At 53.5% G+C, this 57,671-nt stretch carries 45 protein-coding genes and 3 pseudogenes (1 of these 48 cut by a window edge); 31 read left to right on the top strand and 17 right to left on the bottom strand.

The annotated features are described in order from the left end of the window. Together cirA and HV318_RS06380 are read left to right on the top strand one after the other, a co-directional pair. Positions 1–1,673: the 3' portion of a catecholate siderophore receptor CirA gene (gene cirA / locus HV318_RS06385; protein ID WP_182272063.1), read on the top strand. It extends 298 nt beyond the left edge of the window; only the last 1,673 of its 1,971 coding nucleotides appear in the window; its start codon lies beyond the left edge, outside the window; its stop codon occupies positions 1,671–1,673. Between the two features lie 134 nt (positions 1,674–1,807). Continuing rightward, positions 1,808–2,950: an IS481 family transposase gene (locus HV318_RS06380; protein WP_419195714.1), complete on the top strand. Its 1,143-nt coding sequence runs from the start codon at positions 1,808–1,810 to the stop codon at positions 2,948–2,950. Positions 2,951–3,039: 89 nt separating this feature from the next. On the opposite strand, the gene fghA is transcribed toward HV318_RS06380, so the two are convergent. After that, positions 3,040–3,876, bottom strand: a complete 837-nt coding sequence (fghA, locus tag HV318_RS06375) for an S-formylglutathione hydrolase (protein WP_182272061.1) — start codon at positions 3,874–3,876, stop codon at positions 3,040–3,042. Positions 3,877–4,014: 138 nt separating this feature from the next. On the opposite strand from fghA, the gene HV318_RS06370 reads away from it, so the two are divergent. From HV318_RS06370 to mglC, 7 genes are all read left to right on the top strand, one after another. Then, on the top strand, positions 4,015–5,163 hold the full coding sequence (locus HV318_RS06370; protein ID WP_182272060.1) for a YbfB/YjiJ family MFS transporter: 1,149 nt from the start codon (positions 4,015–4,017) through the stop codon (positions 5,161–5,163). Positions 5,164–5,265: 102 nt separating this feature from the next. Beyond that, the gene (folE, locus tag HV318_RS06365) at positions 5,266–5,934 is read left to right on the top strand and encodes a GTP cyclohydrolase I FolE (RefSeq protein WP_182272059.1); all 669 of its coding nucleotides are present in this window, start codon (positions 5,266–5,268) and stop codon (positions 5,932–5,934) included. Between the two features lie 18 nt (positions 5,935–5,952). After that, positions 5,953–7,110, top strand: coding sequence for a DUF418 domain-containing protein YeiB (yeiB, locus tag HV318_RS06360; protein WP_182272058.1), 1,158 nt, complete (start codon positions 5,953–5,955; stop codon positions 7,108–7,110). 155 nt (positions 7,111–7,265) lie between these two features. After that, positions 7,266–8,288 carry an HTH-type transcriptional regulator GalS gene (gene galS / locus HV318_RS06355; protein ID WP_182272057.1) on the top strand — a complete coding sequence of 341 codons (1,023 nt, stop codon included), beginning with the start codon at positions 7,266–7,268 and terminating at the stop codon, positions 8,286–8,288. Between the two features lie 294 nt (positions 8,289–8,582). Then, on the top strand, positions 8,583–9,581 hold the full coding sequence (gene mglB, locus HV318_RS06350; RefSeq protein ID WP_182272056.1) for a galactose/glucose ABC transporter substrate-binding protein MglB: 999 nt from the start codon (positions 8,583–8,585) through the stop codon (positions 9,579–9,581). A 79-nt stretch (positions 9,582–9,660) separates the two neighbouring features. Beyond that, the gene (gene mglA, locus HV318_RS06345) at positions 9,661–11,181 is read left to right on the top strand and encodes a galactose/methyl galactoside ABC transporter ATP-binding protein MglA (RefSeq protein ID WP_182272055.1); all 1,521 of its coding nucleotides are present in this window, start codon (positions 9,661–9,663) and stop codon (positions 11,179–11,181) included. A 15-nt stretch (positions 11,182–11,196) separates the two neighbouring features. Continuing rightward, positions 11,197–12,207 (top strand): galactose/methyl galactoside ABC transporter permease MglC, encoded by a 1,011-nt coding sequence (gene mglC / locus HV318_RS06340; protein WP_182272054.1) that lies wholly within the window; start codon positions 11,197–11,199, stop codon positions 12,205–12,207. A 49-nt stretch (positions 12,208–12,256) separates the two neighbouring features. Here mglC and HV318_RS06335 read toward each other — a convergent pair whose 3' ends face one another. The 5 genes from HV318_RS06335 to HV318_RS06315 form a co-directional block, all read right to left on the bottom strand. Continuing rightward, positions 12,257–13,645 carry a glutamine synthetase family protein gene (locus HV318_RS06335; protein ID WP_182274546.1) on the bottom strand — a complete coding sequence of 463 codons (1,389 nt, stop codon included), beginning with the start codon at positions 13,643–13,645 and terminating at the stop codon, positions 12,257–12,259. A 121-nt stretch (positions 13,646–13,766) separates the two neighbouring features. Beyond that, positions 13,767–14,486, bottom strand: coding sequence for an outer membrane permeability protein SanA (sanA, locus tag HV318_RS06330; RefSeq protein WP_182272053.1), 720 nt, complete (start codon positions 14,484–14,486; stop codon positions 13,767–13,769). A gap of 127 nt (positions 14,487–14,613) precedes the next feature. Further along, positions 14,614–15,498 (bottom strand): cytidine deaminase, encoded by an 885-nt coding sequence (cdd, locus tag HV318_RS06325; protein ID WP_182272052.1) that lies wholly within the window; start codon positions 15,496–15,498, stop codon positions 14,614–14,616. Between the two features lie 129 nt (positions 15,499–15,627). Then, on the bottom strand, positions 15,628–16,323 hold the full coding sequence (locus tag HV318_RS06320) for a CidB/LrgB family autolysis modulator (protein ID WP_182272051.1): 696 nt from the start codon (positions 16,321–16,323) through the stop codon (positions 15,628–15,630). After that, positions 16,320–16,718, bottom strand: coding sequence for a CidA/LrgA family protein (locus HV318_RS06315; protein WP_182272050.1), 399 nt, complete (start codon positions 16,716–16,718; stop codon positions 16,320–16,322). The genes HV318_RS06320 and HV318_RS06315 overlap by 4 nt, the downstream gene beginning before the upstream one ends. Positions 16,719–16,896: 178 nt before the next feature. Between HV318_RS06315 and dusC the strand changes: the two genes are divergently transcribed. The 6 genes and pseudogenes from dusC (at position 16,897) to mdtQ (ending at position 25,557) form a co-directional block, all read left to right on the top strand. Further along, positions 16,897–17,829 (top strand): tRNA dihydrouridine(16) synthase DusC, encoded by a 933-nt coding sequence (gene dusC / locus HV318_RS06310; protein WP_182272049.1) that lies wholly within the window; start codon positions 16,897–16,899, stop codon positions 17,827–17,829. 351 nt (positions 17,830–18,180) lie between these two features. Continuing rightward, positions 18,181–19,536, top strand: coding sequence for a carbohydrate porin (locus HV318_RS06305; protein WP_182272048.1), 1,356 nt, complete (start codon positions 18,181–18,183; stop codon positions 19,534–19,536). Between the two features lie 165 nt (positions 19,537–19,701). Further along, a complete protein-coding gene (bglG, locus tag HV318_RS06300; RefSeq protein ID WP_182272047.1) occupies positions 19,702–20,535 on the top strand; it encodes a transcriptional antiterminator BglG in 834 nt (277 codons plus the stop codon). Between the two features lie 25 nt (positions 20,536–20,560). Continuing rightward, positions 20,561–22,529: pseudogene (gene bglF / locus HV318_RS06295) on the top strand (PTS beta-glucoside transporter subunit IIABC). 15 nt (positions 22,530–22,544) lie between these two features. Continuing rightward, a complete protein-coding gene (locus HV318_RS06290; RefSeq protein WP_182272046.1) occupies positions 22,545–23,939 on the top strand; it encodes a glycoside hydrolase family 1 protein in 1,395 nt (464 codons plus the stop codon). 199 nt (positions 23,940–24,138) lie between these two features. After that, a complete protein-coding gene (mdtQ, locus tag HV318_RS06285; protein ID WP_182272045.1) occupies positions 24,139–25,557 on the top strand; it encodes a multidrug resistance outer membrane protein MdtQ in 1,419 nt (472 codons plus the stop codon). A gap of 68 nt (positions 25,558–25,625) precedes the next feature. Here mdtQ and HV318_RS06280 read toward each other — a convergent pair whose 3' ends face one another. Beyond that, positions 25,626–26,189 carry a DedA family protein gene (locus HV318_RS06280; RefSeq protein WP_182272044.1) on the bottom strand — a complete coding sequence of 188 codons (564 nt, stop codon included), beginning with the start codon at positions 26,187–26,189 and terminating at the stop codon, positions 25,626–25,628. Positions 26,190–26,354: 165 nt separating this feature from the next. Here HV318_RS06280 and HV318_RS06275 point away from each other — a divergent pair, with 165 nt between their 5' ends. Continuing rightward, positions 26,355–26,942: a Yip1 family protein gene (locus HV318_RS06275; RefSeq protein ID WP_182272043.1), complete on the top strand. Its 588-nt coding sequence runs from the start codon at positions 26,355–26,357 to the stop codon at positions 26,940–26,942. Between the two features lie 167 nt (positions 26,943–27,109). Further along, positions 27,110–28,033 carry a D-alanyl-D-alanine endopeptidase gene (gene pbpG / locus HV318_RS06270; protein ID WP_182272042.1) on the top strand — a complete coding sequence of 308 codons (924 nt, stop codon included), beginning with the start codon at positions 27,110–27,112 and terminating at the stop codon, positions 28,031–28,033. 96 nt (positions 28,034–28,129) lie between these two features. Here pbpG and HV318_RS06265 read toward each other — a convergent pair whose 3' ends face one another. Further along, a complete protein-coding gene (locus HV318_RS06265; protein WP_182272041.1) occupies positions 28,130–28,684 on the bottom strand; it encodes a GNAT family N-acetyltransferase in 555 nt (184 codons plus the stop codon). A gap of 124 nt (positions 28,685–28,808) precedes the next feature. Further along, positions 28,809–30,545 carry a D-lactate dehydrogenase gene (gene dld, locus HV318_RS06260; RefSeq protein WP_182272040.1) on the bottom strand — a complete coding sequence of 579 codons (1,737 nt, stop codon included), beginning with the start codon at positions 30,543–30,545 and terminating at the stop codon, positions 28,809–28,811. A gap of 189 nt (positions 30,546–30,734) precedes the next feature. On the opposite strand from dld, the gene bglX reads away from it, so the two are divergent. From bglX to HV318_RS06220, 8 genes and pseudogenes are all read left to right on the top strand, one after another. Next, positions 30,735–33,032 (top strand): beta-glucosidase BglX, encoded by a 2,298-nt coding sequence (bglX, locus tag HV318_RS06255; protein ID WP_182272039.1) that lies wholly within the window; start codon positions 30,735–30,737, stop codon positions 33,030–33,032. A gap of 349 nt (positions 33,033–33,381) precedes the next feature. Continuing rightward, on the top strand, positions 33,382–34,707 hold the full coding sequence (locus HV318_RS06250) for a glycoside hydrolase family 28 protein (protein WP_182272038.1): 1,326 nt from the start codon (positions 33,382–33,384) through the stop codon (positions 34,705–34,707). A gap of 23 nt (positions 34,708–34,730) precedes the next feature. Further along, positions 34,731–36,290 (top strand): MFS transporter, encoded by a 1,560-nt coding sequence (locus tag HV318_RS06245; RefSeq protein WP_182272037.1) that lies wholly within the window; start codon positions 34,731–34,733, stop codon positions 36,288–36,290. Position 36,291: 1 nt separating this feature from the next. Next, entirely contained in the window at positions 36,292–37,527 is a 1,236-nt protein-coding gene (locus tag HV318_RS06240) for an MFS transporter (RefSeq protein WP_182272036.1), read from the top strand. A gap of 69 nt (positions 37,528–37,596) precedes the next feature. Beyond that, positions 37,597–38,514 carry a glycine betaine ABC transporter substrate-binding protein OsmF gene (gene osmF / locus HV318_RS06235; RefSeq protein WP_182272035.1) on the top strand — a complete coding sequence of 306 codons (918 nt, stop codon included), beginning with the start codon at positions 37,597–37,599 and terminating at the stop codon, positions 38,512–38,514. A gap of 12 nt (positions 38,515–38,526) precedes the next feature. Further along, positions 38,527–39,652: pseudogene (locus tag HV318_RS06230) on the top strand (ABC transporter permease). Further along, a pseudogene (locus tag HV318_RS06225) lies at positions 39,645–40,594 on the top strand (ABC transporter ATP-binding protein). The pseudogenes HV318_RS06230 and HV318_RS06225 overlap by 8 nt, the downstream one beginning before the upstream one ends. Beyond that, on the top strand, positions 40,578–41,315 hold the full coding sequence (locus HV318_RS06220; RefSeq protein ID WP_182272034.1) for an ABC transporter permease: 738 nt from the start codon (positions 40,578–40,580) through the stop codon (positions 41,313–41,315). The pseudogene HV318_RS06225 and the gene HV318_RS06220 overlap by 17 nt, the downstream one beginning before the upstream one ends. Here the strand turns inward: HV318_RS06220 and HV318_RS06215 are convergent. Together HV318_RS06215 and mlrA are read right to left on the bottom strand one after the other, a co-directional pair. After that, positions 41,290–41,403, bottom strand: a complete 114-nt coding sequence (locus tag HV318_RS06215; RefSeq protein WP_182274544.1) for a protein YohO — start codon at positions 41,401–41,403, stop codon at positions 41,290–41,292. The genes HV318_RS06220 and HV318_RS06215 overlap by 26 nt on opposite strands. 69 nt (positions 41,404–41,472) lie before the next feature. Continuing rightward, positions 41,473–42,213, bottom strand: a complete 741-nt coding sequence (gene mlrA / locus HV318_RS06210; protein ID WP_182274543.1) for an HTH-type transcriptional regulator MlrA — start codon at positions 42,211–42,213, stop codon at positions 41,473–41,475. Between the two features lie 218 nt (positions 42,214–42,431). Here mlrA and HV318_RS06205 point away from each other — a divergent pair, with 218 nt between their 5' ends. The 3 genes from HV318_RS06205 to HV318_RS06195 are packed head-to-tail and all read left to right on the top strand — an operon-like array spanning position 42,432 to position 45,348. Further along, positions 42,432–44,117, top strand: coding sequence for a sensor histidine kinase (locus tag HV318_RS06205; protein WP_182272033.1), 1,686 nt, complete (start codon positions 42,432–42,434; stop codon positions 44,115–44,117). Beyond that, positions 44,111–44,830, top strand: a complete 720-nt coding sequence (btsR, locus tag HV318_RS06200; protein WP_182272032.1) for a two-component system response regulator BtsR — start codon at positions 44,111–44,113, stop codon at positions 44,828–44,830. The genes HV318_RS06205 and btsR overlap by 7 nt, the downstream gene beginning before the upstream one ends. A gap of 47 nt (positions 44,831–44,877) precedes the next feature. After that, complete coding sequence (locus HV318_RS06195) at positions 44,878–45,348, top strand: YehS family protein (protein WP_182272031.1); 471 nt, start codon at positions 44,878–44,880, stop codon at positions 45,346–45,348. A 31-nt stretch (positions 45,349–45,379) separates the two neighbouring features. Here the strand turns inward: HV318_RS06195 and metG are convergent, their stop codons facing one another. After that, on the bottom strand, positions 45,380–47,413 hold the full coding sequence (gene metG / locus HV318_RS06190; protein ID WP_182272030.1) for a methionine--tRNA ligase: 2,034 nt from the start codon (positions 47,411–47,413) through the stop codon (positions 45,380–45,382). 165 nt (positions 47,414–47,578) lie between these two features. Here metG and apbC point away from each other — a divergent pair, with 165 nt between their 5' ends. Continuing rightward, positions 47,579–48,688 (top strand): iron-sulfur cluster carrier protein ApbC, encoded by a 1,110-nt coding sequence (gene apbC, locus HV318_RS06185; RefSeq protein ID WP_182272029.1) that lies wholly within the window; start codon positions 47,579–47,581, stop codon positions 48,686–48,688. Positions 48,689–48,734: 46 nt separating this feature from the next. Here the strand turns inward: apbC and HV318_RS06180 are convergent, their stop codons facing one another. Continuing rightward, positions 48,735–49,190, bottom strand: a complete 456-nt coding sequence (locus tag HV318_RS06180) for a GNAT family N-acetyltransferase (RefSeq protein WP_230857809.1) — start codon at positions 49,188–49,190, stop codon at positions 48,735–48,737. Then, positions 49,165–49,479, bottom strand: a complete 315-nt coding sequence (locus HV318_RS06175) for an RcnB family protein (protein WP_182272027.1) — start codon at positions 49,477–49,479, stop codon at positions 49,165–49,167. The genes HV318_RS06180 and HV318_RS06175 overlap by 26 nt, the downstream gene beginning before the upstream one ends. A 256-nt stretch (positions 49,480–49,735) precedes the next feature. Between HV318_RS06175 and HV318_RS06170 the strand changes: the two genes are divergently transcribed. Further along, the gene (locus HV318_RS06170) at positions 49,736–50,251 is read left to right on the top strand and encodes a protein disulfide oxidoreductase (protein WP_182272026.1); all 516 of its coding nucleotides are present in this window, start codon (positions 49,736–49,738) and stop codon (positions 50,249–50,251) included. Between the two features lie 33 nt (positions 50,252–50,284). On the opposite strand, the gene HV318_RS06165 is transcribed toward HV318_RS06170, so the two are convergent. Further along, entirely contained in the window at positions 50,285–51,751 is a 1,467-nt protein-coding gene (locus HV318_RS06165; RefSeq protein ID WP_182272025.1) for a pyridoxal phosphate-dependent decarboxylase family protein, read from the bottom strand. Positions 51,752–51,769: 18 nt separating this feature from the next. Continuing rightward, complete coding sequence (locus tag HV318_RS06160; RefSeq protein ID WP_182272024.1) at positions 51,770–53,146, bottom strand: diaminobutyrate--2-oxoglutarate transaminase; 1,377 nt, start codon at positions 53,144–53,146, stop codon at positions 51,770–51,772. 575 nt (positions 53,147–53,721) lie between these two features. Here HV318_RS06160 and HV318_RS06155 point away from each other — a divergent pair. After that, positions 53,722–55,080 carry a site-specific integrase gene (locus HV318_RS06155; RefSeq protein ID WP_182272023.1) on the top strand — a complete coding sequence of 453 codons (1,359 nt, stop codon included), beginning with the start codon at positions 53,722–53,724 and terminating at the stop codon, positions 55,078–55,080. A 197-nt stretch (positions 55,081–55,277) separates the two neighbouring features. Here HV318_RS06155 and HV318_RS06150 read toward each other — a convergent pair whose 3' ends face one another. After that, a complete protein-coding gene (locus HV318_RS06150; protein WP_148242232.1) occupies positions 55,278–56,192 on the bottom strand; it encodes a hypothetical protein in 915 nt (304 codons plus the stop codon). Positions 56,193–57,671: the final 1,479 nt, after the last annotated feature.

Raw genomic sequence — 57,671 nt, 5'->3', positions numbered from 1 at the left:
TCCTGGTTGACGGTAAACGCGTCAACTCCCGCAATGCGGTGTTCCGCCACAATGATTTTGACCTGAACTGGGTACCGGTCGATGCCATTGAGCGCATCGAAGTGGTACGTGGGCCGATGTCTTCACTCTACGGTTCTGATGCGCTGGGTGGCGTGGTGAACATTATCACCAAAAAAATTGGACAGAAGTGGACGGGAACCCTGAGCGCTGATTCCACCATTCAGGAACACCGCGATCGTGGTGACACATACAACGGCCAGTTCTATACCAGCGGCCCGCTGGTGGACGGCGTACTGGGGCTGAAAGCCTACGGTAGCCTCTCGAAGCGAGAAAAAGACGATCAGCAAAAATCTTCTACCACTGCCACAGGTGAAACGCCACGTATCGAGGGCTTCACCAGCCGTGATGCTAACGTCGAGTTCGCCTGGACACCAACGGAAGAGCATGATTTTACCGCGGGCTATGGTTTTGATCGTCAGGATCGTGACTCTGATTCCCTCGATAAAAACCGTCTTGAGCGCCAGAATTACTCTCTGAGCCACAATGGACGCTGGGGCGTGGGTAATAGCGAACTGAAAGTTTACGGCGAGAAGGTTGATAACAAAAACCCGGGTAACAGTAACCCGATTACCTCCGAGAGCAACTCGGTTGACGGGAAATATGTGCTGCCACTGGGTGAAATCAACCAGCTCCTGACCTTCGGCGGTGAGTGGCGTCATGACAAGCTGAAAGATCCGGTTAACCTGACGGGTGGCTCCAGCAGCAATACCTCTGCAAGCCAGTACGCGCTCTTCCTCGAAGACGAATGGCGTATCTTTGAGCCGCTGGCGCTGACGACCGGTATCCGTATGGATGACCACGAAACTTACGGCGATCACTGGAGTCCGCGCGCCTATCTGGTCTACAACGCGACCGATACCGTGACGGTAAAAGGGGGCTGGGCAACCGCGTTTAAAGCCCCGTCGCTGCTGCAGCTTAGCCCGGACTGGGTCACCGGTTCGTGCCGTGGAGCCTGTGAAATTGTCGGTAATCCGGATCTAAAACCGGAAACCAGTGAAAGCTTCGAACTTGGCCTGTATTACAGCGGGGAAGAGGGCTGGTTAGAGGGCGTGCAGGCCAGTATTACCACTTTCCAGAACGATGTAGATGACCGTATCAGCATCAGCCGTACGGCTAACGTGAACCAGGCACAGAGCTACCCGAACTATGTGGGCCTGAACGCTGACGGTGAACCTATTTTCCGTTATTACAACGTCAACAAGGCGCGTATTCGTGGCGTGGAGACAGAGCTGAAGTTCCCGGTGGCTGAAGACTGGAAAGTGACGCTGAACTACACCTACAACGATGGACGTGATATCAGCAACGGTGGCAATAAACCGCTGTCCGAACTGCCGTTCCATACCGCCAACGGTACCGTTGACTGGAAGGCGACCCAGGACTGGTCGTTCTACGTTCAGGGTAACTATACCGGTGAGAAACGTGCGCTTACTGCTGGCGCGGCAACGCCGGGTGGCTATGTGGTCTGGAATACCGGTGCCGCGTGGCAGGCAACGAAGAGCGTGAAGCTGCGCGCGGGCGTGCAAAACCTGCTGGATAAAGATCTGAGCCGCGACGACTACAGCTACACGGAAGATGGCCGCCGTTACTTTGTAGGTGTGGATTATAAGTTCTGATTTACTGACGTACCGTTTTTAATGTTTGTTCCCTCTCCCAGTGGGTGTACAGTCCGGGGACATAGTGAACACTTGTTCGGGGACATGGTAGACACTTACAACTAAGGCATAAGAACCCGTTTATGGAGTCACTTATGCCCTGGGATGCGAGAGATACCATGTCATTACGTACCGAGTTTGTTTTGTTTGCCTCGCAGGACGGGGCGAACATCCGTTCCCTGTGCCGTCACTACGGCATTTCGCCTGCCACTGGCTATAAGTGGCTTCAGCGCTGGGCTCAGGAAGGCGCATCCGGCCTTCTGGACCGGCCCCGTATACCTCATCATTCCCCGAACCGCTCATCTGATGACATCACAGCTCTGCTGCGCATGGCACATGACCGTCATGAACGCTGGGGCGCACGCAAGATTAAGCGCTGGCTGGAAGACCTGGGGCACTGCATGCCCGCTTTCAGCACCGTCCATAACCTGATGGCCCGCCACGGTCTGCTGCCGGGCGTTTCACCGGGCATTCCGGCCTCAGGGCGGTTCGAACATGATGCGCCCAATCGCCTCTGGCAGATGGATTTTAAGGGACACTTTCCCTTTGGTGGTGGCCGCTGTCATCCGCTCACCCTGCTGGATGACCACTCCCGCTTTTCCCTGTGCCTGGCACACTGCACCGATGAACGGCGTGAGACCGTACAGCAGCAGCTGGTCAGCGTGTTTGAACGCTACGGTCTGCCGGACAGGATGACGATGGATAACGGAGCGCCGTGGGGCGACACCACCGGCATCTGGACGGCACTGGAGCTGTGGCTGATGCGCCTGGGTATCCGGGTGGGGCACTCCCGGCCATATCATCCGCAGACACAGGGCAAGCTGGAGCGTTTTCACCGCAGCCTGAAGGCGGAAGTGTTGCAGGGGAAGTGGTTCGCGGACAGCGGTGAACTGCAGCGTGCATTTGAACACTGGCGCACCGTCTATAACCTTGAACGACCGCACGAGGCGCTGGGTATGAACGTTCCGGCCTCCCGGTATCAGCCGTCCGCACGACAGTACAACGGCAACACAATCCCACCGGAATACGATGAGGGGGTGATGGTCAGGAAAGTCGATATCAGCGGGAAGCTGAGCGTGAAAGGAGTCAGTCTGAGCGCAGGCAAGGCGTTCAGGGGGGAACGGGTAGGGCTGAGGGAAACACAGGAAGACGGCTGTTATGACGTGTGGTGGTACAGCACGAAAGTGGGGGTGATCGACCTGAAGAAAAAGTCGATCACCATAGGTAAAGGATGTTAAAAAGTGTTCACCATGTCCCCGAACACCTGTCTACCATGTCCCCGGACCGTACAGTGGGAGAGGGCCAGGGTAAGGGCATCAGACCGCACTTACCCGAACAAATGCTCCGCATGGAAGCGGAGATGATCCTCAATAAACGACGCAATAAAGTAATAGCTGTGGTCATGCCCCGGCTGAATACGCAGCGTTAGCGGCCAGTCTTTCTGGCGCGCGGCTTCAGCCAGTACCGCGGGTTGTAACTGCCCGGCGAGGAACTGATCTGCATCACCCTGATCGATAAGCGTCGGGATCGCATCTTCCGCCTGGCTTGCCAGCATCAGCACACTGCTATCCCATTCCTGCCATTTTTGGGCATCATTACCCAGATAATGGGTAAATGCTTTCTGCCCCCACGGTACCAGGGTTGGGGTCACAATCGGCGCAAAGGCCGACACGCTGGTGTATTTCCCCGGGTTTTTCAGCGCCATTATTAACGCTCCGTGTCCACCCATTGAATGCCCGCTAATGGCACTTCGGTCACTGACCTCAAATTCAGCCTGAATCAGTGCGGGTAGCTCATCACGAATGTAATCATACATGCGGTAATGACTCGCCCACGGTTGTTCCGTGGCGTTCAGATAAAACCCTGCACCTTTGCCCAAATCGTATCCGGCATCGTCCGCGACATCATCCCCACGCGGGCTGGTGTCCGGCATCACCAGCGCGATACCCAGTTCGGCGGCAATACGCTGCGCACCCGCTTTGGTGGTGAAGTTTTCATCATTGCAGGTTAAACCTGACAGCCAGAACAGCACAGGAGGCTTCACGTCGCCATTTGTCGGTGGCAGGAAAATGCTGAACGTCATGGCACAGTTCAGTACGGCGGAGTCGTGCCGCCAGCGCTGCTGTCGACCTTCAAAACAACGATGCTCTTCGAGCAGTTCCATGCAGGGCTCCTTAATGCGAATTGCTATTCATAAAATCCATAATACAGAGTTTTCATCGACCTGTGAGTAACTTTCACTTCCGCCTGGCGGTCAGATACTGCATCATGATTTTACTTATTTTTAACAATTGGGGCGGTCATGGCGCTGCGTATTGCATTCAGCGGATTTGTGGTTCTGGTGGTGGCAATGGGAATAGGGCGCTTTGCCTTTACGCCCCAGGTACCGCTGATGATGACCGCCGGACAACTCACGCTCACCAGTGCGGGTCTGGTGGCGGCGATGAACTATCTGGGGTATCTGGTAGGCGCATGGGATGCGATGCGCGCTCACCGCTTCGTTGAAACACGCCTCTGGCTGGGGATTTTTGGTGCCGTTGCGCTCACGCTGCTTTCTGCCGCAGCAGATAATGCGATCGTTCACGGTCTGCTGCGCTTTGCTATTGGCTGCATGAGCGGTTGGTCAATGGTGTTGATTGCCGCGTGGACCAACGAACGTCTGGGGCAACTGGGGAAACCGGGTCTCAGCGCCGCGGTGTTTGCCGGACCGGGGGCGGGTATCGCCCTGAGCGGGTTGCTTGCCGTCTGTATTCAGGCGAAGTCGCTGTCTGCCGGGGCAGCATGGCAGATTTATGGCGTGCTGGCGCTGGTGCTCGTCGCACTGGTGGCGCGGTATCTGCCTCGAGCGGGTCAGCTTCATCGGCCTGGAACCGCGCCGGAACCTCTCGTTCTGACGACTAATTTAAAACGTCTGGTCTGGAGCTATAGCCTGGCCGGGTTTGGTTATATCCTGCCGGCGACCTTTTTATCACAAATGGCAGCCGTGCGGTTCCCCGGCAGCCTGTTTGCCCAGTTTGTCTGGCCGATATTCGGTGTTGCATCCGTTGTGGGTATCGCACTCAGTATCGTTTTGCGCCACACTTCAACGTCCAACCGCAGGCTGGCTATCGTGCTGTGGCTGCAGGGAACCGGTGTGCTGGCAGCCTGGCTGTTGCCTGGAATTGGTGGCCTGCTGATTGGTGGGCTGCTGGTGGGGGGCGGTTTTTTGTGCGCCGTACAGCTCTCTTTACTGTATGGTCGGGAACTTGCACCGAATCATACCCGTTATATGGCAGGCCTTCTGACCACTGGCTATGCGATTGGGCAACTGATTGGCCCGATGACCTCGGCGCTGTCGACCTGGCTCACGCATCAGCTGGAGCCAGCGTTAGGGTTGGCTGGTCTGGCATTGTTCGTCGGCGGTGCGTTAGTGTGGAACCGTCAGGCTGAAAGGCAACAACAATTGCAATAATTATCGTCGTGAATACTGGATTATGTGCGTCGCCTCACGCACAATGAACGCACACTTTTGCCACTACGAGGGCGAAAGACGCCACACCTGCAGGAGAAAAGAATGTCATCACTCAGTAAAGAAGCTGCCCTGGTCCATGAAGCGTTGGTTGCGCGCGGCCTTGAAACGCCACTGCGTCCGCCAGTTCATGCAATGGATAATGAAACACGTAAGCGTCTGATTTCCGGGCACATGACCGAGATCATGCAACTGCTGAACCTCGATCTGAGCGACGACAGTCTGATGGAGACGCCGAACCGTATTGCCAAAATGTACGTCGACGAAATTTTCTCCGGTCTTGATTACGCCAACTTCCCGAAAATCACCGTCATCGAAAATAAGATGAAGGTTGATGAGATGGTAACGGTACGCGATATCACACTCACCAGCACCTGTGAGCATCACTTCGTGACCATCGATGGCAAAGCGACGGTGGCTTATATTCCAAAAGATATGGTGATTGGTCTGTCCAAGATCAACCGCATTGTGCAGTTCTTCGCGCAGCGCCCTCAGGTGCAGGAGCGTCTGACGCAGCAGATCCTGACCGCGCTGCAAACGCTGCTGGGCACCAATAACGTGGCGGTATCCATCGACGCGGTTCACTACTGCGTGAAAGCGCGCGGCGTCCGTGATGCCACCAGTGCAACCACCACGACATCGCTGGGCGGTCTGTTTAAATCCAGCCAGAACACCCGCCAGGAGTTCCTGCGCGCCGTGCGTCACCACAACTAATCAGACAGGGCAGGGTACATGGAGCGAAACGTCACGCTCGATTTTGTTCGCGGCGTCGCCATTCTCGGTATCCTGCTGCTTAACATCTGCGCCTTTGGCTTGCCAAAGGCCGCCTATCTCAACCCAGCCTGGTATGGTGAGATTACCCGTAGCGATGCCTGGACATGGGCGATCCTCGATCTCCTCGCGCAGGTGAAATTCCTTACGTTATTTGCACTGCTGTTTGGCGCGGGTCTGCAGCTTCTGCTCAGGCGCGGTACGCGCTGGATTCAGTCACGTCTGACGCTGCTGGTGATCTTCGGATTCATTCACGGTTTACTCTTCTGGGATGGCGATATTCTGCTGGCCTATGGTCTGGTGGGGCTGATCTGCTGGCGGCTTATCCGCGATGCACACAGTGTAAAAAGCCTGTTTAACACCGGTGTGATGCTCTATGTCATGGGCGTTGGTGTACTGGTATTGCTGGGGATGATTTCCGGTGAGGCGACGAACCGCTCATGGATACCGGATGCCGCCAACCTCCAGTATGAACAGTACTGGAAGCTTAAAGGCGGTACTGAAGCCATCAGCAACCGGGCGGATATGCTCGGGGACAACCTTCTTGCGCTGGGCGCACAATACGGCTGGCAGCTGGCGGGAATGATGCTGATGGGGGCGTCGCTGATGCGTACCGGCTGGCTGAAAGGTGAATTCAGTCTTCGCCACTACCGTCTGGTAGGGGCGGGGCTGTTACTGCTCGGCATACTGATCAATCTTCCGGCGGTTATGCTGCAGTGGCATTTGCACTGGAACTACCGCTGGTGTGCTTTCCTGCTTCAGGCTCCCCGGGAACTGAGCGCACCATTCCAGACCATTGGCTACGCGGCGCTGATTTATGGCTTCTGGCCGCAGATCTGCCGCCTGTGGCTGGTGAGCGCCATCGCCTGCGTTGGCCGTATGGCATTAAGCAATTACATTCTGCAGACGCTGATTTGCACCACGCTTTTCTATCAATTTGGCCTGTTTATGAAATTCGACCGGTTTACGCTGTTGGCGTTTGTTATTCCTGTCTGGGTTGTTAACGTGGCATTTTCTGTTATCTGGCTGCGCTATTTCCGCCAGGGGCCACTGGAGTGGGGGTGGCGGCAATTAACCGCACATGCTTCGGGTGTATCATTGACTAATACATCCAGATAACGATCTGGATCACAATCATTAACAAAACGGATGTAAGCGTTTTCATTCGTGTGAGCTTCTTCACGTAGTCCCCTTTCTCTCGCTGCCAAAATAGCCTCCTTGCTAAACACAGGGGGTGTCTGTGAGTTGCTGCAATCCTTTGAAGGATGGTGAATATGATCACCATTCGTGACGTCGCCCGTCAGGCGGGTGTTTCTGTTGCTACCGTCTCCCGTGTGCTGAACAACAGCGCACTGGTCAGCCCTGAAACCCGTGAAACCGTAATGAAAGCTGTCACCCAACTGGGATACCGGCCTAATGCCAATGCGCAGGCGCTTGCGACTCAGGTCAGTGACACCATTGGCGTAGTAGTGATGGATGTCTCGGATGCATTTTTCGGTGCGTTGGTCAAAGCGGTGGATGTTGTCGCCCAGCAGCACCAGAAATATGTGCTGATCGGCAACAGTTACCATGAGGCTGAAAAAGAACGTCATGCTATCGAAGTGCTGATCCGCCAGCGTTGTAATGCCTTGATTGTCCACTCAAAAGCACTGAGCGATGAAGAGCTTGCCGGGTTTATGGAGCAGATCCCGGGTATGGTGCTGATCAACCGAATTGTGCCTGGCTACGCCCACCGCTGCGTCGGGCTGGATAACGTCAGCGGTGCAATGATGGCGACGCGAATGCTCATCAACAATGGTCATCAGCGCATCGGTTTCCTTGCTTCCAGCCACCATATTGAAGATGACGAGATGCGCCGCGAAGGGTGGCAAAACGCGCTGAAAGAGCACGGCATTGTGCCGCCGGAAAGCTGGGTGGGAACCGGAACGCCGGACATGCAGGGCGGTGAGGCCGCGATGGTGGAGTTACTGGGCCGCAATCTGCAACTTTCAGCGGTCTTTGCCTATAACGACAGCATGGCGGCGGGAGCACTTACTGCACTGAAAGATAACGGTATTGCTGTGCCACAGCATTTGTCGTTGATTGGCTTTGATGATATCCCGATTGCCCGTTACACCGACCCACAGCTGACGACGGTGCGTTACCCGATTGCATCCATGGCAAAACTGGCGACTGAGCTGGCGTTACAGGGGGCTGCAGGGCTGCTGGATCCGGGGGCAACGCACTGTTTCATGCCGACTTTAGTGCGTCGCCATTCCGTATCTATTCGGCAAATTGTGGTTCCGATCACTAACTGATTACTTGGCTTGATGTAACCGTTTTCAATCTGTGAGTAAATTCACAGTATCTTAACAAGGTGCTGACTATGATGTCAGCGTTTTAGGGACTGAAACGCTATGTAACGGTGATTAATCACTTTCATCATAGCCAACGTGCCGCAAACAACCAATAAAACGCATTTCTGGAGCGTTACCGAACACGGAAGATAGAAATTTTATAAGTGAACTTCGGCTGTCAGTAACGTTTTATTAACACCTGCCCGCCGACCGTTATTCACAAGAACTACCCTGCATAAAAAAACCGGAGATACCATGAATAAGAAGGTGTTGACTCTGTCTGCTGTTATGGCAAGTATGCTTTTTGGTGCAGCAGCACACGCTGCGGATACCCGTATTGGCGTGACTATCTATAAATACGACGACAACTTCATGTCTGTTGTGCGTAAAGCTATCGAGAAAGACGCTAAAGCAGCGCCAGACGTTCAGCTGCTGATGAATGACTCCCAGAACGACCAGTCCAAACAGAACGACCAGATTGACGTTCTGCTGGCAAAAGGCGTGAAAGCACTGGCCATCAACCTGGTTGACCCGGCTGCAGCAGGCACAGTTATTGAGAAAGCGCGTGGCCAGAACGTGCCAATCGTCTTCTTCAACAAAGAACCTTCTCGTAAAGCGCTGGATAGCTACGACAAAGCGTACTATGTGGGTACTGACTCCAAAGAGTCCGGTATTATCCAGGGCGATCTGATTGCTAAACACTGGGCGGCTAACCCGAACTGGGACCTGAACAAAGATGGTCAGGTTCAGTTCGTTCTGCTGAAAGGCGAACCAGGCCACCCGGATGCTGAAGCACGTACCACTTACGTTATCAAAGAGCTGAACGACAAAGGTCTGAAAACCCAGCAGCTGGCGTTAGATACCGCAATGTGGGATACCGCTCAGGCGAAAGATAAGATGGACGCATGGCTGTCTGGCCCGAACGCTAACAAAATCGAAGTGGTTATCGCCAACAACGATGCGATGGCAATGGGTGCAGTAGAAGCGCTGAAAGCACACAACAAATCTTCCATTCCTGTGTTCGGTGTGGATGCTCTGCCAGAAGCGCTGGCTCTGGTTAAGTCTGGCGCAATGGCCGGTACCGTGCTGAACGATGCCAACAACCAGGCGAAAGCGACCTTCGATCTGGCGAAAAACCTGGCCGACGGTAAAGGTGCAGCTGATGGCACCAACTGGAAAATCGACAACAAAATCGTTCGCGTACCTTACGTGGGCGTAGACCAGTCCAACCTGGCTGAGTTCATCGGCAAATAAGTTAGTCGTCATGTCTTCACTGGGCGCAATTCGTTGCGCCCTTTTATAACGCGATATGCGAGGCCAACAAGGTATAATTATGGTCAGCACAACTACTCAGTCGTCCGGTGAATACTTGTTGGAAATGACAGGTGTCAACAAGTCTTTTCCCGGTGTTAAGGCACTCGATAATGTTAATTTAAAAGTCCGTCCCCACTCTATTCATGCATTAATGGGTGAAAACGGTGCGGGTAAATCAACATTATTAAAATGTCTTTTTGGGATCTATCAAAAAGATTCTGGCAGCATTCTTTTTCAGGGGAAAGAGATCGATTTCCATTCAGCTAAAGAAGCACTGGAAAACGGTATCTCAATGGTTCACCAGGAATTGAACCTGGTACTGCAACGCTCGGTTATGGATAATATGTGGCTGGGGCGTTACCCAACCAAAGGTGTCTTTGTCGATCAAGATAAAATGTATCGTGACACCAAAGCAATTTTCGATGAACTGGATATTGATATCGATCCACGCGCTCGCGTCGGGACATTATCAGTTTCCCAGATGCAGATGATCGAAATTGCGAAAGCGTTCTCCTATGATGCGAAAATTGTCATCATGGATGAACCGACATCGTCATTAACGGAAAAAGAGGTTAACCACCTTTTTACCATTATTCGCAAACTGAAAGAACGCGGCTGCGGCATTGTATATATCTCCCATAAGATGGAAGAGATCTTCCAGCTGTGTGATGAAATTACCATCCTGCGTGACGGTCAGTGGATTGCCACTCAGCCTCTGGAAGGGCTGGACATGGACAAGATCATTGCCATGATGGTTGGCCGTTCGCTGAATCAGCGTTTCCCGGATCGTGAAAACAAACCGGGTGAGGTGATCCTTGAGGTGCGTAACCTGACCTCGCTGCGTCAGCCATCGATTCGCGACGTCTCCTTCGACCTGCACAAAGGCGAAATTCTGGGGATTGCGGGGCTGGTGGGTGCCAAACGTACCGATATCGTGGAAACCCTGTTTGGTATTCGTGAGAAAGCCGAGGGGACCATTACACTGCACGGTAAGAAAATTAATAACCACAATGCCAACGAAGCCATTAACCACGGTTTTGCGCTGGTGACGGAAGAGCGACGCTCTACCGGTATTTATGCCTATCTCGATATTAACTTTAACTCGTTAATTTCGAATATTCGTAACTACAAAAACAAAATCGGCCTGCTGGATAATTCTCGTATGAAAAGCGATACCCAATGGGTGATCGACTCCATGCGCGTGAAAACGCCTGGCCACCGTACACAAATTGGTTCGCTCTCGGGGGGAAACCAGCAAAAAGTCATTATCGGTCGCTGGTTATTAACTCAGCCTGAAATTCTGATGCTGGATGAACCAACCCGTGGTATTGATGTGGGTGCAAAATTTGAAATTTATCAGCTGATTGCTGAGCTGGCGAAAAAGAATAAAGGGATCATTATTATTTCTTCCGAAATGCCGGAATTATTAGGGATCACAGATCGTATTCTGGTTATGAGCAATGGTCTCGTTGCCGGTATTGTTGACACCAAAACGACAACGCAAAACGAAATTCTGCGTCTTGCGTCTTTGCACCTTTAAGATCAGGGGCTCCTCATGAGTGCGTTAAATAAAAAAAGTTTTCTCACTTATCTGAAAGAAGGCGGTATTTACGTTGTTCTTTTAGTGTTACTGGCCATCATTATTTTCCAGGATCCTACGTTCTTAAGTCTGCTGAACCTGAGTAACATTCTGACCCAATCTTCCGTGCGTATTATCATCGCACTGGGCGTAGCGGGTCTTATCGTCACCCAGGGTACTGACCTTTCGGCGGGGCGTCAGGTGGGGCTGGCGGCGGTTATCGCGGCAACGATGTTGCAGTCGATGGAAAATGCCAACAAAGTGTTCCCGGAAATGGCGACCATGCCGATTTTCGTGGTGATCCTGATTGTCTGCGTCATCGGTGCGGTAATTGGTCTGATTAACGGCATCATCATTGCTTACCTGAACGTGACGCCATTTATCACCACGTTGGGTACTATGATCATCGTTTACGGTATCAACTCCCTGTACTACGACTTCGTCGGTGCGTCCCCAATCTCGGGGTTTGACAGTGGCTTCTCGACCTTCACGCAAGGGTTTATCGCGCTGGGCAGTTTCCGCCTGTCGTACATCACCTTCTATGCGTTGATTGCAGTGTCCTTCGTCTGGATCCTGTGGAACAAAACTCGCTTCGGTAAAAATATCTTCGCTATCGGTGGTAACCCGGAAGCGGCAAAAGTGTCTGGCGTTAACGTTGCGCTGAACCTGCTGATGATTTATGCCCTGTCCGGCGTGTTCTATGCCTTCGGTGGGATGCTGGAAGCCGGTCGTATCGGTTCTGCAACCAACAACCTTGGTTTTATGTACGAACTGGATGCGATTGCTGCGTGTGTGGTAGGTGGTGTTTCCTTCAGCGGCGGTGTTGGTACTGTGCTTGGCGTGGTAACCGGTGTCATCATCTTCACCGTTATCAACTACGGTCTGACCTACATCGGTGTGAACCCGTACTGGCAGTACATCATCAAAGGCGCAATCATCATCTTCGCGGTTGCCCTGGATTCACTGAAATACGCGCGTAAGAAATAATGGCTTCATGCCTGACCAGGCCCGCTCATTGAGCGGGCTTTTTTGTTTTTCACGTCAGCGCGGATTCTTGTTCGGTGACGATACTTTCAAACCAGTCCAGCTCTGAGAGCTTGCAGGCAACCCACTGTTGGGAAAAGGCTTCGCCAAGGCTGTCGGTGAGATATTGGTTGCGGGAAAATACCTCAATGGCCTGCTGCTGGAACAGCGGCAATACAGGTTCATCCTGTTGCGGTTCAGGTAAATCATCCTCATCGAAATTTTCCAGACCATACAACATGCCCGTGAGGATTGTGGCGACCACCAGATACGGGTTGGCATCCGCACCCGCCAGACGATACTCAATACGACGGTTGTTCTCATCCGAGCAGGGAATACGCAGCGCGGCGGAGCGGGTGTTATAGCCCCAGGAGTTAAATAGTGGCTCATTGAGGTTTTTACGCAGGCGGCGGAAAGCGTTAACACCCGGGGCCAGAATGGCGACGGACGCGGGCATCAGTGCCAGCTGGCCCGCGATACACAGGCGCATCATGCTATTGAGCTCATCCACCGGTGAGGCGAACATGTTTTCGCCGTGAATATTATTCAGGCTGAAATGGAAATGCAGACCGCTGCCGGACTGAAGGCTGAAGGGTTTGGCCATAAAGCTGGCCTGGAGCCCGTGTTTCTCTGCAACGTATCGGGTTAAGCGCCGCAGAGCCAGTACGTTATCGCATACCTCAATAACCCGATGGCTGTGCTTCAGGTTCAACTCGTACTGACCGGGTTCGGCTTCTGCCACGATCCCGGTCAGTGGAATGTGCTGGTGTTGCGCCAGCTGCTCCAGTTCGTCAAACAATGCCGCGTGCGCCGTTGACGTATCCATATGAAAGCAACCCTGATTCTGCGGATCCTGAGAATCTGACCCCGTCAGATAGAACTCAATCTCTGGTGCAATCACCGGGAAAAGCCCATGCTGGTGGAAGCGTGCAAGGACGTTTTGCAATATCACGCGTGGCTCAAGCGGACAGGATTTTCCATCGCTGTCATTCATGGTCAACAGGATCTGCGCGTTATGCTCAGGAGCCTGGGGCGAAGGGCACAGGGAACCGGGAACGGGTACGCAAAGCCGGTCTGGCTCATCATGAAGTGATGCGGCAATCTTTCCTTTTTGATCCATTGAGTAGACCGAAAGGGGAAAATAGCAGCCTTTCTCAAGATTCAGCATGCTTTCCACTGAGAGCCGTTTGCCACGCATAATGCCATTGATGTCGTTTAGGTAAACGTCAATGTGTTTAGTCTGCGGATAACGTGCCAGATAATCCGTCACTTCCGCTGACAAATTCTGTTTCATGGCTGCAATTTTCTCATCGAGATACAGGCCTGAATTGAGGGCGGTCGGGAGCGATAATCCCGGGAAGTTAAAATACGGGCGGATATTTTTCAGGAAAAAAGCATTCATTATTGAGCTCATAGTCATTCTTCAATGAAGCCGTAGCGGCAATGAACTCAGCTTAAAAGGGCGAGAGTAAAGGGCGGATAAAAAGAGTGATGCCCGACGTAAAGAAAGTATAAAAGCGGGGCTATTTTTTCTCTTTTTTCTGCATATCCAGCAGTTGTTCAGGCGTCACTGCCGGGTAACCCTGCGCATCTTCTGGCACTTCATGCATCGCCGGAATTGGCACCAGTGGGCCTAAAAAGCGCGGTTCTCGTTTGAAGATGTACAGGTCAGCCAGTGCACCAAAACGGGCACCGAACTCGCGTACGCGCACGCTCAGCATGTCTTTTGGCGATGGCACCGCGTAGCACTGGGCCTGAATACCCATATGCAACGCAATAAACAATGCCCGTTCGCAGTGGAAGCGCTGGGTAATGATGATGAAATCGTTGGTGTCGAACACTTTACGGGTACGCACGATGGAGTCCAGGGTGCGGAATCCGGCGTAGTCGAGCACGATATCGGCCGGGTCGACCCCTGCGGCAATCAAATCCTTACGCATCGTCACCGGTTCGTTATAGCTTTGCAGCGCGTTATCGCCGCTCAACAGCAGGTAATTCACCTTTCCGCTGTTATAGGCGTTTAGCGCCCCCTGAATACGATAACGGTAATACTGATTGATGACGCCGGTACGGTAATATTTGGCGGTACCGAGTACCACACCAACCTGACGATAGGGGAGATCCTGCAGGTCATCAAAGATGTAGGGCGCTGTTTTCCAGCTTATCCAGCGGTCGAGGCCAAGCACAGTCAACAGCAGTATGCCGAGCAGGACAGACAGGCTGTAAAAAATGCGCTTTAACATGCAGATGGCTCGTACCAAAGGTGAAATTTAACTCAGGCTACTTTACCCGCATGGTTAGCGCAAGAAACAGCGAATCAACTGAGGGGTTTTTCATCACACTGGCGGGCATTCCTGCCCGCCGGAAGGATTACGCAAGCAGCACGCGTTCAATCGATGAACAGCCCAGCGCTTTCAGCGTGGCGGCGGTAGCATCCCACTGAATCAGCGGTGCATCGGCAATTTCTGCCAGAATAGTGCGCTGAATATCCGGGTAGTCATAACCGTTCAGGTTCAGCAGATTCAGTGCGCCCTGCAGTGGTGGCAGCGTTGGGTTAAATGCGGCATTTTCCGCATAGCTGCCGCTGAAGATACGGCCATCACGGCACTGTAGCGCTACGCCACTAGGTGATTTGCTGTACGGGGTGTGGCTCTTGTTGGCGGCGGTGATAGCGGCCTGGCTCAGGTCATCGCCGGACAGGGCGAAGCCGTGATCCTGCTCATCCATCAGCAGCGTTTTGATATCCAGATCTTTCGGGCCGAAAGCGTCAGGCAGGTAATCACCCAGCGTGTGTGGTGCACGACCTGGCAGGTTGATGCGCAATTGCAGTCCGCTGTTCAGCTCGTTCATAAACTGACGACAGTGGCCACAAGGGGTGTAGTTAACGGTAATGGCGCTTAGCGCTTTTTCGCCGCGCAGCCAGGCGTGGCTGATGGCGCTTTGTTCCGCGTGGACAGTTTGCTGCATCGTCGCACCCAGGAACTCCATGTTACCGCCAAAGTACCAGGTTCCGCTTACACCGCGTGCAATCGCCCCTACATTGAAGTGGGAGAGGTCAGCGCGTGCGCAGGCGGCGGCCAGCGGCAGCAGTGCGAAAGCCAGCGCGTCTTCGTCCAGTCCTGTTGCCTGTTGAAGCAGAGTGACCTGCTCAGCCGTCAGCAGGGCGGGGAAATGCTCATCCGCCAGAACCGGGGCCAGGGCTGATTGCAAATTCTCTGCAAGCTGGGCGAAAGCAGCTTGAAAACGTGGATGCATGGCGTTTGCCTCATAAAGGTTAATGGATCGGTAGTGTACGGAGCCATTACGGCTTTATATGTGATCCACTTCTCATTACTTATGCAACTTATGAAAACAAAATGAAATTTGCGCGACGTATCGCAAATTTTAGCCCACAACTGCCAGAATGATCGGGAACAGGAACGGCGCGATCAGAGAGGTCATGATCCCACAGATGACCAGTGCCAGCGAGCTGAATGCCCCTTCCTGATAATCCAGCTCAGCGCAACGTGCGGTACCCAGGGCGTGTGAAGCCGTCCCCATCGCCAGACCACGCGCGGCTTTGGTATGAATGCGCATAGCATTCAACAGGGTATGGCCAAATACCGCACCAAGAATACCCACGAAAATTACGCATACGGCGCTGATGGCCGGTATACCGCCGATGCTGCCGCCCACCGCCATCGCGATTGGCGTGGTGACGGATTTTGGCAGAATAGAGGCGGCAATCTGCGGAGAGGCTCCCATCAACAGTGCGACCGACGTTCCGGTAATCATCGCCACCAGACTCCCCACAAAACAGATAGTAATGATGGACTTCCAGCGGGCACGGATCTGGTGCAACTGTTCATATAAAGGAAAGGCGAGCGCCACAACGGCAGGCTGCAGCAGATCGTTTAAAATCTTGCTCCCGGCAAAGTAGCGTTCGTAAGGAATGCCGGTGAGAAGCAGGAAAGGAATGATCACCACCATCGCCACCAGCAGAGGGTTGAGCAATGGCATTCTGAAACGTACGGCAAGTTTACGCGCGGCGAAGAACACCACCAGGGTTAACGGCAGCGACCACCAGATATTCTCCATCATTGCTTTGTTCCTTTTTGCCCAATCACTTTACGTTCGCCATGCACCAGATGCGAACTCCAGCTCACCACCAGGAAAACCACCAGCGTACTGACCGCGCAGGAGACGACAATGGGGCCGAACTGTGCTTTGAGCAAATCGTAATATTGCATGACCCCGACGCCGATGGGGACAAACAGTAGCGCCATGTAGCGAATGAGAACGAAGCAGCCAGGGTTGACCCACTTCGCAGGCAAAACCTGCAGTGCCAGCAGCACAAACAGGATCAGCATACCGATAATGCTGCCGGGAATGGTGATAGGTAACAGGGACGCGATGAAAATCCCGGCGTACAGACAGGCGTAAATCAGGACGAATGCGCGCAGGTATTGCCAGATAGTATTCAATGATTTGCTCATGGTGAAAGTCCTTGATGAAACGCATTCATCATACAATTAAACCCTGAAATGTGCTACGGATCACATCATGAATTTTGAGCATACCAGACATTCCTGAATGGAACGTCTGACATTGCCACAAATGGACAGTCTTAAGTTTAAATGCAACTATAGCGCGTCTTTTTTTACAGGTACTGATATGCGTGTTTTACTGGCCCCAATGGAAGGCGTGCTCGACTCCCTCGTGCGCGAGCTTCTGACCGAGGTGAATGATTACGATCTCTGCGTGACGGAATTTTTACGCGTGGTCGATATGTTATTGCCGGTAAAATCTTTTCACAGGCTCTGCCCGGAGCTGCACAACCAGAGCCGAACAACATCCGGCACGCTGGTGCGCATTCAGTTGCTGGGCCAGTATCCGCAATGGCTGGCGGAAAATGCTGCCCGTGCGGTGGATCTTGGTTCTTACGGGGTCGATCTCAACTGCGGCTGCCCGTCGAAACTGGTCAACGGCAGCGGCGGTGGGGCAACATTGCTGAAAGATCCTGAGCTGATTTATCGCGGTGCAAAAGCCATGCGTGAAGCTGTACCGTCGCATTTACCGGTGACGGTGAAGGTGCGACTGGGCTGGGACAGCGATGCGCGACAGTTTGAAATAGCCGATGCGGTACAGCAGGCGGGTGCAACAGAGTTAGTCGTGCATGGCCGTACCAAAGAGGATGGTTATAAGGCCGATCGCATCAACTGGCAGGCGATTGGCGAGATCCGCAAACGACTCTCTATTCCCGTGATTGCGAATGGCGAAATCTGGGATTACGAGAGCGCACAGGCCTGTCTGAAAGAGACTGGCTGCGATGCGGTAATGATTGGCCGTGGGGCGTTGAATGTGCCGAATCTCAGCCGGATGGTGAAATATAACGAACCGCGCATGCCGTGGGCTGAGGTGGTGACGCTACTGCAAAAATACAGCCGTCTGGAAAAGCAGGGGGATACCGGCTTGTATCATGTTGCACGTATTAAGCAGTGGCTCAGTTATTTGCGCAAAGAGTACAGCGAAGCGTTAGGATTATTCCAGGAGATCCGTACGTTACAGACTTCCGCGGATATTGCGCGGGTGATTCAGTCAAAATAATAAGCGTTAATTTGCTCACACTTTATTAAAATATAAAACAATGCAGGTTTTCAACGTGGCACGACGGTGTTAAGGTGCCACTGTTTTCAACGCAGGATTGTTACTGGCTAACAGGCAAAACCTAAGCGTTCTACAGCATTAATCGCTGTGGAGTGCTTAGGTTTTTTTTTGCCTGTAATTTATGCAGGAGAGAAATTTGACTTAACTTTTTTATTGAAATTAATCAGGGCGCATTTTGTGGTTATTGATAACCGCAGGGGCGACTATTACCAAAAATAAATGATATGACAGGAAATAGATAAATTTCCTGCGACCAGTTACGCACTAAATACTCAATCACAGGTTGTTATTATGGCATATAAAAATATTCACTATAAGCTGTGCGCGCTCGCCTTATTGACGATTTCCCCTTTGTCGATGGCTCAGGACTGGAACGGGACGGCGCTAGGATTTGAAGCGCCACCGGATCCAATCCTTGGCGATATGCTCGGTATTCGTAAGATCCTTAACGATAACGGGTTCACCTGGAATCTCGGCTACCTGAATGAAATTGGCTGGAACGGTGGCGGTGGCTATAATCACGATTCTCACGTGGCCTATATCGACCAGTTTGCGCTGACCTTCAACCAGGATCTGGAGCGCTGGACGGGCATTCCGGATGCTCGTATTGAAGGGAATATCGTCAACCGTAACCACAATGACGATCTCACCACCAAACGCGTTCAGGATCCGCGCGTTAACTTTAATGATCTGACTCAGGAAAGCTGGGGCGGGCAATCTATCACCCGTCTGGGCTGGCTGACGTTTGCCCGTAGCTTTGATGACCGACGCCTCACCTGGCGCATCGGGATGATGAACAAAGTACAAACTTTCGACCAGATCATCCCGTGTGACTTCCAGATGCTCTCGCAGTGCGGAGGGAAATCGGCCAACTCGCTAACCTGGAACAACTGGAACGTCCATACCTGGGGTACCACGCTGGAGTATAAGGTAACGCCAACCGTGACCCTGAAAGGCGGTGTGATGGAACAAAACCCGGATGCCTCCAGCCGAAACCATGCGTGGAGCTGGTCGACGAAGGGTAGCAAAGGTGTATTACTGCCGGTTGAGATCGAAGCACGTCCGTTGATAGGTGGTCTGCCTGGAGCATATAACCTGGGCGTGGTGTATACCAATGCACCGCAAACTGACCTTTACCGTGGCGTATCTGGTGGTGCGGGTGCAACCGATCCGGAGGGATACGAGAAGCATAACCGTACATGGTTTATGTACGCCGGGCTTAACCAGCAGCTCACACAACACAAGGACGATCCGAATCGTGGCTTAAGCACCTCCATCAGCATGAGTCTCGCCGATCAGAACTCCAACTATATGCATCAGGTCTACGCCGCCTCGCTACGCTACCGTGGGCTGTTTGATGCTCGTCCGGAAGACTGGATTGGCTTTGGTCTGACCTGGATCGATATGAGCAACCAGTATGCGCGTAACCAGCGTTACATGAATACGCTGAATGGGGTGTCTGACTATAACGATCCGGCGTATCGCCCGGTGCCTGGTCATTCACTGAATGGCGAGTTTTACTATCGCTTCCGTCCTGTGTCGTGGCTTGAGCTGCAGCCAGGTATTCAGTACTGGCACCATCCTGGCGGGGTCGACCGAACTCAGGATGCATGGGTAACCGAGCTAAAAACCGTGGTGACCTTCTGATATAACCGTAGCAAGTACGATCTGCGTCACGTTTTTACTCGCGACAGATTGAGGCTATGAATGAAACTGATAGAGTGCCAGAACTGGATTGTTACTGCTTAGGCAGGCAAAACCTGATTTTCTGGCTTCTGCCGGAGGTCAGGTTTTTTTGTTTCTGGGGTTCCGATGAAAATCGCCAAAATTCTTAATAATAATGTGGTGGTTGTTCAGGATGGGCGCGGGCGCGAACAGGTCGTGATGGGCCGAGGGCTGGCTTTCCAGAAGCGCGTCGGTGAAGAGCTGGATACCACGCTGATTGAAAAGGTGTTTGCGTTACAAAGCGATGAACTGGTTCGTCGGCTGGGGGAGCTGCTTAGCCAGATCCCGCTGGAGGTGATGACCACCTGCGACCTCATCATTGGGCTGGCGTCGCAGCGGCTGGGGAAATTGCAGGAGAGTTTGTATATCACCTTGACTGACCACTGCTACTTTGCGATTGAACGGCAGAAGAAAGCGCTGGCAATCAAAAACGTGCTGTTGTGGGATATCAAACGCCTGTATCCGAAGGAGTTCGAACTGGGGCAGGAGGCGAGGGCCATTATCGCCAAACGCCTGAATGTCGAACTGGCGGAGGATGAGGCCGGGTTTATCGCGCTGCATCTGGTCACCGCGCAACTGAACAGCGAGATGCCGGAAGTGATGCACGTCACCCGGGTCATGCAGGAGATCCTGCAACTGGTGAAGTACCAGCTGCAGCTTGAGTATGATGAAGAATCGCTCAGCTATCAGCGTTTTGTCACCCATCTGAAGTTTTTTGCCCAGCGGATGCTCACTCGAACTGTGGTGGACGATGACGATGTTTCGCTGCATACGGCGGTGAAAGACAACTACGCGAAAGCGTGGAAATGTGCTGAGAAAATCGCGCAGCATCTGAATAAAAGCTATCAGCGTGATCTGACAACTGAAGAAATTATGTTCCTCGCCATTCATATTGAACGGGTGAGAAAAGAGGGGCGTTAAGCCCCACAAACTGGATTGTTACTGCATAACGCAGGCAAAACCTGAGCGCGGCCTTCGAAAGGAGGACGCTCTCGGGTTTTTTTATTTTTATACTCAGTCAACAGGTGTCTGCGGGCATCGGATGTAAGGAAATCGAGATGGAATACCAGGCATTAGCAAAGGATATTCTCGGCCACGTTGGCGGAAAAGAGAACATCGTCAGTCTTGTCCACTGCGCTACCCGGCTTCGCTTCAAACTGAAAGAGAATCAAAAAGCGGATGCGGAAGGGCTGAAGAAAAACCCGGGCGTGATTATGGTGGTTGAAAGCGGTGGTCAGTTCCAGGTGGTTATTGGCAACCATGTGAATAGCGTCTGGAAGGCGGTGCGTAGCGAGGCGGGACTGACGGATGAGACACCCGCAGTGGAAGAGAAGGGCGAAAAAGGGAATCTGCTGGGCCGCCTGATCGACATCGTTTCCGGGATTTTCACGCCGTTTATCGGCATTCTGGCGGCCTCCGGTATCCTGAAAGGGTTGCTGGCGCTGGCCGTCGTCTGTGGCTGGCTGACCCCTGAAAGCGGTACCTATAAAATCTGGTTCGCCGCGAGTGATGCACTGTTCTTCTTCTTCCCTCTGGTGCTGGGCTACACCGCCGGGAAAAAATTTGGCGGCAACCCGTTTATCACTATGGTGATCGGTGGTGCGCTTACCCATCCGATGATGATTGCAGCGTTTAATGCCAGCCAGCAGCCGGGTGCGACTGCCGAGGCATTTCTCGGTATTCCCGTCACCTGGTTCAACTACAGCTCATCGGTGATCCCGATCATTCTCGCCGCGTGGGTGAGTTGCTGGCTGGAAAAACAGAGTACAAAGCTGTTGCCATCGTCGATGAAAAACTTCTTTGCACCGCTCATCTGCTTAGGCGTTACCGTGCCGCTGACCTTCCTGGTGATTGGTCCGCTGGCAACCTGGCTCAGCCAGCTATTGGCAAACGGCTACCAGTGGATTTACGTTCTTGCCCCGTGGCTTGCGGGTGCGGCTATTGGCGCACTGTGGCAGGTTTGCGTGATTTTTGGCCTGCACTGGGGGCTGGTACCGCTGATGATTAACAACCTGGCGGTGTTGGGCCATGACTCCATGCTGCCGATGCTGCTGCCAGCGGTGTTTGGTCAGGTGGGGGCTGCGTTTGGGATCTTCCTGCGTACCCGCGATGCTCGCCAGAAAATGCTGGCCGGTTCGTCCGTCACGGCAGGAATTTTTGGGATCACTGAACCGGCGGTGTACGGTGTTAACCTGCCGCTGCGTCGTCCGTTTATCTTTGGCTGTGTGGCTGGAGCCATCGGGGGGGCGATTGTCGGCTTTAGCGATACCCACGTGTACTCCTTTGGTTTCGCCAATATCTTTACCATCGCGCAGATGATCCCGCCTGGTGGCGTGAACGCCACGCTGTGGGGCGGCATTATCGGTACCATCGTCGCGCTGGTGCTCAGCTGCGGCCTGACGCTGGTCGCCGGTATGCCAGTGCGTTCAACACAAGATGCCGTGGTGCCTACAACTGTCGGCGATAACGACGTGCTGTCCCCGATGACGGGCACTGTCCTTGCGCTTGACCAGGTGCCGGATACCACCTTTGCCAGCGGACTGCTGGGCAACGGCGCGGCCATTATTCCCTCTGATAACAAGGTCATTGCCCCTTTTGCCGGTGAAGTAGCCTCTCTGTTCCAGACTAAACATGCCATCGGGCTGCTCAGCACCAGCGGTATTGAAGTGTTGATCCATGTTGGGATCGACACCGTGAAGCTTGACGGTAAGCCGTTTACTGCTCATGTGAAAGTGGGTGACAAAGTACAGCCGGGCGACCTACTGCTGGAGTTTGATCGTCAGGCCATTCTTGATGCCGGATACGACCTGGCGACCCCGATTATTATCAGTAACAGCGACGAGTATCGTGAAGTGTCGACCGTGGCGGCAACGTCCGTTCACGCAGGCTCACCGTTACTTAGCGTAAGCCATTAATAACAGGAGAACGTGATGAAAACTTTCCCGGATGATTTTTTATGGGGCGGTGCAGTTGCCGCGAACCAGGTAGAAGGCGCTTATCTGGCGGATGGCAAAGGGCTGTCCACCTCTGACGTCCAGCCGCAGGGGGTCTTTGGTCCGGTGGTGGAGCGTGTGGTGGGTGACAGCGGCATCAAGGATGTCGCCATCGACTTCTATCACCGCTATCCGGAGGACATCAAACTGTTTGCCGAAATGGGCTTTAGTTGTCTGCGTGTCTCGATTGCCTGGACGCGTATCTTCCCGAACGGGGATGAACAACAGCCAAACGAAGCAGGCCTGGCGTTTTACGACAAGCTGTTTGATGAACTGGCGGCGCACAACATCACACCGCTGGTCACCCTGTCGCACTATGAAATGCCGTGGGGACTGGTGAAGCAATATGGTGGCTGGGGCAGCCGTCAGGTCATTGGTTTCTTCGAGCGTTACGCCCGTACCGTATTTGCACGCTACAAAGGGAAGGTGAAGCTGTGGCTGACCTTTAACGAAATCAACATGTCTCTGCATGCCCCCATGACCGGCGTCGGTCTGCCGGGAACCAGCAGTAAGGGCGAGGTGTATCAGGCGATCCACCATCAGCTGGTGGCCAGTGCGCTGGCGGTAAAAGCCTGTCACGAGATTATCCCGGATGCCAAAATTGGCAACATGTTGCTGGGCGGCCTGATGTACCCGCTGACCTGCAAGCCAGAGGATGTGCTGGAAGCGTTGCAGGAAAACCGCGCGTGGCAGTTCTTTGGCGACGTACAGTGTCGTGGTGCGTATCCGGGCTACATGCTGCGCTTCTTCCGCGATAACGGGATTCAGTTGGAGATCACTGATGCCGATCGCGAGGCGCTGAAATCGACCATCGATTTTATCTCGTTCAGCTACTACATGACGGGCTGCGTCACCACCGATGAAGAGCTGAACCAACAGGCGCGCGGCAATATCCTGAGTATGGTGCCGAACCCGCACCTCGCAAGCTCCGAATGGGGTTGGCAGATTGATCCCATCGGTCTGCGTACGCTGCTGAACGTGCTGTGGGATCGCTATCAGAAGCCACTGTTTATCGTTGAAAACGGTCTGGGTGCGAAGGATAAACCGGACGCTGACGGTATAGTGCAGGATGATTACCGCATCAGCTACCTGAACGATCACCTGGTGCAGGTGCGTGAAGCCATTGACGATGGTGTCGAGGTAATGGGGTACACCAGTTGGGGGCCGATCGATCTGGTTAGCGCCTCTAAAGCAGAGCTGTCCAAGCGCTATGGTTTTATTTATGTTGACCGTGATGACAGCGGAAAGGGTACCCTGGCACGTCGCCGTAAGAAAAGTTTCCACTGGTATAAAGAGGTGATCGCAACGAAAGGGGCAGCACTGAAAGGGTAATGAAAATATTAACCCGATGGTGGGTTTATCTCTGTCGGGTTAATAATTGGGTATATAGATAATTATATTTAATTGATTCTTGTGGTGAATATTTTTCTGATTGTTTAAATGTATAACAATTTGCAGATTGCCACGCGTTACTAAAAAAACGAACAGTATCAAGCGTAATTTGCGCCTTTATTTTTGAGTGAATGGCGTAATGAAACGTTCCTTTATTTTATCTCTGAGTGCTCCCCTCGTCTTTATTCTGGCCGCCTGTGCGCCAGAACATTCCACAGTATCGCCTGTTAAAACACAAACCACAGTGGCTTCGGTAAATACGCATTTACGTCGTACTGACTGGCCGAAAAATGAATGGTGGAAAGACTATAACGACCCCGAGCTTAATTCGCTGATTGCGAAAGCATTGAATGATGCGCCAGATATGCAAATTGCCCGGCAGCGCATCACGCTGGCAGAAGCTCAGGCAAAAGCAACGATGGCTGCCGACGGCCCACACATTGATTTTTCGGCTGATGCTGAACGCCAGAAAATGTCGGCTGAGGGGTTAATGGGGCCATTTGCCATCACCGACCCGGCTGCTGGCACCACCGGGCCGTGGTACACCAACGGGACATTTGGCCTGACTGCTGGCTGGGATCTTGATCTGTGGGGCAAAAACCGTGCGCAGGTTGAAGCCCGTATTGGCAAGGTGAATGCGCAAAATGCAGAGATGGAACAAACGCGTCAACTGCTTGCCAGCAGCGTCGCGCGGCTGTACTGGGAGTGGCAAACTCAGGCCGCCGTGGGAGATGTCCTCGCAGATATCAAACAAGAGCAGGAGAATATTATTGGTGCCGACCGCGAGCTCTACCAGCACGGGATAAACTCCTCCGTGGAAGGGGTCGAAACGGACATTAACGCCAGCAAAACCGAGGAACAGCTGGCGGAAGTAAAGGGAAAAATGAAAGCCGTTGAGGCGCGTCTGGAAGCGTTAACCAACAGCACCTCAATGACGCTCACCCGCCATGCATTACCTGCACCAGAGGCTGCGCTGCCGACGATGCTGGGTTATGAACTGCTGGCGCGTCGACCCGATCTCCAGGCCGCTCACTGGTATATCGAAGCGTCCATGAGCGAGGTGGATGCTGCCAGAGCGGCTTTCTATCCCGATGTGAATCTGATGGCGTTCTTACAACAGGATGCCCTGCATCTGAGCGATCTGTTCCGCTCTTCGGCTCAGCAAATGGGCGTGACAGCCGGACTGACGTTGCCGATTTTTGACAGCGGCAGGCTGAACGCGAACCTGGATATTGCCCAGGCGCAGAATAATCTCTCCATCGCGAACTACAACAAAGCGGTGGTAGATGCCGTCAACCAGGTGGCGCGAACTGCCAGTGAAGTTGAAACCCTGACGGCGAAAAACCAGCACCAGCAGCAGGTCGAAAAAGATGCTGCGCGTGTTGTGGCGCTGGCACAGGCACGCTTTAGCGCCGGTATCATTGCCGGCTCCCGCGTCAGTGAAGCAAAAATCCCGGCGTTCAGGGAACACATCGCTGGGTTGATGCTGCAAGGGCAATATGTGGACGCCACGCTGCAACTGACGTCGGCACTGGGCGGTGGCTACCATCACGGCTAAAGCGCCCATGATCTGTACTTACCTGCTGGTTGATTGTCAGGAGGTGAGTACGACCCGAATAGTGCGCGCTAACGCTTCGAATCCCGGTGTTTCAGCCACAGCCGAACCGCAATGACTGCCACCGCCACCAGAATCAACCATGCCCAGTGCTTCACATGCTGGTCGAGAGTGTGCAACCACGGGCCAATCACTTCCCCACCAACGTAGCCTAGTGTGGTAAAGATCAGCGCCCAGGCAACCGCGCCAAAAATATTCAGTGGCAGGAAAATTTTCGGCGGCAAACGGCTCGCGCCAATCAGGATGGGGCCGATTATCCGAAAACCGTACATAAAACGGGTACCAATCACGAACAGGTAAGGGTGACGCTGGATCAGTCTCTGCGCCTGACGGATTTTCTTGCGATGCTTAGGAAAACGCAGCAGGAGTGCGGGCCCGAAACGTAGCCCCAGAAAGTAGAGCAACTGGTCGCCAATCATGCCACCCAGCGCAACTGCAGTCACGACCAGCGGGAAACGCAGCAGCCCCTGATGTGCCGCCACTCCTCCGAGCAGGGTGATGGTTTCACCTTCTGCCACGCTACCGATGACCAACGCGATATACCCATATTGTTCGATCAGACTATTGATATCCATAAACTCAGCCGGGTTTCCTTGCGAATGCCTGCATTTATCATATACCTCATGAATGAATAATGCGGCAATGAAGGCGAAATGGCATTTTTAAGGTTGCTCATAAAATAATCTAAAGCCTGCATTATACTTAAGGTATCGCTGACGGGCCGACAACAAGGGGGCGCTATGAACCATGTCTGGGGACTCTTCTCCCATCCCGACCGTGAAATGCATGTCATCAGAAACGAGAACGAAACGGTCGCGCACCATTACACGCACCATGTGCTGCTGATGGCAGCGGTGCCGGTGATCTGCGCGTTTATCGGTACAACACAAATCGGCTGGAACTTTGGTGATGGCACCGTGGTTCAGTTGTCGTGGTCTACCGGGCTTTACCTTGCCATTATCTTCTACGGCCTGATGCTGGCAGGGGTGGCGGTGATGGGGCGCGTCATTCACTGGATGGCACGTAACTATCCGCAACGTCCGTCCCTGGCGCACTGTATGGTCTTTGCCGGATATGTCGCGACCCCGCTGTTCTTAAGCGGCATTGTTGCGCTCTATCCACTGGTCTGGTTGTGCGCGCTGATCGGTACGATTGCCCTCTTTTACACCGGTTATCTGCTGTATCTGGGGGTTCCAACCTTCCTGAATATCAATAAAGAAGAGGGCCTGAACTTCTCCAGTTCAACGCTGGCTATCGGCGTGCTGGTGCTGGAGGCGTTACTGGCGCTGACGGTGATTCTTTGGGGTTACGGATACCGTCTCTTTTAAGTTCACTGCATTGCTGGCGTAAATGCCAGCAATGCAGCATCTGTTCATGATTCTTCGCTGGCGACATTCCACGGTGACCGCTATGATGCCGGAGCCAGCCTGTGTTTATCCGTTAGCACAGGCGGTGTACGTCATGACGTGCGTGAATAATTATCAGAAATCTCACCATGCTGAAATTCCGAGTCTCTTTACTTAGCCTGGCACTGTTGCTGGGTGCGTCCGTTGCCGTGCCAGCGATCGCCAAAACGCCTGCGGTGACCACTGCTGCTGCCCAACCGCAAATTGCGTCCGGCAGTGCGATGATTGTTGATCTGAATACCAATCAGGTGATCTACGCCAGCCATCCGGATCTGGTGCGACCGATCGCCTCGATTACCAAATTAATGACCGCGATGGTGGCGCTTGATGCCCATCTGCCGCTGGACGAAAAACTGAAAGTGGATATCAGCCACACGCCGGAGATGAAAGGGATTTATTCCCGCGTGCGTCTGAACAGCGAAATTAGCCGTAAGAATATGCTACTGCTGGCGCTGATGGCTTCTGAAAACCGTGCAGCGGCGAGCCTGGCGCATCACTATCCGGGCGGTTATGACGCATTCATTCGTGCAATGAATGCAAAGGCCAAATCACTGGGTATGAGCAATACGCATTATGTGGAACCGACAGGTTTGTCGATTCATAACGTCTCCACGGCGCGTGATTTGACGAAACTGCTGATTGCCAGCAAACAGTATCCGCTGATTGGGCAGCTCAGTACCACGCGTGAAGAGACGGCCACGTTTGCGAACCCGGCGTATACGCTGCCGTTTCGCAATACTAACCATCTGGTCTACCGTGATAACTGGAACATCCAGTTAACGAAAACGGGTTTTACCAATGCGGCGGGTCACTGTCTGGCGATGCGTACCGTATTTAACGGGAAACCGGTGGCGCTGGTGGTGATGGATGCTTTTGGTAAATACACCCACTTCGCGGATGCAAGCCGACTGCGCACCTGGATTGAGACGGGGAAAGCCCAACCGGTTCCGGCCGCGGCACTGAGCTATAAAAAGCAAAAAGCGGAACAGATGGCGACCGCGCAGAACGATTAGGTAAATGCAAAACGGTAACTCAGGTTACCGTTTTTTATGTTTTCTCCCTTTCCCTGTGGGAAAGGGCCGGGGTGAGGGCACCAGACCGCACGGCTTTTATTCGGGCAGCGTCCAGTCACCGTCGTTGAGTGGGCGTTGCATAATCAGCGTATCCCGCCAGTCACCTTTTTTGTAGCCGACGCTGCGTAGCTGACCGACAATCTCGAAGCCGTGTTTTTTATGCAGCCGTAATGAGCCCGCATTATTATTTCCGTCGCCCACAACCGCGATCATCTGCCGCCACGGTCCTTGCTCGCAGCGTTCAATCAACGCGTCCATGAGCGCTGAACCAAACCCGCGTCCGGTGGTACTGGCATCCACGTAGATCGATTCTTCAAGGGTATAACGGTAGGCATGTCGTGGACGATACAAGGTCGCATAGCAATACCCCACGACGATGCCGTGATACAACGCGACCAGCCACGGTAGGCCGCTCTCGGCGACGTTTTTCATCCGCTGGCGCATTTCATCGATGGTAGGGGGGACTTCCTCGAACGATGCGCGCCCGTGAAGCACATGCCAGGCATAGATGGCCGTAATGGCATGCACATCGTCAGGAAGGGCGTCGCGTACGTCCACTTCGGTTTCAGGGTAAATATCAACAGCCGACATGGTATGCCTGCTCCTCGTCTTACAAAGCCGGAGAAACGGTTCTCCGGCGACAGATATTTACTCTAGTACGTTTGAGGAGCGCTTCACAATCTCTCAAATATGGCTGTAGACGCGATTCAGAGGCTTACGCGTCGTGCTGCTCCGTTTCGGCGCTCTCTTTCCAGTATTTCTTCCGCGTTGTTTTACCAATACCGGGATTCATACTGTTTGTAGGGTCATTCTCGCGATAAAACTGCTTTAATGCATCCGGGGCTTTGTAAAGATGCCCGACGTTGTGTTCCGCAGGATATTGTGCGCCGCGATCGCGCAGCAGGGTGAGCATCTGTTCTTTCAGTTCATGTGCATCGACGCCTTTTTTGACGATGTAATCCTGGTGGAATACATAGCACATAAAGTGGCCGTAATAGAGTTTGTGTACCAGCTTGCTGTCAATTTCCGGCGGCAGATGTTCAAACCATTCGGTATCGTTGCGTCGCAAGGCAATATCCAGTGCCAGAATATCCTCCACCTCTTCGGAGTGAACCGCCTGGTAACGAATGGCGGCACCCGCTGCGGCGAAGCGGTGCAGGAAGGCTTTGCTGCCTTCTTCCGGCGTACAGGCGAAGAAATCACCTTCGGCGGTTTTGAAGAATTCAGTCAACCAGGTTTGTGCCTCGGTAATGCCATCACCGGCCATTTTCAGCAGCAGGTGGTGCTCATACTTATCGCGCCAGGTCTTCATTCGCTCCGGTAAATGCGCCGGGAAGACATGACCCAGTTTCTGCATAAAGCGGTCGGTGAAATGTGGCTTAAACAGCGACACTTTATCCAGCATCGCGTCGGTGCGGCCCTTCATGGTGAAGAAGAACGGCATCTTGTCGGTACCAAGCTTGTCGATCATCAGGAAGGTGTCTTTGCCGTAACGTTCGGCGATGTCGTAAATATCACGGTGCATATACTCGCCTGCCACTGGCAGGTGGGTGAACTCACCCAGAATATGACGGCGGATTTCGGTCAACACGTCTGGCTGGTTGGTACCGATGTAAAAGACCTGCTGTTTTTTCTCTGCCGGGAAGGTATCAAGGCGGACCGCAAAGACGGCCAGCTTGCCCGCGCAGCCGGAGGATTCGAATAACCGGTCAGGATCGGCGTTATAGCGCGCCGGGGTATCGGCCCCGATATCGCGCACGCGGGTGACATAATCATGGTCGTGAGCATGCCGTCCATCGTGCTGAACGTCTTCATCCTTCACGCGGTCGTCATCGAGTTTGCTGAGGATCTGCTCTGGCGTTGCCCCCAGATCAATTCCCAAATGGTTGACCAGCGTCAGCTTGCCGTTTTCGTCGATGCGGGCATACAGCGACATCTCGGTGTACGCGGGGCCACGCTGCACCAGCGAACCGCCAGAGTTATTGCAAATCCCGCCAATTACGGAGGCACCAATACAGGATGAACCAATCACCGAATGGGGTTCACGTCCCAGAGGCTTAAGCGCTTTTTCCAGTGAATAGAGGGTCGTCCCGGGGAAGGCCAGTACCTGTTCACCTTTGTCCAGCAGGTGCAGTTTGTCGAGACGCAGGGTGCTGATGATCACGATGTCACGATCGTAATCGTTGCCGTTCGGCGTAGAACCTTCGGTCAGGCCGGTGTTGGCGGCCTGCATCAGAATAATTTTGTCGGCGACGACGCAGGCGCTCAGTACGCGCCACAGTTCCAGCAGCGTGCCGGGGAACACCACCGCCAGCGCGTCGCCCTGACCGGAGCGAAAACCTTTGCGGTAGCGGGCGGTTTTTGCCGGGTCGGTAAGCAGGTGAGAGTGACCAACCAGGCGCGACAATTCGTTAATAAAAGTGTTGTTATCGTCAGTTCGAACAGAAGACATCTTCCACTCCTTGTGGTGGGGCAAATTTCTCGTTGTAAAGCATAGCGCGATTAACTGTTAAGCGGTCGAGTATTCACGAGAAAAATCAGAGAATAACCCTGCAAGGTTCAGAGGGTTTGTGGCACACTGCGCTTTTCGCACGGTTTGGCCGAGATCTTCCGGCGGTTATTGATGAGAGAGTAAAACGACATGAAATGGCTATGTTCTGTAGGTGTCGCCGTCAGCCTGGCGCTGCAACCTGCGCTGGCAGAGGATTTGTTTGGTAATCACCCGCTTACGCCTGAAGCCCGGGACGCGTTTGTTACCCAATTGCTTAAGAAGATGACGGTCGATGAGAAGATAGGCCAGCTGCGTCTTATCAGCGTCGGTCCGGATAACCCGAAAGAGGCCATCCGTGAGATGATTAAAGAGAGCCAGGTTGGGGCAATCTTTAACACCGTCACTCGCCAGGATATCCGCAAAATGCAGGATCAGGCGATGGAACTCAGCCGTCTGAAAATTCCTCTGTTCTTCGCCTATGACGTGCTGCACGGTCAGCGTACCGTCTTCCCGATTAGCCTCGGTTTAGCCTCCTCCTTTAACCTTGATGCGGTCAAAACCGTGGGGCGCGTTTCTGCATATGAAGCGGCAGACGACGGCCTGAACATGACCTGGGCTCCGATGGTGGACGTCTCCCGCGATCCGCGCTGGGGCCGCGCCTCAGAAGGTTTCGGGGAAGATACATATTTAACGTCGATAATGGGTAAAACCATGGTGGAAGCGATGCAGGGTAAAAGCCCGGCGGATCGCTACTCTGTCATGACCAGCGTTAAGCACTTTGCGGCCTACGGTGCTGTTGAGGGTGGTAAAGAGTACAACACCGTGGACATGAGCCCACAGCGCCTGTTCAACGACTATATGCCTCCGTACAAAGCGGGCCTGGATGCGGGCAGCGGTGCGGTGATGGTGGCGCTGAACTCACTCAACGGCACACCTGCGACCTCTGATTCCTGGCTGCTGAAAGATGTACTGCGCGACCAGTGGGGCTTTAAGGGCATCACCGTCTCCGATCACGGCGCTATCAAGGAACTGATCAAACACGGAACGGCTTCCGACCCGGAAGATGCAGTGCGCGTGGCGCTCAAGTCCGGCATCAACATGAGCATGAGTGACGAATACTACAGCAAATACCTGCCGGGGCTGGTGAAGAGCGGTAAGGTAACGATGGCGGAACTGGATGACGCTACCCGTCACGTGCTGAATGTGAAATACGACATGGGGCTGTTTAACGATCCGTACAGCCACCTGGGCGCGAAAGATTCAGACCCGGCAGACACCAACGCTGAAAGCCGTCTGCACCGTAAAGATGCACGTGACGTTGCGCGTGAAAGCCTGGTGCTGCTGAAAAACCGTCTGGAAACGCTGCCGCTGAAAAAGTCCGCTACGATCGCCGTGGTTGGCCCGCTGGCCGACAGCAAGCGTGACGTCATGGGGAGCTGGTCAGCCGCTGGCGTGGCCGATCAATCCGTGACTGTACTGACCGGCATTAAAAACGCGGTCGGTGAAAACGGCAAAGTGGTGTACGCCAAAGGGGCGAACGTCACCAGTGATAAAGACATTGTTGCCTTCCTCAACCAGTACGAAGAGGCGGTGAAAGTGGATCCACGTTCACCGAAAGCGATGATTGACGAAGCGGTTAATGCGGCGAAGCAGTCCGACGTGGTGGTTGCTGTCGTTGGTGAAGCGCAGGGTATGGCGCATGAGGCCTCCAGCCGTACCGACATCACTATTCCGCAGAGTCAGCGCGACCTGATCGCCGCCCTGAAAGCGACCGGTAAGCCGTTGGTGCTGGTGCTGATGAACGGCCGTCCTCTGGCGCTGGTGAAAGAAGATCAGCAGGCAGACGCAATTCTGGAAACCTGGTTTGCCGGTACTGAAGGCGGTAACGCCATTGCCGATGTGCTGTTTGGCGATTACAACCCGTCAGGCAAACTGCCGATGTCCTTCCCGCGCTCTGTGGGGCAGATCCCGGTGTATTACAGCCATCTGAACACTGGTCGTCCGTACAATGCCGACAAACCGAACAAGTACACGTCACGCTACTTCGACGAAGCTAACGGCCCGCTGTACCCGTTTGGTTATGGCCTGAGCTACACCACCTTTAAGGTTTCTGACGTGAAAATGTCAGCACCGACCATGAAGCGTGACGGCAAAGTCACTGCCAGCGTGGAGGTTACCAACACGGGTAAACGCGAAGGGGCAACGGTGATCCAGATGTACGTTCAGGATGTCACTGCGTCCATGAGCCGTCCGGTGAAACAGCTGCGTGGTTTTGAGAAGATTGCCCTCAAGCCTGGCGAAACCCAAACCGTCAGCTTCCCGATCGACGTGGACGCGCTGAAGTTCTGGAACCAGCAGATGAAATACGCTGCGGAGCCTGGCAAATTCAACGTGTTTATCGGCGTGGATTCTGCCCGCGTGAATAAAGGCGAGTTCGAGCTGCAGTAATGTTGTTTCCCTCTCCCTACAAGGAGAGGGTTAGGGTGAGGGGGATACAATCCCCCCATCCCTGATAATCCGCTCAATCCGTGACCCACAACGCAACTTTTCGTCCTTCTCTTGCGAAAAACCCATCATCCGCGCTTTTTCTTCCATCGAACTGCTCTGAAATGTGACATTTTTCACACTTCATTTTTGCATGTCAGCTGAAAACGTGAACAGCATCAAAAGTCCTCTTATTGCCATAACGTCGGCGTGATGGCCTTCACCCTTCATGTAAATATCCCCTGAAAGTACCGCGAGCCACCGCGCAAATGCCCGTTTAATGCCGGTTAGTTCAATTCTGACGGGCAACAACATGAAACTCTCATTAGACAATGTCGATCTTGACCGTAGCGGGGCGTCGCGGGTGACGGCGACGCTACAGGGATTAATCGATACGCTGGCACGTGCAGGCGGCGGTACGCTGGTGGTGACGCCAGGCATCTACCTGACGGGGACGCTGGTACTGCCATCTCACTTTACGTTGCACCTGGAAGCGGGCGCGCGTCTGCTTGCCAGCCAGCACGAAGCCGATTACCAGACCGCCGAAACGCAAAGCATGGCGGAGCTTTCACGTATGGCGCTGCTCTACGCCCGTGATGCACATGCTGTAACGCTCAGTGGTGCAGGGTGCATTGACGGTAACGCCACGGCCTGGTTTGCCGAACAGGTCGATGCCCAGGGTTATCGCCAGCCGAAAACACATCGCCCTCGCCTGGTGGTATTTGAAGGCTGCGAGCAGGTGCGTATCAGTGACATCACCTTGTATGACTCGCCGATGTGGACTGCCCATCTGGTGAGCTGTAATCACGTTTTTATCCGTAACCTCACTGTCGACAACGATCTCACTCTTTCGAATACCGATGCGCTGGATATCGACAGTTGCCAGCACGTTCATATCAGCGACAGCTACTTCAGTGCCGCTGATGACGGTATCTGTCTGAAAACGACGGACAAAGCCCCTGAGCTGCAGCAGCCAATCTATAACATCACGGTCAGCAACTGCATTATCCGTTCCAAAAGCTGTGCCATTAAGGTCGGGACAGAGACCTTTGCAGATATTCGCCACGTTGCGGTGACGAATTGCACGATCTTTGAATCCAACCGTGGCATTGGCCTGGTGTCCCGTGATGGTGGCGCATTTAGCCAGATGGTGTTCAGCAACATTCTCTTCGATTGTCGCCACGGCGACCCGTGCCACTGGGGAAAAGCCGATCCCGTTTTCATCTCTCTGCGCCATCGTGCGCCGGACGTCCGGCCGGGGGATATCAGTCAGGTTACCTTCTCCAGCCTGAATGGCGTGGGCGAGGGGGCCATCAATCTGCACAGTGAGATTGACGGTGCGGTTCGCGATATCACTTTCAACGGGCTGACCTTCACTCAGATCCACAGCCCGTCCGGTGAGCAGGGTTGTTACGACGTGCGCCCACCGTGTAACCCGGAACGACCTACCGGCATGGGACTGGACAACGCTTACCGGGTGGATCCGCAGACAGGGCGTGCGCACGGCGTCGGGCGTTACCCGCACGGGCTACCTGCCATCTTTGCTTGCGGTATCTGTGGGCTGCATCTGAATGAGTTACATATCACACGTCCTTCGCCGCTGCCTGCGGACTGGGATGTCGAGAGTATCCGGGTTTAACACGGTCACTTCAGGGGATAACAATGATAAAAAAAGTGCGAGAAATTAAGCTGCGTAACTATGTCTGTTACGGACTGGCAGATGTGATAGGTTCCGGGGCCTTTACGCTGGTCAGTGCCTGGCTACTGTTTTTCCTGACCACGTTTTGCGGCCTGACGCCTATCCAGGCCGGGTCGCTTTTTGCCGTGGCAAGGATTGTCGATGTGATTATGTGCCCGGTGATTGGGTACGTTTCTGATAACTTCCATAAAACCCGGCTCGGGCGACGCTTTGGTCGCCGCCGTTTCTTCCTGCTGGCCAGTATTCCGCTGGTGTCTGTTTACAGTCTGCTGTGGGTGGAAGGGTTTAACTACTGGATGTACCTGCTGTTTTATATTCTGTTTGAAGTCGTCTACACCATGATCATCATTCCTTACGATACCCTGTCGGCGGAGATGACCTCGGATTTCAAAAAGCGCTCAAAGCTCACCAGTGCGCGTATGTACATTGCCCAGCTGGCCGGTTTTGCTGCGGCATTTCTGCCCGGGCGTCTGGTGTCGTATTTCGGCCCTGAATCGTCGGATTCGTTCTTCTACACCGGGGCGATTTTTACCGTGTCGTTTATGATTGTGCTGTTCTTCGTCTACTTCGGCACCTGGGAGCGGTCGCTGGAGGAGATCCAGCAAAACGAGCACCACGACGCGGAAGAGGAAAAAGAGCCGTTTACCACGCGCGTGTTCCATATCTACTACGATTTTGTCTCGACGCTGAAAATCAAAACCTTCCGCTCGCATCTGGGAATGTACCTTGGTGGATCTGTAGCGCAGGACATCTTCAACTCGGTATTTACCTATTTTGTGGTCTTCGCAATGATGACCTCGTCGGTGGTGGCCTCTAACCTGCTGGGGGTGATTAACGGCCTGCAGTTCTTTGGGGTTGGTATTGCAACCTGGTTGACGCTGCGTTTTTCACCGTCCCGTGCGTTTGCTACCCAGGCCACAATGGCGCTGCTGGCCTTTGCGCTGTTTGTCTCGGCTTACCTGAGCGGGGTGGGGGGTATGAGCGTGCTCTATGTCGGTGCGGCGGTTGCGGGCCTGGCGCGCGGCGGGATCTACGCCATTCCGTGGAATAACTACACCTTCGTGGCCGACGTGGATGAGATCCTGACCGGTAGCCGTCGTGAGGGGATCTTCGCCGGGTTTATGAGCCTGCTGCGCAAAGCGTCTCAGGCACTCTCCATTTTCCTGGTCGGGGTGGCGTTACAAATGTCGGGCTTCGTCTCCGGGCAGAGTTCGCAGCCACAGTCGGCTGTCAATATGATCCTGGTAATCATGATTGCCCTGCCGGTTGCCCTGACCCTGTGGGGGATCTGGTCTGCCTTCCAGTTTAAGGTGAACAGCCGCACGCACGCGATCCTGAACGAAGAGGTGGCGCGTCTGAAACTGGGCGGCAGTAAGGCGACCGTGAGCGCCGAAAACCGGGCGGTGATCGAAAGCCTGACCGGCATGCCATACGAAAACTGCTGGGGTGAAAACACCGTCGGCTATCTCAACCGCAAGCGTATGCAGGCGCGTAAGTTCAGCGGCCTGTTGAAGACCCACTGAGATGACAGAGCAGAGCATTATTATTCAGCAGGGCGTATGGGCCCGGCTGGGATTGCCCCGGGAACTTTGCTGGGGCTTTATGGGGATTTTCCTGTTTATTACCGGCGCGACGATTGAGCAGAGCTGGCTTGCCTCTTTGCTACAGCAGCGCGGATTTGATGCAGTGCATATCAGCTTACTCTCATCGGTTTTTGGCCTGTGCGTGGCGCTGGTGTCGTGGTTTTCTGGTATCGGCGCAGGCGTGCTGGGGTTACGGCGGCTGATGTGGGCCGCGACGGTGATTTATTTTATCGGCTCGGTTCCGTTCATTGCGTGGGCGCTGCCACAGGGCCATTACCCGCTGATGGTGGCGAGTTATGCGCTGCGTGGGGTGGCGTATCCGCTGTTTGCCTATTCATTTCTGGTGTGGGTCAACCAGCGCTGCGAGCCTGTCATTCTTGGGCGTGCCGTCTCGTGGTTCTGGATCGCCTTTGGTGTGGGGATGACCATCGTCGGGCCGTGGTTCTCCGGCATGATGATCCCGGCGTTTGGCGAAACCACCACGCTGCTCAGCGGCTTTATTTTCGTGGCGCTGGGGGCCGGTTGTGCGCTGGTACTCAACCGTGATCGCCCGCAGTGGCAACGCGAGGGCAACCTGGGGGATGCCCTGGCTGAAGGGCTGCGGGTGCTGGTGCGTGAACCCAGGATGCGCCTTGCGGTACTCGTGAAGACCATCAACGACATCGGCAAGTTTTCACTGGTGATCCTGATGCCCGTTTATTTGCCGCGTTTTGGCTTTAGCATCGCCCAGTGGCTGGCTATCTGGGGGCTGGTGAACGTGGTGAATATTTTCGCGAACTACTTCTTTGGCTGGCTGGGCGATACCATCGGCTGGCGAAACACGGTGGTCTGGTTCTCCGGCACGCTGTGCGGGCTGGGGATGCTGGCCGTCTGCTATACCCCGGTGTGGTTCGGCGACAGTGAAACCATGTTGTTTCTGGCGCTGGCTTTATATGCCGTGGGACTGGGGGCTTTTGGCCCGCTGAGTGCGCTGATCCCCTCACTGCTGCCGCACAACAAAGGGGCGGCGATCTCGTGCCTGAATCTGGGTTCCGGGCTGAGCAATTTCGTCGGGCCGGTGATTGTCACGCTTTGCGTGGCCCCATTGGGTATCGAAGGGACGCTATGGGTGATTGCCATTCTCTACTTCGCCGCCAGCCTGCTTAGCGTGCCGCTGACCCTACCCGAAGAAGGATGAATTCAGGTTTTTAGGCTACGCTTTTCTCTCAAGCCTCTGATAAAGGCCGTAAAAAATGAGGAAAGCTGCATGACGATGACAAAGGGGATGATGGGTTCAGCGGTGCTGCTGGCAGCGCTGAGCTTGCCGTTACAGGCGGCAGAGCCGGTGAAAGTGGGCTCAAAGATTGATACCGAGGGTGCGCTGCTCGGCAATATCATCTTACAGGTGCTCGAAAGTCACGGGGTCAAAACTGTCAATAAAGTCCAGCTCGGCACCACACCCGTGGTGCGTGGCGCTATTACCTCTGGCGAGCTGGATATCTACCCGGAATACACCGGCAACGGGGCGTTCTTCTTCAAAGATGAAACCGACCCGGCCTGGAAAAATGCCAAAGCCGGATATGAAAAAGTCAAAAAACTGGATGCAGAGCAGAACAAGCTGGTCTGGCTGACGCCAGCTCCGGCCAACAACACCTGGACTATTGCGGTGCGTAAAGACATCGCGGAGAAAGGTAAGTTAACCTCGCTTGAAGATCTCAGCCGCTACCTGAAAGAGAAGGGCGAATTTAAGCTTGCGGCGTCTGCTGAGTTTATCGAGCGTCCGGATGCGCTACCTGCTTTTGAAAAAGCCTATAACTTTAAGCTCGACCAGGCTCAGTTGCTCTCTCTGGCGGGCGGCGATACGGCAGTGACCATCAAAGCAGCGGCGCAGAAAACCTCTGGGGTTAATGCGGCAATGGCCTATGGCACCGACGGCCCGGTTGCGGCACTGGGGCTGCAAACGCTGACCGATCCGAAAGGCGTTCAGCCGATTTATGCCCCCACGCCGGTGGTGCGCGAAGCGGTGCTGAAAGCCTACCCGGATATTGCCAAATGGTTAAAACCGGTCTTTGAAAAGCTGGATGAAAAAACGCTGCAACAGCTGAACGCCAGCATTGCCGTTGAAGGGCTGGATGCCAAAAAAGTGGCGGCTGATTTCCTGAAGCAACAAGGGCTGGTGAAGTAACAGGACAGGGCTGTGCCAATAAAATGTCATAACCGCGTACTGCTGCTGTTGGCCTGCGTGGCCATCGCAGCGGTTGCGTTACCGTTTGTGAATGTTGCACCTAACCGCCTGGTGTCGGGGGAAGGGCGTACGCTCTGGCAGGTCTGGCCGTTTACACCGCTGCTGATGGTAGCGGCGCTGGGTGCGGTTGTCGTGCTATCGCTCTGGCAGGGACGTACCGCGCAGTGGCTGACGCTATTCCTCTGTGAAGGGTTCTTTATTGTACTGTTCTGGTGTGCAGGGCTTGCGGCAACACACATGGCCTCGGCGGAAAGTCCACTGGCGCGCACGTCTGTCGGCAGTGGCCTGTAGCGATGCCATTCGCCGTCTGATACCAACGTCTGCCTGGCGCTGGGTACTCAATGCGCAAATCTGGTGTATTCCGCTATTGCTGCTGTTCAGCGGCGAACTGAATAACCTCTCGCTGTTAAAAGAATACGCCAACCGTCAGGAGGTGTTTGATGATGCGCTGGCGCAACATCTGACCATCCTCTTCGGCACACTCTTTCCGGCGTTACTGCTGGGAGTACCGCTGGGCATGTGGTGCTATCGCCACCCTTCACGCCAGGGTGTGGTGTTTACCGTGCTCAATGTGATCCAGACCATACCCTCCGTTGCGTTGTTTGGCCTGCTGATTGCACCGCTGGCGGGCCTGGTGAAGTCGTTTCCCGTCCTGGGAACGATGGGGATAGCCGGAACCGGGTTAACACCGGCTCTGATTGCACTGGTGCTGTATGCGCTGTTACCGCTGGTACGCGGCGTCGTGGCGGGTTTAAACCAGGTCGCGCCGGACGTGCTGGAAAGCGCCCATGCAATGGGGATGAGCGTGCGGCAGTGTTTCTGGCAGATACAGCTGCCACTGGCGTTACCTCTGCTGCTGCGCAGCCTGCGGGTGGTGGCCGTGCAAACCGTTGGCATGGCGGTGATCGCTGCGCTAATCGGCGCGGGTGGTTTTGGTGCGCTGGTGTTTCAGGGATTGTTGAGCAGCGCGCTGGATCTGGTGTTATTAGGCGTGGTTCCCACGATTGCGCTGGCGGTCGTCGTCGACGCGCTGTTTGCCTTATGGCTCGCGTTGCTCAGGGGGAGAGACAATGATTGAATTTCACGATGTCAGTAAAAGCTTCGCGGGGCGTCCGGCGGTGAGCCACCTGAATTTGCATTTCGAGGAAGGCGCTTTTTCCGTGCTGATTGGTACCTCGGGGTCGGGAAAATCAACCACCCTGAAGATGATCAACCGGCTGGTGGAACACGACAGTGGCCTGATTCGCTTCGCCGGGGAAGAGCTCCGCAGCCTGCCGGTGCTGGAGCTGCGGCGTCGCATGGGATATGCCATTCAGTCCATCGGCCTGTTTCCTCACTGGACGGTGGCGCAGAACATCGCCACCGTCCTCAGCTGGAAAAGCGGTCACGTGAAACCATTGCTGACAGGGTTGATGAGCTGATGGCGTTGCTCGGGTTAGAGCCTCTGCTGCGTGACCGCTATCCGCACCAGCTTTCCGGTGGACAACAGCAGCGGGTTGGGGTGGCGCGTGCGCTGGCCGCTAACCCGCAGGTGTTGTTGATGGATGAACCGTTTGGCGCGCTGGATCCGGTCACGCGCGGAGCGCTTCAGGCGGAAATGACCCGCATTCACCGTATTCTGGGGCGCACAATAATCCTGGTGACTCACGATATTGATGAGGCGCTGCGGCTGGCTGATCATCTGGTGTTGATGGATCACGGCGAGGTGGTGCAGCAGGGCACGCCGCTGGAACTGTTGACCCACCCGGCAAACGACTTTGTACGCGAATTTTTTGGCCGCAGCGAGCTGGGCGTCAGGTTGCTCTCCCTGCGAACCGTTGGTGACTATATGCGCCGACAGGAGGCTCCGGTAAGCGGTGAACCGTTACAGGAGCAGATGAACCTGCGGGATGCACTTTCCGCTTTTGTGGCGCGCCAGTGTGAGGTGCTGCCCGTTTCCGATGCCCGGGGCGCACCGTGTGGCACGCTTCATTTTCGCGATCTGTTGTCCGGGGAGGTGATGCGTGAAGGGAATGCGTGATCCGCTGCTCTGGCTGGTGGTGCTCTTTGTTGCCCTCCTTTTTTTGATGCCACACAGCGCGGCATTGTTTAGCACGCTCTTTCCCGGCCTGCCGAGGCCAGTGTATCAGCAGGAGAGTTTTGTTAATCTCGCCCTGGCGCACGCCTGGCTGGTGGCGCTCTCAAGCGTAATGGCCATTGTGCTGGGCGTTGGGGCGGGTATCGCGGTGACACGAACATCGGGCAGGGAGTTTCGCCCGCTGGTGGAGACGATTGCGGCGATCGGACAAACCTTTCCGCCGGTGGCGGTGCTGGCAATTGCGGTGCCGGTGATGGGGTTTGGTCAGCAACCTGCCATTATTGCGCTGATTTTATATGGGGTGCTGCCGATCCTGCAGGGCACGCTGGCCGGTATTGCGGCAGTGCCAGCGTCGGTGCTGAGCGTGGCTGAAGGGATGGGAATGAGCGTCTGGCAGCGGCTGATTAAGGTTGAGCTGCCGCTAGCGGCACCGGTGATCATCGCGGGCGTTCGTACGTCGGTCATTATTAACATCGGGACGGCGACCATCGCCTCAACGGTGGGAGCCAATACGCTGGGAACGCCCATTATTATCGGCTTAAGCGGTTTTAATACGGCCTACATTGTGCAGGGGGCGGTTCTGGTTGCGCTGGCGGCAATCGTGGTTGATCGCATGTTTGAGCGCCTGGCGCTCTGGCTCAGCCGACACCGCCACGAACAATAAACGAATAACCTGCCAGCATTACGCCGCCGATACCGCCCACGGCCATCAGAACAAAAAGGGTAATTACGGCCAGTTTGGTTGCCTTCATCATGTGCTCCTGTTGTTAACGGAACAATTATACGGTGAAGCGCAGCTGTTAATGAACCATTAAATGCCGTTACGGTTCATTTGGGCTTAGTGGGTAAACAGGATAACCATGCTCACGCCATTCCGTCAGCAGCTGTTGCTGCGAGGCGGACGGCACTTCTCCGCACCAGACCAGCAGGGTCTGGCCGTCAAACAGCTCGGGCTTCAGCTGAGCCAGCGAGTGTGCCAGGACATCAACGCGCCAGCCCTGCTGAGTGGCGATCCAGGCTTCCAGCCACAGGCGCGTGGTATCGTGAACGTTCCAGCCGACCACCAGTGCATCTTTGCTGTTCTTGCTCCTCGCCGAGGCAAGACAAACGGAGATGTAATTGATGAGCACACCGTCGAGTATGCTGAGCAGCGCCTGCAACGTCGATTGCGGACACTGCAGGCGACGACGGAGCGGGATGAAAAGGTGGGTGATCAACGTTTGCGCAGGATAGTCGCGTCCCTGCTCTTTGATCCACGACCGCAGGCGCTGCAGGTTTCCTGCCTGCAGGAGCCGCAACAGGGTTTCCTGTTGTTCGCGCCAGATATGTTGAGTGTCAGGATCGTCATGGCTGAGCAATGACTTCACTTTCCCGACCTGTACGCCGTTATCGATCCAGCTTTTTATTTCGCGGATCCGGTCGATATCGGCATCATTGAAAAGACGATGTCCACCGTCCGTTCTCTGTGGTTTGAGTAATCCATACCGTCGTTGCCATGCTCGTAGCGTAACGGGATTGATATCACAAAGGAGTGCCACTTCACCTATCGTGTAAAGCGCCATTTTCGCCCCCTGGCTCACGCGTTCCCAGCTTAACTGTAGACCCACTTTGACGAACCAGGAAGGATTGACGATTTTTTGAACGAATAATGCGCGACTGATGCGATGCCCGATAAAAGGTGTGATGATGAACACGATTTACAGCTTTTTTGGAGTGCCTCAAAGAAAGTTTACTGCCTTCAGTGTATGTTACGCGTTTTTAGAATGTGCGGTTTGTGAGTATGTACGAGTTTAATCTGGTGCTGTTGTTGCTTCAGCAGATGTGTGTGTTTCTGGTCATTGCCTGGCTGATGAGTAAAACGCGCCTGTTCATTCCGCTGATGCAGGTCACCGTTCGTCTGCCGCACAAACTGCTCTGCTACGTCACTTTCTCTATTTTCTGCATTATGGGGACGTATTTTGGTCTCCATATCGAAGACTCAATTGCCAATACGCGCGCCATTGGTGCGGTGATGGGTGGCCTGCTCGGTGGCCCCGTCGTGGGGGGACTGGTCGGGCTAACCGGTGGCCTGCACCGCTATTCGATGGGCGGAATGACGGCGCTCAGCTGTATGATCTCGACAATTGTCGAAGGGTTACTCGGTGGCCTGGTTCACAGTTACATGATCAAACGCGGTCGACCGGATAAAGTTTTCAGCCCGATCACCGCAGGCGCAATTACCTTTGTGGCGGAAATGGCGCAGATGGCGATCATCCTGCTGATTGCCCGACCGTTTGAAGATGCACTCCATCTGGTCAGCAGCATTGCCGCCCCGATGATGGTGACGAATACCGTGGGTGCGGCGCTGTTTATGCGTATTTTGCTCGACAAGCGCGCCATGTTCGAAAAGTACACCTCGGCGTTTTCCGCAACAGCACTGAAGGTTGCCGCCTCAACGGAGGGGATCCTGCGCCAGGGCTTTAACGAAGAAAACAGCATGAAGGTGGCGCAGGTGCTCTATCAGGAGCTGGATATTGGCGCGGTGGCGATAACCGACCGGGAGCGGTTACTGGCCTTTACCGGTACCGGCGACGACCACCATCTGCCGGGCAAACCGATCTCCTCTGCGTATACCCTGCGCGCCATTGAAACCGGTGAAGTGGTCTATGCCGACGGTAACGAAGTCCCTTACCGCTGTTCGCTGCACCCGCAGTGCAAGCTCGGCTCGACGCTGGTCATTCCACTGCGCGGCGAAAACCAGCGGGTAATGGGCACCATTAAACTCTACGAAGCGAAAAACCGCCTGTTCAGCTCCATTAACCGCACGCTGGGGGAGGGGATTGCCCAGCTGCTTTCTGCGCAGATCCTCGCCGGGCAATATGAACGCCAGAAAGCGTTGCTGACGCAGTCGGAAATTAAGCTCCTGCATGCCCAGGTGAACCCGCATTTTCTGTTTAACGCGCTCAATACGCTGAAAGCGGTGATCCGCCGCGACAGCGATCAGGCCGCGCAGCTGGTGCAATTCCTGTCGACATTTTTCCGCAAGAACCTTAAGCGGCCATCAGAAATTGTCACCCTGGCCGATGAGATTGAACACGTTAATGCCTACCTGCAAATTGAGAAAGCGCGATTCCAGTCGCGTTTACAGGTGTCGTTATCCGTTCCTGACGAGCTGGCATATCAGCATTTACCGGCGTTTACCCTGCAACCCATTGTGGAAAATGCCATCAAGCACGGCACGTCCCAACTGCTGGGAACCGGGGTGATCACCATTTCCGCCAGCCGGTTTAACCATCACCTGGTGCTGGATATTGAAGACAATGCCGGGCTTTATGTCCCTGCCGCTTCAGGCGGGTTAGGAATGAGCCTGGTGGATAAACGTCTGCGCGCCCACTTTGGTGATGACTGTGGCATCACTGTTGCCTGTGAGCCAGACCGATTTACCCGTATCACGTTACGACTGCCGCTGGAGGAAAACGCATGCTGAGAGTGCTGATTGTGGATGATGAGCCGCTGGCACGGGAAAACCTGCGCGTCCTGCTGCAGGAGCAGAGTGATATCGAGATTGTGGGGGAGTGTGCAAACGCCATTGAGGCTATTGGTGCCGTTCACAAACTGCACCCGGACGTGCTGTTCCTTGATATTCAGATGCCACGTATCAGTGGGCTGGAAATGGTCGGGATGCTCGACCCGGAACACCGTCCGTACATTGTGTTTCTGACGGCGTTTGATGAATACGCGGTAAAAGCCTTCGAGGAACACGCGTTCGATTACCTGCTGAAGCCGATTGAAGAGAAACGGCTGGAAAAAACGCTGACCCGTTTACGCCAGGAGCGCACCGTGCAGGATGTCACGCTCCTGCCGGAAAACCAGCAGCCGCTGAAATTTATTCCCTGCACCGGACACAGCCGGATTTACCTTCTGCAAATGGACGACGTGGCGTTTGTCAGCAGCCGCCTGAGCGGGGTGTTTGTCACCAGCGCTGAGGGTAACGAAGGGTTTACTGAACTGACGCTGCGCACGCTGGAGAGCCGTACGCCGCTGATCCGTTGCCACCGCCAGTACCTGGTGAACATGGCACACCTGAAAGAGATCCGTCTGGAAGATAACGGCCAGGCCGAGCTGGTGTTGCGTGCCGGACAAACGGTACCCGTCAGCCGCCGCTACCTGAAAAGTTTGAAAGAGGCGATTGGGCTGTAAAACTGGTACACTGCGCGCCATTGCAACATCGACAGTTAAAGGCACTCATGCTTAGTAATGACATTCTTCGTAGCCTGCGCTACACCCTGAAAGCGAACAATAACGATATGGTGCGCATTCTTGCGCTTTCCGATATGGAATCCACGTCTGCCGGTTTCGACACCTGGATGACGAAAGAAGATGAAGAGGGGTTTGTTCGCTGCCCGGACATCATTCTGTCTGGTTTCCTGAACGGGCTTATCTACGACAAGCGCGGTAAAGATGAATCTGCACCGGAGCTGGCGCTTGAGCGTCGGGTGAACAACAACACGGTGCTGAAAAAGCTGCGTATTGCCTTTTCGCTGAAGACTGACGATATTCTGGCGATCATGACCGGGCAAAAATTCCGTGTGTCGATTCCGGAAATTACCGCCATGATGCGCGCGCCGGATCATAAAAACTATCGCGAGTGCGGCGACCAGTTTATGCGTAATTTTTTGCGCGGGTTGACCCAGCGGGAACACGCCGCGAAGCCATAAAAAAAGCCGGAGATAATCTCCGGCTTTTTTGTTATTTCACCTGCTGACCTGGCTTCGCACCTTCATCAGGGCTTAACAGGAAGATATCTTTCCCGCCAGGGCCTGCGGCCATCACCATGCCTTCGGAGATACCGAAACGCATTTTGCGTGGAGCCAGGTTGGCGACCATCACCGTGTGGCGACCAATCAGCACCTGCGGATCAGGATACGCAGAGCGGATACCGGAGAAGACGTTACGTTTCTCACCACCCAGATCCAGGGTCAGACGCAGCAGTTTGTCTGAGCCATCGACGAATTCCGCGTTTTCAATCAGCGCCACGCGCAGGTCGACTTTGGCGAAATCATCAAAGGTGATGGTTTCCTGAATCGGATCGTCAGCCAGAGGGCCGGTAACCGGTGCTGCGGCAGCTTTCACTTCTTCTTTAGATGCTTCCACCAGCGCTTCCACCTGTTTCATCTCGATGCGGTTGTACAGTGCCTTGAAGGTGTTCACCTTGTGGCTGAGCAGCGGCTGCTGGATAGCATCCCAGGTCAGCTCGGTGTTCAGGAACGCTTCAGCACGTTCAGAGAGCTGTGGCAGAACCGGCTTCAGATACGTCATCAACACGCGGAACAGGTTGATGCCCATAGAGCAGATGGCCTGCAGATCGGCATCACGGTCTTCCTGTTTAGCCACAACCCACGGAGCCTGTTCATCCACATAGCGGTTAGCCAGGTCTGCCAGCGCCATGATTTCACGCACCGCTTTACCAAACTCGCGCGCTTCCCACGCTTCGCCAATGGTGACCGCCGCGTCGGTGAAGGTTTTGTACAGCGCCGGGTCAGCCAGTTCAGCCGCCATCACACCGTCAAAACGCTTAGCGATAAAGCCTGCATTACGGGAGGCCAGGTTGACCACTTTGTTGACGATGTCTGCGTTCACGCGCTGCACGAAATCTTCCAGGTTCAGGTCGATATCGTCAATGCGGGACGAGAGCTTCGCGGTGTAGTAGTAGCGCAGGCTGTCTGCGTCGAAGTGGTTCAGCCAGGTGCTGGCTTTGATGAACGTACCGCGTGATTTGGACATCTTCGCGCCGTTGACCGTGACATAACCGTGAACGAACAGGTTAGTTGGCTTACGGAAGTTGCTGCCTTCCAGCATCGCTGGCCAGAACAGGCTATGGAAGTAAACGATGTCTTTGCCGATGAAGTGATACAGCTCGGCATCAGAGTCTTTCTTCCAGTATTCGTCAAAGCTTACGGTATCGCCACGCTTGTCGCACAGGTTCTTAAAGGAGCCCATGTAACCGATTGGTGCATCCAGCCAGACGTAGAAATATTTGCCCGGGGCGTCAGGGATTTCGAAACCGAAGTACGGTGCATCGCGGGAAATATCCCACTGCTGCAGACCGGATTCGAACCACTCCTGCATTTTGTTCGCCACCTGCTCCTGCAGCGCGCCGCTACGGGTCCACGCCTGCAGCATTTCGCTAAAGGATGGCAGGTCAAAGAAGAAGTGCTCGGAATCACGCATCACCGGCGTGGCACCAGAGACCACGGATTTCGGATCGATAAGCTCCGTTGGGCTGTAGGTCGCGCCGCACACTTCGCAGTTATCGCCGTACTGATCCGGAGATTTACACTTCGGACAGGTGCCTTTGACGAAACGGTCCGGCAGGAACATGCCTTTTTCCGGATCGTACAGCTGAGAGATGGTGCGGTTTTTAATAAAACCGTTCTCTTTCAGACGGGTGTAGATAAGCTCTGACAGCTCACGGTTCTCGTCGCTGTGCGTGGAGTGATAGTTGTCATAGCTGATGTCAAAGCCAGCAAAATCGGTCTGATGCTCCTGACTCATTTCGGCAATCATCTGTTCAGGGGAAACACCCAGTTGCTGGGCTTTCAGCATGATCGGTGTGCCGTGGGCATCGTCCGCGCAGATGAAGTTGACCTGGTGGCCGCGCATTCGCTGGTAACGGACCCAGACATCAGCCTGGATATGCTCCAGCATGTGGCCGAGGTGGATTGAGCCGTTAGCGTACGGCAGTGCGCACGTTACCAGAATTTTCTTCGCGACTTGAGTCATAGTAGGCATTACTTCTTTTAACTGTGAAAAGGGTTTTTGATGTTACCCGAAAGGGAATAACTACGCCAAGTGATAAGGGCATTAATCCATAAATGAATAATTGTTACCTCTGGGGTAAACTTGGTAGTTACACGTCTTTTTCAGAACAACTACAAAGGAGTCGGGATGAGTTCTCAATCCCAGGCCAAATCACCGGAAGCCTTACGAGCAATGGTTGCCGGGACGCTGGCTAATTTTCAGCATCCAACCCTGAAGCACAATCTCACGACGCTGAAAGCGTTGCATCATGTCGCATGGCTGGACGATACGCTGCACATTGAGCTGCAGATGCCGTTCGCCTGGAGCAGCGCATTTGACGTGCTGAAAGAACAAACCAGCTCCGATCTGCTGCGCATTACCGGCGCGAAAGCGGTGGACTGGAAGCTGACTCACAGTATCGCCACGCTGAAACGCGTGAAAAATCAGCCTGGCGTAAACGGCGTGAAAAACATTATCGCCGTCAGCTCCGGTAAGGGTGGGGTGGGCAAATCCTCCACGGCAGTCAACCTGGCGCTGGCGCTGGCAGCGGAAGGCGCGAAAGTCGGCATTCTGGATGCGGATATTTACGGCCCATCCATTCCGAATATGTTGGGCGCAGAAAACCAGCGTCCGACCTCGCCGGATGGCACCCACATGGCACCGATTATGGCGTATGGTCTGGCAACTAACTCAATCGGGTATCTGGTTACCGACGATAACGCAATGGTCTGGCGTGGCCCGATGGCCAGTAAAGCGCTGATGCAGATGCTGCAGGAAACGATGTGGCCGGATCTGGATTACCTGGTACTGGATATGCCGCCGGGCACCGGTGACATTCAGCTGACGCTGGCGCAGAACATTCCGGTCACGGGCGCGGTGGTGGTGACCACGCCGCAGGATATCGCGCTGATCGACGCTAAAAAAGGCATCGTGATGTTCGAAAAAGTGGAAGTACCGGTGCTCGGTATCGTTGAGAACATGAGCATGCACATCTGCAGCAATTGCGGACATCAGGAGCCTATCTTCGGTACCGGTGGTGCGGAAAAACTGGCTGCGCAGTATCACACTCAACTGCTGGGTCAGATGCCGCTGCACATCACGCTGCGTGAAGATCTGGACAGCGGGAAGCCGACGGTGGTTAGCCGTCCGGAAAGTGAGTTTGCTGAGATGTATCGTCAGCTGGCAGGTCGCGTCGCGGCGCAGCTTTACTGGCAGGGTGAAGTCATTCCCGGCGACATCGCGTTCCGCGCGGTATAAGTTTTCTGCTCTGAATGGCCGGGTAAGGCGTTGCCGCCACCCGGCTTTAACGCAGCCGATAGTGCATCAAATAATACTCTCCGTCCGGAGAATCTCCCGTCTCCTCAACGTGCCAGCCGTGCCGCTGGTAAAACGCGATCGCCCGTTCATTGCGGATGAGGCACTTTAACGCGCCGGTACGGGTGAATGTCTTCTGCGCCTGCTCCAGCAACAAACGACCCACACCCAGGTTTTGGTAGCGCGGATCAACAAACAAATTATGCAGAAAATTATCGTGCGTCCAGACCGAGGCGAAACCCAGGCAGCGGCCATTCTGAACGGCCACCCAAATCTCTTCGTCACGGGTGGCTGCGTCAAAATCCTCAGGTTGCCATTCCGCGCTGTTTAACCAGGGCCAGGCGTCACGCCGGGCATGCAGGTAAAGCGTACGCAGGAAAGGTCGGTCGCTCTCCTGCCACGGACGGACAGTAATGGGATCAGCGATGATAGAAGATATCTCCATTGTAGGCTTTGTGGATTTTGCCGTCGGCATCACCAATCAGGACATAGTTTTCGCCCATATATGTCCAGTGAGTACCCGCATCTGGCGCTGGCAGGTTGCGCAGTTGATACTGTTTGATGGTGTACTCGGGGGTTTGATACTGCGCAGGTGCAGTGTCGCCAATCCTGAACTTTGTGAAATCGGCAATGAACTCTTGTTCGGCATAGGCCTTGATTCCAGCAGGCGCTGACCAGGCGGCACCCGCCAGAGACATTAACGCGCCCATAAGCAGCCATTTACACTTAGCCATTTTTTCTCCACTTATACTGTTACTTTTTGCCTTGGTTAACCCACAATACGGCACCTTGCCCATTTTATGTATCAGACTATGGCCTGTTTGAAGAAAAATGTAACAAAACTGAACACGACAAGATTATTTTCCCCGGCGTAGTGCTTCTACCGCTTACTGTCCCCTGCTTTAGGAGGTGCTGGCTGATGCGACACTTCTTTACAGTGTAACGGTGTGTTGCTGGCTAAGATAACCGCTGTTGAATCACGAGGTCATAATGGATAACCGCATATTTAGTCAACTGCGACGCTGGGTATGGGAAGGGGTCGTTTTTATTTTGCTGGCGCTGGCCGTAATGTGGGGTGTGGATCAATACCGTAAACCCGCGATACCTGCCAGTTTCAGTGTAACGCCGATGCAGAGCATTGACGGCAAACTGTACGATTTCACGGCGCTCAGCCAGGAACGGCCTTTGCTGATTTATGTCTGGGCGACCTGGTGCAGTATTTGTCGTTTTACCACACCGTCGGTCGATAAGCTGGCAAACGAGGGCGGAAACGTAGTGAGTATCGCGCTGCGATCCGGTGATGATGCAAAGCTTGAACGCTGGGTGGAGAAGAAACAGCTTACAGTTCCGGTGATCAACGATGAACGCGGTGCGTTGTCGCAGCAGTGGCAGGTGAGCGTAACGCCAACGCTGGTGGTGGTGTCAAAAGGGCAGGTGGTTAGCACAACAACCGGCTGGACAAGCTACTGGGGAATGAAGATCAGAATGTGGTGGGCGGGGGTGTAAATAGCCCCTCTCTGTGAAGAGAGGGGACACAGATTACTTCGCCATAACTTCCTGTGCGGTACGCTCAACCAGAGACAGCAGGACTTTAACATCCTCCAGCGTCACGGTTGGGTTCAGCAGAGTCAGCTTCAGGCAGGTGATGCCGTTGTGCTCGGTCACGCCGACGTTGGCACGGCCAGATTCCAGCAACGCATCGCCAATTTTCTGGTTCAGCAGGGCAATACCCGCATCATCCATCTGTGCTTCAGGGCGGAAGCGGAACAGTACGCTTGCCAGCTGTGGCTGCATGACCAGTTCCAGAGCAGACTGCTCTTTCACATAAGCCGCAACCTGCTGCGCCAGCGTCACACCGTGGTCGATGATCGCCGCATATTGTTCCTGACCCAGCGCTTCCAGGCTCATCCACAGCTTCAGCGCGTCAAAACGGCGGGTCGTCTGCAGAGATTTGGACACCAGATTAGGCACGCCCGCTTCTTCATCGAACTCAGAGTTCAGGTAGGCCGCCTGATAGCGCATCAGCTCATAGTGACGCGCTTCTTTCAGCAGGAACGCGCCGCAGCTGATGGTCTGGAAGAACTGCTTGTGGAAGTCCAGGGTAATGGAATCCACCAGCTCGATACCGTCCAGGTAGTGACGATACTGCTCAGACATCAGCAGCGCGCCGCCCCAGGCCGCATCAACGTGTACCCAGATGTTCTGCTTCGCCGCCAGCTCAGCAATCGCACGCAGCGGATCGATAGCACCTGCGTCGGTAGTACCGGCAGTCGCCACAATCGCCAGGATCTGTTCGCCGTTGGCATTGCACTGCTCAATTTTCGCCGCCAGATCGGTCAGATCCATACGGGAGAATTCGTCAGTTTTCACCTGCACCACGGACTGATAACCCAGACCCATCAGCGCCATGTTTTTCTGCACGGAGAAGTGCGCGTTTTCGGAGCACAGCACGCGAATTTTACGCAGATCGCCTACCAGACCGTCCTGCTGAACGGAGTGGCCCTGACGCGCGAAGAAGGCGTCACGTGCCAGCATCAGGCCCATCAGGTTGCTCTGGGTGCCGCCGCTGGTGAAGACACCTGCGTCGCCAGCCTGATAACCCACGCGGGTACGCAGCCACTCGATCAGTTTGATTTCGATAATGGTTGCGGACGGGCTTTGATCCCAGGAGTCCATACTCTGGTTAGTGGCGTTGATCAGCACTTCTGCCGCCTGGCTGACAACCAGGCTTGGGCAGTGCAGGTGCGCCACACACTGCGGGTGATGAACGGACAAACTGTCTTTCAGGAAGAACTCCACAGCGCGTTCAATCGCTGCGTCGTTGCCCAGCCCTTTCGGGTTGAAATCCAGCTTAATACGGTCGCGCAGTTCCGCGACCGTTTTGCCCTGGTACATCTCAGGCTGTTTCAGCCACTGCATCACAGCCTGAGAGCTTTGTTCAATCGCCTGCTGGTAAGCTTCAATGCTCTGCGCAGAGGAGAACAAAATTGGGTTTGAATCAGACATCGTAATCAACAACTCCGGTTACGCCGGGCGAACGCCCGCAGCAAGCAGTGCCTGCTCAAATTTATCCAGGAAGATTTTCAGCTGATCATCGCTGATCAACAGAGAAGGCAGCAGACGCAGCACAATGCCGTTACGACCACCACGCTCCAGAATCAGACCGGATTCGAAGCACTTCTTCTGAATCAGGGCAGACAACTCGCCGTCGCCAGGGAAGCAGCCCATATGATCTGCCGCTTCGTGTGGCTTAACGATCTCAATACCGATCATCATGCCCAGACCACGAATGTGACCAATTACCGGGTAGCGTTTCTGCAGTTCAGCCAGCTGTGCTTTCAGCCATTCGCCCTGTGCAGCCACTTTGCCCGCAATGTTCTGGTCTTTGAGGATTTTCAGCGTCGTCAGACCGGTTGCCATCGCCAGCTGGTTGCCGCGGAAGGTGCCGGTGTGGTGACCTGGAGCCCATGCATCGAACTGCTTTTTGATACCGAGTACAGCCAGTGGCAGACCGCCACCTACAGCTTTAGACATCACGATGATGTCTGGCTCGATGCCAGCGTGTTCGAAAGCGAAGAATTTACCGGTACGGGCAAAGCCAGCCTGAACTTCGTCGAGGATCAGCAGAATGCCGTGTTCCTGAGTCACTTTACGGATGCGCTGCAGCCACTCAACCGGAGCCGGATTAACGCCGCCTTCACCCTGAACGGCTTCCAGAATCACCGCTGCAGGTTTACGCACGCCGCTTTCAACGTCGTTGATCAGGTTTTCGAAGTAGTAGGTCAGTGCTTTTACGCCAGCCTCACCGCCGATACCCAGCGGGCAACGGTACTGGTGTGGGTAAGGCATGAACTGCACTTCTGGCATCATACCGTCAACCGCTTCTTTCGGAGACAGGTTACCGGTGACGGACAGTGCGCCGTGGGTCATACCGTGGTAACCACCAGAGAAACTGATGATACCGCTACGACCAGTCACTTTTTTCGCCAGCTTCAGCGCGGCTTCAACGGCGTCAGCGCCGGATGGACCGGTGAACTGCAGGCAATACTCTTTACCCTGGCCAGGCAGCAGAGAGAGCAGGTATTCGGAAAACGCGTCTTTCAACGGCGTAGTCAGATCCAGGGTATGTAACGGCAAGCCGCTGGTAATGACATTTTGGATGCTTTTCAGCACATCAGGATGGTTATGGCCAAGCGCAAGGGTGCCCGCGCCTGCTAAACAGTCAAGGTATTCTTTATTATCTGCATCGGTGATCCACACGCCTTCTGCTTTAGTGATGGCTAAAGGCAGTTTGCGCGGATAACTCCTGACGTTAGATTCAAACTCGGCCTGACGGGCCAGATAGGTTTCGTTGCTTTTGTGGGCATCTACGGTGTCAATACGGACTTTATCCGTCATCATATCACTCCTACAACCGCCGCTTCGTTATGAGCCACGATTGAATAAAAAGTTAAAAAACAGATGGGGGTCTGAAAAAAACGCCGCCAATATAGAGCCTTTTGTCACGGGGCTCAATGGTTAATTTGTTTACTGTTTTGTTACGGGGTGCATAAGGGGGTAAATATCCCGTCTTTGGCAGGGGAAAATGCGTTTCCCATCAAGTGAAAACAATGCGTTACATTGCATGCTGTGTGAGCGAAAAAGGGTGCCAAAGAGTGTTGCAAAATGTGCTTTTTTTGGTGTTAAAACGTAAATCTGGTGCATCCTGCCGAAAACCTGTTTTTGCACTCACTACCGGATGTTGTGAGGGGCAATGGTTTCTTGCATCAGCCTGTCACATCCCCTAATCTGCAAGCGGTTAAGCATTTGCTTACCCTTGACTCGGGGTGCCCCATCACTGATGGGCTGAGAAATACCCGTATTACCTGATCTGGATAATGCCAGCGTAGTCCTGGCGATTATCCAAGATATAAATCAAAGACTTATCTGCGATTTTCGAACCGTTTTGTTTAGCCGATCACATCGAGGCTCACGAAATGGGACACCAGACCATACGCCACACCATTAAACGTAACGGGGTTTATTACGTTCGTTTTCGCCTGCCTGATAATAAGTTTTTCCGTAAGTCGTTAGAGACTGACAGCCACACCCAGGCGCAGTTGCTCATGTCTTTTGCTTCTCCTGTAATTCCACTGGTTCAACGTGGAACCATCCAACCGGATCACTTCGGTAAGCGTCTTTCTGAGTATGGCAATAGCCTGAAGCAGCAGAATGAACAATGGCTGGCACAACAATTTCTCAGTGAAGAACGGCGCAATCTTCAGCCGATAGTTGTTCAGGAATACCGCGAGGTTGTTGCGCCTTCAGAAGATGAGGAAGAACAAACAGAAGCACAGTCAAAGGATGTGTTAACACTGGCTGGCGCGTGGAATATGTACAAAAAGGAAAAAGCCCAAAACTGGACGAAGGCAATTTCACAGGCCAATGAGCGCTTTATGGAAGTCATGTTCATTGTCCTGGGTGCATCTAAAGATGTAATGACGATAACCAAGCAGGACATCAAGCAGGTGATGGAAGTTGTTGAAAACTTGCCTAAGCGTGTAGTGCAGCCTTATCGGTCAATGACGGTTCAGCAATTGATCGAGTGTGATGATGTGCCACCTGAAGATTTGGTTGGCGCTGAGTCTATCCACAAGCATTTAAAGATTTACAAATCGTTGTTCAAAACCTTCCTGACTGACAATAAAGATATTCTGGAGAAGTCTCCGACTGATGGAGTTGTCGCCGCACCGTCGAAAGCGAGGTTTGGAGCTTACAGTGCAGCAGAAATGAGAAAGTTTGTAAGGTGGGCGCTCAAGCAGCCTGATGGCTGGCAGAAATGGATCACCTTGTTGTTGGCGTACACGGGAGCCAGAAGAGGGGAGATCGCCAAGCTGGAGAAATCACAGATCAAATTTGATGAAGATAGCCAGCGGCACTATCTCCTGATCGCAGAAGGGGGGCAAGGCAAAACAGAGAATGCTACAAGGCAGGTAGTGATTCATCCCAAACTGATCGAGTGGGGTTTTCTTGATTTCGTTAATCGACAGTGGAAAGAGAAAATCTTCTCCCCTGTATCTGGCAAAAACATGCCGAAGATCGGCAAGGTCTTAGCAGATGTTCGAGATCAGCTTGGTATTCCGTACCTTGATGATTATGGACAACGCCGACTGGTACATTCATTCCGGCACACTATGATATCGACCTGTTTAGCTGGCTGGGTTGGCAACCTAGCGCACTTACAACAGACTGTAGGCCACGAGAAAAGCGGCTCAGGGATCACTAGACGCTACCTACACACGTTCCCTTTATTAACAATTTGTTATGTAATTGATGGCTTATCGTGGGAAGCATAATTAGTCCATCGAAGGGGCTGATTATGCCGTGGTGCTCACCGAGCCAGAGATGATCGGTACATGATAAGACAGATGTTAACTGACAAGAAAATGATGATACGCATTCGGCGATTTATGCTGGTATGCCCTACACGGCGCTAAATTGTTGTTATTGCTGTAGTCAATATGCGGGGGAAAAATCCCCCGCAGATGTGTTTTTAAGGTAGATATTTAAGAATATCAGCCGACCAACTTCGACGATGGATAACGCGGGCATGATGCAAGTTACCATCTAATATTTCAGCTTTTGTAAGCTGTGATAAGTTAGGCCAGTTGTTATCAAAGATATAAGTTGCATTATTACTCTGAGAACTTTCAAGTATGTAGGTGTTTTTACTGGAAAAACCAAATACTACGTAGCCTTGAAAACCAGCTCTTCCGACAGCAACAAGGTCAGGTTTTTTACTATTTACAAGTTCCAGCCTGCCTTCAACAACAGCGGCATTTCCCTTTCCTCTGATATTAATCGCTTTGAGAATCTGTGAACCGATAGCACTCCAAGGGTATTGGCCCTGTGGAAGAAGGTTCCAATTTAGTTTCAAAGACTTACTTGTGATGATGGTATCTAGCTTCTCGTCAACCACTTCGCACTTACCGAAAATCTCCAAAAATAGATTAATGCAGTGAGTTACCGAGGCTTTGTTCTCATCACGCAAAGTCAATTTAGGAGAAATGACCAGCTTTTCCCCTTTCAGGTTTTCGACAATTTTCAACTCGATGCTCGGAGGAGGGGTAAAAATCCTCTGATATCGCTGATACTCAATTTCACGTGTTTCCGTGGTCTCTTCAGTATGTCCTTTTCCGGCCCATTTCTTCCACGTCCATGAGACTTGACGATAAGCTGTTTCTTTTGGAAGTGTTTTATCAGGCACGGATTTGCCGTTGGCATTAAATCGAGATATTGCTCCAACGATATGAGGAAGAACCTCCTCACCAAGTGACTGACTGGAGGTGAACCCGATCAATTCACTCTTTTGCTGGCTCGGTAATGGATGAGCGATAAAAACACTTCTACCATCAAAAGGAGTAATGTAGTTATCAATGTTTCTAACACGTTTCTTCTGAATAAGCATTGGTCATACCTTTTCTGTATTAACTTAAGGTTTACACAACCAACCAAGCCGGGCACAATCAGACCGTCAAGAATGATGTCGAGGCTAACAATCGTTATGAGTTTGCAGACTCATGGTGGTCGTGCTTCATAGACCGGGTTCACATACGTGCGCCCGGTTTTTTTATGCATATAATCTGAGCATGAATACAATATGTAGTGCTTGAATAAAAAACTTACACTACATGGTGAGTATTCTAGTAAGTATTCTTTTCAGCACAAGGGTTGATTTTGACGTTAAATTGAGGTTGTGAAAGGGTAAAAATGCAAAACCCTACACAGCATAAGGCTTGGAAGACATGTCAATGATTAAGAAAAAAAAATCAAAATTTGATCGAGTGCTGATTTCTTCAACGGGAGGGCAGAATTGCGCAACATGATATCGCGCAATCTTTATAAGAATAATGAATGTTGCCAGTGGTTTTGATAGTTGCGAGCAACATATAGATGACATTTACGTGTGCGAAAGGATGTGTCTAAGAATGACCTCTACAGGCCATGCTCATGTAAAGACCTATAGCGGCTTCAATCCTTTTTAAATCTTAGCAACTTGCTAATGATGTGGCTGCTGAGAAAAAAAACCAGTATCCCCACAATGAAGGAAACTAATGTCTGTGCAGTCTTGTCCCCGTCTACCGAACTAAAGCGACGATCTACGAAAATGATAGTGCTCCAAGTTGTAATCAAAGGGATCACAATCATTAAGACCATCCTTAATGCGAGTAAGGGTTTTTTGATCGCTTGGAAGATTAAGCCAACTGTAACGTACAAAATAACAATCGAAAGCATGGCATACGCAAAATCGCTGATTGGATACATTTACTTACTTGCCCCGTCGAGTCCTGTTCTTCAGTTTACATCCTCCTATCGAAAATGTACCCGTAACAGTTGGTGATCTGTTAGACCGCCAGCCCAGACCCTCCGCAAAGAACCAGAATGTTCACAAAATATCCAACAGCCGACACCCCCAGCAGTGCACTTCACTACTTCATCCCATAGGCCATCACAACAGGGAAAACTTACCACAACAGAGCATTTTGCTGTTCGTTTTCTGCTCTATTTAACATAATGGTTCTTATAAGTACTTGACTGGAATTGTCAGGTATTGCTTTTCGGAGCGTTGATGCGAAGCGGGGTAGACAACAGCGATTTCATCAACAGAAGGAAAGCATTCGGGAGGATTTGAGGTAAGTTCTCTTGTTCAAGGATTTTGGATGAGTTTATCTGGTCACCACACAATTTCAGGTTTCAGGCCTTTGAAGTTGCCAGTGCATCAAATGCCATAAAAGCACATTTTTCTATTCGCAGCAGACACAAAGCCACTACAGCGACGTTACCACAACGGGTTGAAGGTTTGCCATCACCTAGCGAAATTCTCTCGTCCCAGCGGCCACAGATGCGTACCTTTTTCCACACCAGCGTATGCATTCTCACCAATCCC

Origin of the sequence: Enterobacter sp. RHBSTW-00901, assembly GCF_014103115.1 — a bacterium.
Taxonomy (GTDB): domain Bacteria; phylum Pseudomonadota; class Gammaproteobacteria; order Enterobacterales; family Enterobacteriaceae; genus Enterobacter; species Enterobacter cloacae_P.
The sequence above is the reverse complement of the archived record's forward strand: the minus strand, read 5'-3'. Positions and strand labels throughout refer to the sequence as shown.

Excerpts from the sequence above, each read along its gene's own strand:
- galS (WP_182272057.1), top strand. The coding sequence starts at position 7,266 with ATGATCACCATTCGTGACGTCGCCCGTCAGGCGGGTGTTTCTGTTGCT.
- dld (WP_182272040.1), bottom strand. The coding sequence starts at position 30,545 with ATGTCTTCTGTTCGAACTGACGATAACAACACTTTTATTAACGAATTG.
- HV318_RS06280 (WP_182272044.1), bottom strand. The coding sequence starts at position 26,189 with ATGGATATCAATAGTCTGATCGAACAATATGGGTATATCGCGTTGGTC.
- mglA (WP_182272055.1), top strand. The coding sequence starts at position 9,661 with ATGGTCAGCACAACTACTCAGTCGTCCGGTGAATACTTGTTGGAAATG.
- HV318_RS06335 (WP_182274546.1), bottom strand. The coding sequence starts at position 13,645 with ATGAATGCTTTTTTCCTGAAAAATATCCGCCCGTATTTTAACTTCCCG.
- HV318_RS06315 (WP_182272050.1), bottom strand. The coding sequence starts at position 16,718 with ATGAGCAAATCATTGAATACTATCTGGCAATACCTGCGCGCATTCGTC.
- osmF (WP_182272035.1), top strand. The coding sequence starts at position 37,597 with ATGACGATGACAAAGGGGATGATGGGTTCAGCGGTGCTGCTGGCAGCG.
- HV318_RS06245 (WP_182272037.1), top strand. The coding sequence starts at position 34,731 with ATGATAAAAAAAGTGCGAGAAATTAAGCTGCGTAACTATGTCTGTTAC.
- fghA (WP_182272061.1), bottom strand. The coding sequence starts at position 3,876 with ATGGAACTGCTCGAAGAGCATCGTTGTTTTGAAGGTCGACAGCAGCGC.
- HV318_RS06175 (WP_182272027.1), bottom strand. The coding sequence starts at position 49,479 with ATGGCTAAGTGTAAATGGCTGCTTATGGGCGCGTTAATGTCTCTGGCG.
- HV318_RS06290 (WP_182272046.1), top strand. The coding sequence starts at position 22,545 with ATGAAAACTTTCCCGGATGATTTTTTATGGGGCGGTGCAGTTGCCGCG.
- HV318_RS06205 (WP_182272033.1), top strand. The coding sequence starts at position 42,432 with ATGTACGAGTTTAATCTGGTGCTGTTGTTGCTTCAGCAGATGTGTGTG.
- HV318_RS06275 (WP_182272043.1), top strand. The coding sequence starts at position 26,355 with ATGAACCATGTCTGGGGACTCTTCTCCCATCCCGACCGTGAAATGCAT.
- HV318_RS06380 (WP_419195714.1), top strand. The coding sequence starts at position 1,808 with ATGCCCTGGGATGCGAGAGATACCATGTCATTACGTACCGAGTTTGTT.
- HV318_RS06195 (WP_182272031.1), top strand. The coding sequence starts at position 44,878 with ATGCTTAGTAATGACATTCTTCGTAGCCTGCGCTACACCCTGAAAGCG.
- HV318_RS06160 (WP_182272024.1), bottom strand. The coding sequence starts at position 53,146 with ATGATGACGGATAAAGTCCGTATTGACACCGTAGATGCCCACAAAAGC.
- HV318_RS06265 (WP_182272041.1), bottom strand. The coding sequence starts at position 28,684 with ATGTCGGCTGTTGATATTTACCCTGAAACCGAAGTGGACGTACGCGAC.
- HV318_RS06305 (WP_182272048.1), top strand. The coding sequence starts at position 18,181 with ATGGCATATAAAAATATTCACTATAAGCTGTGCGCGCTCGCCTTATTG.
- metG (WP_182272030.1), bottom strand. The coding sequence starts at position 47,413 with ATGACTCAAGTCGCGAAGAAAATTCTGGTAACGTGCGCACTGCCGTAC.
- yeiB (WP_182272058.1), top strand. The coding sequence starts at position 5,953 with ATGGAGCGAAACGTCACGCTCGATTTTGTTCGCGGCGTCGCCATTCTC.
- HV318_RS06180 (WP_230857809.1), bottom strand. The coding sequence starts at position 49,190 with ATGGAGATATCTTCTATCATCGCTGATCCCATTACTGTCCGTCCGTGG.
- HV318_RS06370 (WP_182272060.1), top strand. The coding sequence starts at position 4,015 with ATGGCGCTGCGTATTGCATTCAGCGGATTTGTGGTTCTGGTGGTGGCA.
- mglB (WP_182272056.1), top strand. The coding sequence starts at position 8,583 with ATGAATAAGAAGGTGTTGACTCTGTCTGCTGTTATGGCAAGTATGCTT.
- mlrA (WP_182274543.1), bottom strand. The coding sequence starts at position 42,213 with ATGGCGCTTTACACGATAGGTGAAGTGGCACTCCTTTGTGATATCAAT.
- pbpG (WP_182272042.1), top strand. The coding sequence starts at position 27,110 with ATGCTGAAATTCCGAGTCTCTTTACTTAGCCTGGCACTGTTGCTGGGT.
- folE (WP_182272059.1), top strand. The coding sequence starts at position 5,266 with ATGTCATCACTCAGTAAAGAAGCTGCCCTGGTCCATGAAGCGTTGGTT.
- apbC (WP_182272029.1), top strand. The coding sequence starts at position 47,579 with ATGAGTTCTCAATCCCAGGCCAAATCACCGGAAGCCTTACGAGCAATG.
- bglX (WP_182272039.1), top strand. The coding sequence starts at position 30,735 with ATGAAATGGCTATGTTCTGTAGGTGTCGCCGTCAGCCTGGCGCTGCAA.
- btsR (WP_182272032.1), top strand. The coding sequence starts at position 44,111 with ATGCTGAGAGTGCTGATTGTGGATGATGAGCCGCTGGCACGGGAAAAC.
- HV318_RS06215 (WP_182274544.1), bottom strand. The coding sequence starts at position 41,403 with ATGAAGGCAACCAAACTGGCCGTAATTACCCTTTTTGTTCTGATGGCC.
- mglC (WP_182272054.1), top strand. The coding sequence starts at position 11,197 with ATGAGTGCGTTAAATAAAAAAAGTTTTCTCACTTATCTGAAAGAAGGC.
- sanA (WP_182272053.1), bottom strand. The coding sequence starts at position 14,486 with ATGTTAAAGCGCATTTTTTACAGCCTGTCTGTCCTGCTCGGCATACTG.
- HV318_RS06320 (WP_182272051.1), bottom strand. The coding sequence starts at position 16,323 with ATGATGGAGAATATCTGGTGGTCGCTGCCGTTAACCCTGGTGGTGTTC.
- HV318_RS06155 (WP_182272023.1), top strand. The coding sequence starts at position 53,722 with ATGGGACACCAGACCATACGCCACACCATTAAACGTAACGGGGTTTAT.
- HV318_RS06250 (WP_182272038.1), top strand. The coding sequence starts at position 33,382 with ATGAAACTCTCATTAGACAATGTCGATCTTGACCGTAGCGGGGCGTCG.
- mdtQ (WP_182272045.1), top strand. The coding sequence starts at position 24,139 with ATGAAACGTTCCTTTATTTTATCTCTGAGTGCTCCCCTCGTCTTTATT.
- HV318_RS06240 (WP_182272036.1), top strand. The coding sequence starts at position 36,292 with ATGACAGAGCAGAGCATTATTATTCAGCAGGGCGTATGGGCCCGGCTG.
- dusC (WP_182272049.1), top strand. The coding sequence starts at position 16,897 with ATGCGTGTTTTACTGGCCCCAATGGAAGGCGTGCTCGACTCCCTCGTG.
- bglG (WP_182272047.1), top strand. The coding sequence starts at position 19,702 with ATGAAAATCGCCAAAATTCTTAATAATAATGTGGTGGTTGTTCAGGAT.
- HV318_RS06165 (WP_182272025.1), bottom strand. The coding sequence starts at position 51,751 with ATGTCTGATTCAAACCCAATTTTGTTCTCCTCTGCGCAGAGCATTGAA.
- HV318_RS06150 (WP_148242232.1), bottom strand. The coding sequence starts at position 56,192 with ATGCTTATTCAGAAGAAACGTGTTAGAAACATTGATAACTACATTACT.
- cdd (WP_182272052.1), bottom strand. The coding sequence starts at position 15,498 with ATGCATCCACGTTTTCAAGCTGCTTTCGCCCAGCTTGCAGAGAATTTG.
- HV318_RS06170 (WP_182272026.1), top strand. The coding sequence starts at position 49,736 with ATGGATAACCGCATATTTAGTCAACTGCGACGCTGGGTATGGGAAGGG.